The sequence below is a fragment of the Streptomyces sp. JH002 genome (assembly GCF_050916115.1).
In the GTDB taxonomy this organism is placed as follows: domain Bacteria; phylum Actinomycetota; class Actinomycetes; order Streptomycetales; family Streptomycetaceae; genus Streptomyces; species Streptomyces xiamenensis.
Window position 1 is genome coordinate 5,270,340 of record NZ_CP087989.1, and the last position, 57,671, is coordinate 5,328,010.

Sequence of the window (57,671 nt, forward strand, 5' to 3'; positions counted from 1 at the left end):
TCCCGGGCGACGAACTGGGCGTCCGAGACCACCGCGAAGCGCCACTCCCGCGCCGCCACCTCCCGCCCGGCCATGATCAGCGGCCCGCTCCGGGCGCCGTCCGGCGGCAGCTCCGCCTCGGGGGCGGTGCGCACCGTCAGCCCGTCGATGGCGACCGAGCCCGTGTACGCGGCGTCCGGCCGGGTCTCGGCCACGTAGAAGCGGTGCACCGAGACCGGCAGCGCGATGCCCTCGGGGACCTCGAAGACCACCTGCCGCCAGCCCTGCCAGGTGATGTGCTCGCCGCGCAGCACCTGATCGGTGCCGGCCGCGTCCCGCAAGTGCAGCGAGGGCCAGCCGCCGTGCCCGTCCCCCTCGATCCACAGGGCGAAGCTCTGCGGCCGGCCGGACACCGGCAGATCACCGGGCGGGGTGGCGTACGCGGCGCGGGTGGCGGTGCTGAGGGTGAAGTCGTACTCCAGGCGCAGCGCGCCGCCCCCGTCCTGCCCGGCCGGTTCCGGGGTGATGCCGCCGGCCGCGCGGGCGTGGCTGAACGTCCACTCCGCCGCGTCCTCGAAGTCGGCCACGGTGCTCTCCTCGCCGCCGACGGTGACGGCCAGGACGGTGCTGCGCCCGCCGGCCGCGGCCCGGACCTCCCCGGCGGCGCCGTCCGACCCCTCGGCCGCCGTGACCGTGAACCCGCCGGCCGCCGGGTCCGGGTCGATGGTGAACAGCGCGCGGTCGTACTCCAGCGTTACATCGGCCGGCTCGATGGGGGCGCTGTGCCCCTCGGCGTCCTGGCCGAGCAGCCCGAACCCGGCGCTCTCCCCGGGCCCGGCGAGACCGACGCGGCGCGCGGTGGGCTCCAGCCGCTCCAGTGCGCCGAGCACGGTCAGCTCGACGGTGCCGGTGGCCCGGCCCTGTCCGGCGGTCACCGTGGTGCTGCCCGTGCGCCGCGCGGTGAACACGCCGTCGGCGTCCACCGAGCCGATGGCCGGCCGTGCCGAGGCCCAGGCCGGGCGCGCGGGCGCCGGACCGTACGTCTCGTCGTGGCCGGTCGCCGCCAGCGCCCGGGTCAGCCCGGGGAAGACCCGTCCGGGATGCCCGCCGGGCACCGGGTCCGCGGTGGGGGCACGCTCCGGATCGGCCACCGTCTCCACCCGGAACCCGGTCGCCGCGCCGCTGCCGGTCGGCACGGTGACGGCCAGACCGTTGGGCACCGGCCGCTCGGCGCCGTCCGAGGGGCGGTTGACCAGCCTCGGCTCGTGATCGCCCGGCCGCCGGGCGAGCAGGGTGCTGGAGCCGCCGCCGTCCAGGTTGAGCGCCGTGTACGCGCCGAGGTCGGCGAGCAGCACCGCCAGCTCGGTGAGGGTGGCGCCGCCCGAGTGCTGCTGCCGGCCGTCCACCGAGACCAGGAACATCTCGCCGCCGTCCCGGGAGAAGCCCACCGCCGTACGGGGTGCCGCGGTGTTGTTGGGCCGGCCCTCCCAGTTCTGCGGCTCGCCGTCGATGACCAGCAGGCCCCGGCCGCCCACCGCCTCCGCCGGCAGCGGTCCGCCGTCCCCGGTGCGCGGCCCGTACTCCAGAACCACCCCGTCGCCCGGAGCGAGCGCGGCCAGCGTCCCGGCGCCGGCGTCGCGGCCCAGCAGCACGGTGGCGCCGGGCGGGATCCGCTCGCGGCCCGCGCGCTCCGACACCGACAGCACCACGTCCTCACGCACCAGGACCTCGGTGACCCGGGCCGCCCCGGGAACGGTCAGCGCCCGGTCGGCCCCACCCCAGCCGGCCGTGTACACGCCGATGCCCCCGACGGGCACCCGCGCCGCGTTGTGGGAGGCGAGCGGAGCCACCCCGTCCGGGAGCAGCACGGTGCCTGCGAACCGCAGGTCCAGCAGGCGCCCGGTGTCACCGGGGCCCAGGCCCACCGCCTCGGTGGGAGCCCCGTCCGAGGCGGAATGCCGCAGCTCGCCGCCCCTGATGCCGGGGCCCAGCGGCGCGAGAGAGCCATTGATGTCGAAGAAGTCGGCGTTGACGGCCGCCACTGTGGCGCGCCCCGGCCCGGGGTCGTGGTCGCGGACGAGTTCGCTCAGTGGCGCGGCGTCCGACACGTCGTCGGGTGCCACGGACTCCACCCGGGCCCCGGCGGTCAGATCGATCGTGACGGCGTGCGCACTGCGCCAGCCGGTGGGCTCCAGGCTCTGAAAGCTGGTCAGTTCGGTGCCGGGGCCCAGAGGCTGGACGGCGTGCGACAGTTCGAGGCCGCCGCCCCCGGTACTCGGGGCGGCGACGGCGGGCCCGGACGGCAGCAGGGTCACGGCGAGCGCGGCGATCGCCGTGGCCACGACCGGGGCCCTGGCGCGCAGCACGTCCCCGGCTCGGCTGTGTCGTGGTGTGCTCGGTGCGCGGTGGATCACCAGGACTCCCTCGGACGCGTCGGCATCGGGTGCCTCAGCGTTCCAAGGGAGGCGGCGCCGCACCAGTGCGGCGCCGCCAATTTCCGGCGAACTCCGGTGAACGGAGCCGGACGGCCTACTTCTTGGCGGTGCTCTTCCGCCCGGCCGCGGCCTTCTTGGCCGGCGCCTTCTTCCGGGTGGTGCGCCGCGCCGGGGTGGCGTCGCTGAACCGGTCGCCCAGCACCTCGCGCAGGAACTTCCCCGTGTGGCTGGCCGGGACGGCCGCCACCTCCTCGGGGGTGCCCTCCGCGACGACGGTGCCGCCGCCGTACCCGCCTTCGGGGCCCATGTCCACGACCCAGTCGGCGGTCTTGATGACATCGAGGTTGTGCTCGATGACGATCACCGTGTTGCCCTTGTCCACGAGGCCGGAGAGCACCTCGATGAGCCGCCGGATGTCCTCGAAGTGCAGCCCGGTGGTCGGCTCGTCCAGCACGTAGACGGTGCTGCCGGTGGAGCGCCGCTGCAGCTCGGAGGCCAGCTTGACGCGCTGCGCCTCGCCGCCGGAGAGCGTGGTGGCGGGCTGCCCCAGCCGTACGTAGCCCAGGCCCACGTCGTTGAGGGTGCGCAGATGACGGGAGATGGCCGGCACCGCCTCGAAGAAGTCCATGGCCTCCTCGATGGGCATGTCCAGCACCTCGGCGATGGACTTGCCCTTGTAGTGCACCTCCAGCGTCTCCCGGTTGTACCGGGCGCCGTGGCAGACCTCGCACGGGACGTAGACGTCCGGCAGGAAGTTCATCTCGATCTTGATGGTGCCGTCGCCCGAGCAGTTCTCGCAGCGGCCGCCCTTCACGTTGAACGAGAAGCGGCCCGGCAGATAGCCGCGGACCTTGGCCTCCATCGTCTCCGCGAACAGCTTGCGGACGTGGTCGAAGACACCGGTGTACGTCGCCGGGTTGGAACGCGGGGTGCGGCCGATCGGCGACTGGTCGACGTGCACCACCTTGTCGACGAGGTCGTCGCCGGTGACCCGGGTGTGCCGCCCGGGCACCGCCTTGGCGCGGTTCAGCTCGCGCGCCAGGTGGGTGTAGAGGATGTCGTTGACCAGCGTGGACTTGCCGGACCCGGAGACTCCGGTGACCGCGGTGAGCACCCCGACCGGGAAGCTCACGTCGACGTTCTTCAGGTTGTGCTGCCGGGCGCCGTGCACGGTCAGCCGGCGCTTGGGGTCGGCCGGGCGCCGTACCTCGGGCATCGGGATGGAACGGGCACCGGTGAGGTACTGGCCGGTGATCGACTCCTCGTTGGTCAGCAGCTCCGCCAGCGGGCCGCTGTGCACGACCTTGCCGCCGTGCTCGCCGGCCCCGGGACCGATGTCCACCACCCAGTCGGAGGTCTTGATGGTGTCCTCGTCGTGCTCGACGACGATCAGGGTGTTGCCCAGGTCGCGCAGCCGCACCAGGGTCTCGATCAGCCGGTGGTTGTCGCGCTGGTGCAGACCGATGGACGGCTCGTCCAGGACGTAGAGCACCCCGACCAGGCCCGAGCCGATCTGGGTGGCCAGCCGGATGCGCTGCGCCTCGCCGCCGGAGAGCGACCCCGCGGCGCGGTTGAGGGAGAGGTAGTCCAGGCCGACGTCGACCAGGAACCGCAGCCGCTCGTTGACCTCCTTGAGGACCCGCTCGGCGATGGCCTTCTCCCGGGCGTCCAGCTTCATGCCGCGCAGGAAGTCGGAGCACTCGCTGATGGACATCGCCGAGACCTCGGCGATGGACTTGCCCTGCACGGTGACGGCCAGCACCAGGGGCTTGAGCCGGGTGCCGTGGCAGGCGGGGCAGGGCGCCTCGCGCATGTAGCCCTCGAACCGCTCGCGCCCGGCGTCGGTGTCGGCCTCCGCGTAGCGGCGGCGCAGGAAGGGGATGACGCCCTCGAAGGCGGTGGCGTAGGCCCGCTCCTGGCCGTGCCGGTTCTCGTAGCGGACCTCGATCTTGGTGCGGTGGCCGTTGAGCAGGGCCTTCTTGGCGCGCTGCGGCAGCGCTTCCCAGGGCACGTCGGTGCGGAAGCTCAGGGCGTCGCCCAGGGCGGCGATGAGGTGGTGGAAGTAGCCGCGGGTGTGGCCGTGGGACCACGGGTGGATGGCGCCCTCTTCCAGGGACTTCTCCGGGTCCGGGATGATCAGCTCCGGGTCGACCTCCATCCGGGTGCCGATGCCGGTGCACTCGGGGCAGGCGCCGAAGGGGGAGTTGAAGGAGAAGGAGCGCGGCTCCAGCTCCTCGAAGGAGAGATCGTCGTACGGGCAGTACAGATGCTCGGAGAACATCCGTTCGCGCTGGGGGTCGTCCTCCGGGAGGTCGACGAAGTCGAGCACCACCATGCCGCCGGACAGGCCGAGCGCCGTCTCCACGGAGTCGGTCAGCCGCCGCTTGGCGCTGTCCTTGACGGTGAGCCGGTCGACGACCACCTCGATGGTGTGCTTCTCCTGCTTCTTCAGCTTGGGGGGCTCCGCGAGCTGGATGGTGGCGCCGTCCACCCGGGCCCGGCTGTAGCCCTTGGTCTGCAGGTCGGAGAAGAGATCGACGAACTCGCCCTTGCGCTCGCGCACCAGCGGTGAGAGCACCTGGAAGCGGCTGCCCTCCTCCAGCGCCAGCACCTTGTCCACGATGGCCTGCGGGGACTGGCGGGCGATGGGCCGGCCGCACTCGGGGCAGTGCGGCTTGCCGATGCGGGCGAACAGCAGCCGCAGGTAGTCGTAGACCTCGGTGATGGTGCCCACCGTCGAGCGCGGGTTGCGCGAGGTGGACTTCTGGTCGATGGACACCGCCGGGGACAGGCCCTCGATGAAGTCCACGTCGGGCTTGTCCATCTGGCCCAGGAACTGCCGGGCGTACGCGGACAGCGACTCGACGTAGCGGCGCTGGCCCTCGGCGAAGATCGTGTCGAAGGCCAGGGACGACTTGCCCGAGCCCGACAGGCCGGTGAAGACGATCAGGGCATCGCGCGGCAGGTCGAGCGAGACATTCTTGAGGTTGTGTTCGCGAGCTCCGCGAACGGTGAGCCGGTCGGCCACGCGGATGGCACCTTTCGTGTGAAGAACGGGGACCCCATGGCGCACGGAGCACCCCCGTCCAAGAGTAGGGGCGGCGGAATGAAGCAAGGCCGATACGGCCTCCAGCGGCACCGAACCAGCCTATAGCACGTGCGTTCGATTACCGGGCGGATATCGCCATCTTCACTCGAAGGAGTGGACCCGGATAGCGTGTGATCATGACGAAGCCCACCGGTGACCTCATCGGTCTGCGGGACGCCACCCGGCGCCTGCTGACCGCCCTCGACGCCCTGGACGACGCGGACCTCGCCGCACTCTCCCAGCTGCCCGGCTGGACCCGCGGCCACCTCACCACGCACCTGGCCCGCAACGCCGACGCCCTCGGCAACGTGCTCGCCGGCCGTCCCATGTACCCGGACGAGGAGGCCAGGGACGCCGACATCGAGCGCGGCGCGGCACGGCCCGCCGCCGAGCAGCTCGCCGACGTGCGCGACAGCGCCGCCCGGCTCGCCGACGCCTTCGAGGCGCTGCCCGCCGAGCGCTGGCAGGCCACCGCCGAACTGCGCAACGGCGTCCGCGACCGGCTCTCCGCCCTGCCGCTGCGCCGCTGGGTGGAGATCGAGCTGCACCACGTCGACCTCGGCATCGGGCACACCATCGACCGGCTCCCCGGCACCTTCACCGACCGTACCGTGGACTACCTCACCCGCCGGTTCGCCGGACATCAGGACCTGCCGCCCCTCGACCTGCGTGCCGAGGACGGGCGCAGCTGGTACAGCGGAGGACACGACGGCGTCCGCGTCGTGGTGGCCGGCGCCCCCACCGCTCTCGTCGGCTGGCTCTCGGGCCGCACCACCGGCTCCGGCCTCACCACCAGCGGCGGCACGCTCCCCGTCCTGCCCCCGCTCTGACACACTGACCGCCATGTCGTACACCGGAAATGTCACGGTCGGCGGGCCGGCGGACGCCCACGAGCTGGCCCGCCTGATCATCTCCAAGGCGGCGGTCGGCCCCATGAACAACAACGCCTACCTGCTGCGCTGCCGGGCCACCGGCGCCCAGCTGCTCGTCGACGCCGCCGCCGAGCCCGCCACCCTCCTGGAGCTCATCGGTGACGACGGCATCACCGCCGTCGTCACCACCCACCGGCACGGCGACCACTGGGGAGCCCTCGCCGAGGTCGTCGCCGCCACCGGCGCCACCACCTACGCCGGGCGCCCCGACGCCGAGGGCATCCCGGTGCCCACCGACGTCCCGCTGGACGACGGCGACACCCTCACCTTCGGTGACATCGAACTCACCGCACGCCGCCTCGCCGGCCACACCCCCGGCTCCGTGGCGCTGGTCTACGACGACCCCGACGGCCACCCGCACCTGTTCACCGGTGACAGCCTCTTCCCCGGCGGCGTCGGCAACACCCACGGCGACCCGGCCGCGTTCGCCGCCCTCCTGCACGACGTGGAGACCCGGCTGTTCGCCACCCTTCCGGATGAGACCTGGGTCTACCCGGGTCACGGCGCCGACACCACCCTGGGTGCCGAACGCCCCCAGCTGCCCGCCTGGCGCGAGCGCGGCTGGTAGGTACCGGCCACCTCGCACGGCCGCCCGGTGACCATGAAGTGTCGGTGCCCGGCAGTAGGGTTACGCACATGGCCGACCCCTCCAGCTACCGCCCGAAGCCGGGCGAGATCCCCGAAGACCCGGGCGTCTACCGCTTCCGCGACCAGCACGGCCGGGTCATCTACGTCGGCAAGGCCAAAAGCCTGCGGCCGCGGCTGTCCTCCTACTTCCAGGACCTCACGGGACTGCACCCGCGCACCGCCACCATGGTGACCACCGCCGCCTCCGTGGAGTGGACCGTGGTCGCCACCGAGGTGGAGGCGCTCCAGCTGGAGTACACCTGGATCAAGGAGTACGACCCCCGCTTCAACGTCAAGTACCGCGACGACAAGAGCTACCCCTCGCTCGCCGTCACCATGAACGAGGAGTTCCCCCGCGCCCAGGTCATGCGCGGGCCCAAGCGCAAGGGCGTACGGTACTTCGGCCCCTACGGGCACGCCTGGGCCATCCGCGAGACCGTCGATCTGCTGCTGCGGGTCTTCCCCGTACGCACCTGCTCCGCCGGGGTCTTCAAGCGCGCCCACCAGATCGGCCGTCCCTGCCTGCTGGGCTACATCGACAAGTGCTCGGCCCCCTGCGTCGGCCGGGTCAGCCCCGAGGAGCACCGCCAACTCGCCGAGGAATTCTGCGACTTCATGGCCGGCCGCACCGGCACCTACCTGCGCAGGCTGGAAGCCGAGATGCACGAGGCCGCCGAGGACATGGAGTACGAGCGGGCGGGCCGGCTGCGCGACGACATCGAAGCGCTGCGGCGCGCCATGGAGAAGAACGCCGTCGTCCTCGCCGACGCCACCGACGCCGACCTCATCGCCGTCGCCGAGGACGAGCTGGAGGCCGCCGTCCAGATCTTCCACGTCCGTGGCGGCCGGGTGCGCGGCCAGCGCGGCTGGGTCACCGACAAGGTCGAACACGTCGCCACCCCGCAGCTCGTCGAGCACGCGCTCCAGCAGCTGTACGGCGAGGAGTGGGGGGACGAGGCCGGCGCCGGCGGCACCGGTGGCGTCCCCCGCGAGGTTCTGGTCCCCGTCCTGCCCGAGGCTGAGGCGGCGCTCACCGACTGGCTCGGCGAACGGCGCGGCTCCCGGGTCAGCCTGCGCGTTCCGCAGCGCGGCGACAAGAAGGACCTCATGGCCACGGTGCAGCGCAACGCGCAGCAGGCGCTCGCCCTGCACAAGACCAAGCGGGCCTCCGACCTGACCACCCGCTCCCGGGCCCTGGAGGAGATCAGCGAGGCACTCGGCCTGGATTCGGCGCCGCTGCGCATCGAGTGCTTCGACATCTCCCACCTCCAGGGCGAGGACGTGGTCGCCTCCATGGTCGTCTTCGAGGACGGCCTGGCCCGCAAGAGCGAGTACCGCCGCTTCCAGATCAAGAGCTTCGCCGGACAGGACGATGTCCGCGCGATGCACGAGGTGATCTCGCGCCGCTTCCGCCGCTACCTGCGGGAGAAGGAGAAGAGCGGCGGCTGGGTCGAGGAGTCCCCCGAGGGCGAGGCGAACGGGAACGGGAACGGGAACGGCGAGGTCGAGGGTGCCGGCGTGCGGCCGGGAGAGGCCGTCCACGGGGAGCCCCGGAGTGAGGAGACTCCCCACGAGGAGACTCCCCGCGAGGACGCCCACCGTGAGGAGGACGGCCGCCCCAAGCGCTTCGCGTACCCGCCGCAGCTCGTCGTCGTCGACGGCGGCGCCCCCCAGGTGGCCGCCGCCCGGCGCGCCATGGACGAGCTGGGCATCGACGACGTGGCCGTGTGCGGCCTCGCCAAGCGGCTCGAAGAGGTCTGGCTGCCCGGCGACAGCGACCCCGTCATCCTGCCCCGCACCAGCGAGGGGCTCTACCTCCTCCAGCGGGTGCGCGACGAGGCGCACCGTTTCGCCATCCGCTATCAGCGCGGCAAACGGGCACAATCGATGAGGAAGGGGCCACTGGACGCGGTCCCCGGCCTCGGCGAGACCCGCAAGAAGGCGCTGCTGAAGCACTTCGGCTCCGTCAAGCGGCTGCGCACCGCCTCCGTGGAGGAGATCTGCGAGGTTCCCGGCATAGGCCGGAAAACCGCGGAGACGGTGCTCGCCGCGCTCGCCGAGGGCGGCCCGGCCGCCCCGGCCGTCAACACGGCCACCGGCGAGATCATCGAGGACTGAGCGGTCCGCCCCCGGGGTGCGCCGTCCGGCCACAGGCCGGGGGCGTCACGTCCACCCGCCCCACCCCGTACCACCCGCACCACATCACCCACACACCACACAACGGCGGGGGAAGAGAGATCATGAGCGAACACAGCAGAACCGAAGAACAGCCGGAACCCACCGTCAACGGGACCGTCACCGCCAGTGAGGAGAGTGGTCCCACTCCCGAACTGGTGATCATCTCGGGCATGTCGGGGGCCGGCCGCAGCACCGCCGCCAAGTGCCTGGAAGACCTCGGCTGGTTCGTGGTCGACAACCTGCCGCCGTCCCTGATCCCCACCATGGTCGACCTCGGCGCACGCTCCCAGGGCAACGTCGCCCGGATCGCCGTGGTCGTGGACGTCCGCGGCCGCAGCTTCTTCGACAGCCTCCGGGAATCCCTGGCCGACCTCGACGCCAAGTCCGTCACCCGGCGCATCGTCTTCCTGGAGGCGTCCGACAACGCCCTCGTCCAGCGCTTCGAGTCCGTCCGCCGCCCGCACCCCCTCCAGGGCGACGGCCGGATCGTGGACGGCATCGAGGCCGAACGCGACCTGCTGCGCGAACTGCGCGGCGACGCCGACCTGGTGATCGACACCTCCAACCTCAACGTCCACGAACTGCGCGCCAAGATGGACGCCCAGTTCACCAGCGGTGACGAGCCGGAACTGCGCGCCACCGTCATGTCCTTCGGCTACAAGTACGGCCTGCCGGTGGACGCCGACCACGTCGTGGACTGCCGCTTCCTGCCCAACCCGCACTGGGTCCCCGAACTGCGGCCCTTCACCGGCACCAGCGAGCAGGTCGCCGGCTACGTCTTCGACCAGCCCGGCGCCAAGGAGTTCCTGGAGCGCTACGCCGAACTGCTGCACCTGGTGGCCACCGGCTACCGTCGTGAGGGCAAGCGCTATGTGACCATCGCGGTCGGCTGCACCGGCGGAAAGCACCGCTCGGTGGCCGTCTCCGAACGGCTGGCCAAGGTGCTCGCCGCCGAAGGCATCGAAACCGTCGTCGTACACCGGGACATGGGGCGCGAATAACATGCCACGAAAGGCCGCCCGGCAGGGCCGGGACCCCGAGCACCGTCGCACCGTCATGCGGCGGGCCGGCCGCACCGGCCGTGCCCCGCGGCGCGGCGCCCAGCCCAAGGTGGTCGCCCTGGGCGGCGGCATGGGGCTGTCCGCCTCACTCACCGCGCTGCGCCGCATCACCGGTGATCTCACCGCCGTGGTCACCGTCGCCGACGACGGTGGCTCCAGCGGCCGGCTCCGCGACGAGCTGGGCGTCCTGCCCCCGGGCGACCTGCGCAAGGCCCTGGCCGCGCTGTGCGGCGACGACGACTGGGGCCGCACCTGGTCCGAGGTCGTCCAGCACCGGTTCAAGAGCGAGGGCGCCCTGCACGACCACGCGGTCGGCAACCTGCTGATCGTCGCGCTGTGGGAACAGCTGGGCGATCACGTCCAGGCCCTCGACCTGGTCGGCAAACTGCTGGGCGCGCACGGCCGGGTGCTGCCGATGTCGGCCGTGCCGCTGGAACTGGAGGCGCTGGTACGCGGCCACGAGAGCGGCCGGCCGCAGGCGCTCAGCCGGGTACGGGGCCAGGCCACCGTCGCGCTGACCCCGGGCGAGGTGCTCCAGGTGGTCCTGGTGCCGCACGACCCGCCGGCCGTCCCCGAGGCGGTGCAGGCCGTCCTCGACGCGGACTGGGTGATCCTGGGCCCGGGTTCGTGGTTCTCCTCGGTGATCCCCCATCTGCTGGTCCCCGAACTGCTGGACGCCCTCAGCCGTACCAAGGCCCGCCGGGTGCTCTCGCTCAACCTCGCACCGCAGCCCGGGGAAACTGATGGCTTCTCCCCGCAGCGTCATGTGGAGGTTTTGGTACAACACGCCCCTAAACTCGCCTTTGACGTGGTGCTGGCCGACCGGGCAGCGGTGCCCGACCAGGAAAGCCTGAGTCTGGCCGCCGAGCGGCTGGGGGCTTCGGTCCAGCTGGCCCCGGTGGCCGCCGCCGGTGACCCGCTGACCGGCGGCGGTTCCGCACGGCACGACCCGGAGCTGCTGGCCGCCGCGTATGACCGTATTTTTCGTATGCATGGAAGGATCGGCCCATGGCGATGACGGCCGCGGTGAAGGACGAGATCTCACGGCTCCCCGTCACCCGCACCTGCTGCCGCAAGTCGGAGGTGTCGTCGGTCCTGCGGTTCGCCGGCGGCCTGCACCTGGTCAGCGGGCGGATTGTGATCGAGGCGGAGCTGGACACCGGAATCGCCGCCCGCCGGCTGCGCCGGGACATCCTGGAGATCTTCGGACACTCCTCCGATCTGGTGGTGATGGCCCCGGGCGGGCTGCGGCGCGGCAGCCGCTATGTGGTGCGCGTGGTGGCCGGCGGCGATCAGCTGGCCCGGCAGACCGGTCTGGTGGACGGCCGCGGCCGTCCCATCCGCGGGCTGCCGCCGCAGGTGGTCTCCGGGGCGACCTGCGACGCGGAGGCCGCCTGGCGCGGCGCGTTCCTGGCCCACGGTTCGCTCACCGAGCCCGGCCGGTCCTCCTCCCTGGAGGTCACCTGCCCGGGGCCGGAGGCGGCGCTGGCCCTGGTGGGCGCCGCCCGCCGGCTCCAGATCGCCGCCAAGGCGCGCGAGGTGCGCAGTGTGGACCGCGTCGTCGTCCGGGACGGTGACGCGATCGGCGCCCTGTTGACCCGGCTCGGCGCGCACGAGTCGGTGCTGGCCTGGGAGGAGCGCCGGATGCGGCGCGAGGTGCGGGCCACCGCCAACCGGCTGGCCAACTTCGACGACGCCAATCTGCGCCGTTCGGCCCGCGCCGCGGTGGCGGCCGGGGCCCGCGTGCAGCGCGCCCTGGAGATCCTGGGCGAGGAGGTGCCCGAGCACCTGGCGGCGGCCGGCCGGCTGCGCATGGAGCACAAGCAGGCTTCCCTGGAGGAGTTGGGGGCGCTGGCCGACCCGCCGCTGACCAAGGACGCGGTCGCCGGCCGGATCCGCCGGCTGCTGGCGATGGCCGACAAGCGCGCCCAGGACCTGGGCGTGCCGGGCACCGAGTCCAACCTCACCGAGGAGATGGTCGGCTGAGCCGCACCCGTGGTGCCGTCGGGCACCCGATCCCGCCGCCTGTCCCCGGCCGATGTCACCGCTTGGATCCGGGCGCGGTAGGGTCGGAAGAGGTCGGGGACGTCCCATACAGCATCGCCGGAATCCGCATCCGGCGTACCAACGAGGAGATCGGTTCGTGACGATCCGCGTAGGAATCAACGGCTTTGGCCGTATCGGCCGCAACTACTTCCGCGCGCTCCTTGAGCAGGGTGCAGATGTTCAGGTCGTTGGCGTCAACGACCTGACCGACAACGCCACCCTGGTTCATCTGCTGAAGTACGACAGCATCCTCGGCCGCCTCAAGGAAGAGGTGAGCCACACCGAGGACACCATCACGGTGGGCAACCAGACCTTCAAGACCCTGGCGGAGCGCGACCCGGCGAACCTGCCGTGGGCCGAGCTGGGCGCCGACATCGTGATCGAGTCCACCGGCATCTTCACCAAGCGTGAGGACGCCGCCAAGCACCTGGCCGCCGGCGCCAAGAAGGTCCTGATCTCCGCCCCGGCGAAGAACGAGGACGTGACCGTGGTCCTGGGCGTCAACCAGGACGCGTACGACCCGGCGCAGCACGACATCATCTCCAACGCCTCCTGCACCACCAACTGTGTGGCGCCGATGGCGAAGGTCCTGGACGAGAGCTTCGGCATCGTCAAGGGTCTGATGACCACGATCCACGCGTACACCAACGACCAGCGGATCCTGGACTTCCCGCACAGCGACCCCCGCCGGGCCCGGGCCGCCGCGATCAACATCATCCCGACCAGCACGGGTGCAGCCAAGGCCACCGCCCTGGTGCTCCCGCAGCTCAAGGGCAAGCTGGACGGCATCTCGATGCGCGTGCCGGTCCCCACCGGCTCGGTCACCGACCTGGTCGTGGACCTGGACCGTGAGGTCACCGTCGAGGAGGTCAACGCCGCCTTCCAGGCCGCCGCCTCCGGCGAGCTGAAGGGCATCCTCGAGTACACCGAGGACGCCATCGTCTCCTCGGACATCGTGAACTGGCCCGCGTCCTGCACCTTCGACGCGCAGCTCACCATGGTCCAGGGCAACCAGGTCAAGGTTGTCGGCTGGTACGACAACGAGTGGGGCTACTCCAACCGCCTCGTCGACCTGACCGTCTACGTCGGCGACCGCCTGTGACCCGCTGACCGTTCCCACGGTCAGGGCCACAGCGGTCGTACGGGCACCGGCCCTTCCACAGGCACCGGTCCGGCACGCAGCCAGGGCCCGCGAGCCGCGCACCACGCGCGTCGCGGGCCCTGTGCGTGCGGTCCCGGCCGCCCCGGAGCGGCACGGGCCCGCCCTCACGAGGAGCGCATCACACGTATGAAGACGATTGACGATCTTGAGGTCGCCGGGCGGCGGGTCTTCGTCCGCGCCGATCTGAACGTCCCGCTGGAGAGCGGGAAGATCACCGACGACGGCCGCATCAGGGCCGCCGTTCCGACGATCCGGAAGCTGGCCGAGGCCGGCGCCAAGGTGATCGTCGCCTCCCACCTCGGCCGCCCCAAGGGCGCCCCGGACCCGGCCTTCTCGCTGGCTCCGGTCGCCGCCCGGCTCGGTGAACTGCTCGGCGGGCCGGTCGCGTTCGCCTCCGACACGGTCGGCGAGAGCGCGCGTGCCACCGTGGCGGGCCTGGCAGACGGCCAGGTGGCACTGCTGGAGAACCTGCGCTTCAACCCCGGCGAGACCAGCAAGGACGACGCCGAGCGCGGCGCCTTCGCCGAGCAGCTGGCGGGGCTCGCGGACGCGTACGTCGGGGACGGCTTCGGCGCCGTGCACCGCAAGCACGCCTCCGTGTACGACCTCCCGGCCCGGCTGCCGCACGCCGCCGGCGGGCTGATCGCCACCGAGGTGGGTGTGCTGAAGCAGCTCACCGAGGACGTCCGCCGCCCCTACGCGGTGGTACTCGGCGGCGCCAAGGTCTCCGACAAGCTCGGAGTCATCGACCACCTGCTGGAGCGCGCCGACCGGATCCTGATCGGCGGCGGCATGGTGTTCACCTTCCTCAAGGCCCAGGGCCACGAGGTCGGCGCCTCGCTCCTCCAGGAGGACCAGCTCCCCGTGGTGCGCGAGTATCTGCGCCGGGCCGCCGAGCGCGGCGTGGAGTTCGTGCTGCCGGTGGACGTGGTCGTGGCCAAGGAGTTCCCCGACCTGGCCACCAAGGCGCCCGCGCACCCCACCGTGGTGCCGGCCGACGCCATCCCGGCCGGCGGTCTGGGCCTGGACATCGGCCCGCGCACCACCGAGCTGTACGCGGCCAAGCTCGCCGACGCCGCCACCGTCTTCTGGAACGGCCCGATGGGTGTCTTCGAACACCCGGACTTCGCGGCGGGAACCCGCGGGGTCACCCAGGCGCTGCTGGACTCGCCCGCCTTCACCGTGGTCGGTGGCGGTGACTCGGCCGCGGCGGTGCGCATCCTCGGCTTCGACGAGACGGCGTTCGGCCACATCTCGACCGGAGGCGGCGCCAGCCTCGAATACCTGGAGGGCAAGACCCTCCCCGGCCTCGCCGCACTGGAGGACTGAACCATGGCACGTACCCCGTTGATGGCGGGCAACTGGAAGATGAACCTCAATCACCTCGAGGCCATCGCCCAGGTCCAGAAGCTGGCCTTCGGCCTGTCGGACAAGGACTTCGCCGCGGTGGAGGTGGCCGTGCTGCCGCCCTTCACCGATCTGCGCTCGGTACAGACGCTGGTCGACGGCGACAAGCTGAAGATCAAGTACGGCGCCCAGGACGTCTCGGCGCACGACTCCGGCGCGTACACCGGGGAGATCTCCGGCGCGATGCTCGCCAAGCTGAACTGCACGTACGTGGTGATCGGCCACTCCGAGCGCCGGCAGTACCACGGCGAGGACGACGCCACCTGCAACGCCAAGGTCCAGGCCGCCTACCGGCACGGCCTCACCCCGATCCTGTGCGTGGGAGAGGGCCTGGAGGTCCGCAAGGCCGGCGGCCAGGTCGCCCACACGCTGGCCCAGCTGGACGGCGCGCTCAAGGATGTCCCCGCGGAGCAGGCGGCGACCATTGTGGTGGCCTACGAGCCCGTGTGGGCCATCGGCACCGGCGAGGTGGCCACCCCCGACGACGCCCAGGAGGTGTGCGGGGCGATCCGTGCCCGGCTGGCCGAGCTCTACAACGCCGACCTGGCGGACGGGGTCCGCATCCAGTACGGCGGCTCGGTGAAGTCCGGCAACGTGGCCGCGATCATGGCGCAGCCCGATGTGGACGGCGCCCTGGTGGGCGGTGCGGCGCTGGACTCCGACGAGTTCACCAAGATCGTGCGGTTCCGCGATCAGTAACGGTTCGGCCGTGCACTAGCGATACCCTGTCCGGGGGCCGGACCGGTGACGTCCCACGTCTCCACCCGGCCCCCGATGCCCTGTACATTGTGTGTGTCCATCCGTCCGAGAGAGTTGGTCCCAGTCGTGGAATTGGCGCTCCAGATCGCCCTGATCGTCTTCAGCTTCCTCTTGGGGCTGCTTGTGCTCATGCACAAGGGAAAGGGCGGCGGCCTCTCCGACATGTTCGGTGGCGGCATGCAGTCCTCGGTGGGCGGTTCGTCGGTCGCCGAACGCAACCTTGACCGGATCACCGTGATCGTCGGGCTCGCCTGGTTTGTGATCATCGTGCTGCTCGGTCTGCAGATGAAGTCCTGAACCACCGCACGTCCCCGCGCGAGCGGGGACGGTCCGCGATCCCTCGTAACTCGGGCACTGGACGTGCGTTGAGCCTTGCATAGACTGAGGCGACTTCTTAGCACGTGTAGTGAGGCAGGGAGTTACGACAGTGGCAGGTGGCAACGCGATCCGGGGCAGCCGGGTCGGCGCGGGGCCCATGGGCGAGGCAGAGCGGGGCGAATCCGCTCCGCGGCTGCGGGTCTCCTTCTGGTGCGCCAACGGACACGAGACACAGCCGAGCTTCGCCAGCGACGCCCAGATCCCGGACACCTGGGACTGCCAGCGCTGCGGCTTCCCGGCCGGCCCGGAACGCGAGGCCCCGCCGGCCCCGCCGCGTACGGAGCCGTACAAGACCCACCTGGCCTACGTCCGCGAACGCCGCAGCGCGGCGGACGGCGAGGCCATCCTGGCGGAGGCCCTGGCGAAACTGCGCGGCGAGATCTGACACCACCCACCGATTCCGCTGTGAGCGTACGGTGGGTCACCGCAGCCTCACGGCATGGACGCGTGCGGTGATCATCTTTTACGATCTTGAGCCATGTGGTCGCGGCGTGTGACGTATGGGGCGCGTGGGGGCATGATCGCCCGCTCGTTAGGGGTATTTCTGCTGGGCGCGGCGATGTCGCTCGGCCTGCTCGCCGTCCCGGCGAGTGCGGGGGAGCGCCCGCAAGCCCCGGAGGTCCGCGTCTACCACGGGAAGATCACCACCCCGCAGAATCCCGTGGCGGCCCATGAGCCGGCGGAGAACCCCGCGGCGTACGCGGTGACGGCCGGAAACGAGAACGGGCGGATCGTTGTCCGGGGGCGGGTCACCCTCGGCGCTCCGTGTGACCCGCGTGACGGAGCGGCTCATGAGGCCGCCGCCGATGTCACCTTCCCCCGGGAGCACTTCAGCGGCGATCCCGCTGAGGTGCCGCTCTCCGGTATCGCCCCGGCCGCCGATCGGAACGGCCCCCTCCCGGACCTCTCCCGCGCTGTGCCCGGCCTCCCCGTCGAGGGCGGCGGGTTCCCTCTCCACGCGGCGCGCGAGGCCGCCCAGTGGCCGCCTGTGCTACCGGTTCCCGCGAACTCCGGCTTCACATGAAGGGGCGAGCACACGGACGGGTGCCGCCTCGCGTGGTGCGGGGATCGACTAGCTTGTGAGGAGTGACAGAGAACAACAACGCCGGTGAGCATCGTGGCAGGGTGGACCGTACGGGTGAGTGGCGGGCGCTCGGGGAGCATCGGGAGGCGCTGGGAGAGGTCTCGCTCCGGGAGCTGTTCGCCAAGGACCCGGAGCGGGCCGAGCGGCTCGCTCTCCCCGTCGGGGATCTCCATGTGGACTTCTCCAAGCAGCTGGTGACCGATGAGACCCTGCGGCTGCTGCGCGAACTGGCCGCAGCCCGGGGGGTCGCCGAGCTGCGGGACGCCATGTTCCGGGGCGAGCGCATCAACACCACCGAGGACCGGGCCGTGTTGCACACCGCGCTGCGCGCGCCCCGGGACGCGGTGATCGAGGTCGACGGCGAGAACGTGGTCCCGGCCGTGCACGCCGTCCTCGACAAGATGGCCGGCTTCGCGGACCGGGTGCGCTCGGGCGAGTGGAGGGGGCACACCGGGGAGCGGATCACCACTGTCGTCAACATCGGCATCGGCGGCTCCGATCTGGGGCCCGCGATGGCGTACGAGGCGCTGCGGCCGTTCACGGCGCGGGACATCGGCTTCCGGTTCGTCTCCAACGTCGACGGTGCGGATCTGCACGAGGCGGTGCGGGATCTCGATCCGGCGCGGACCCTGTTCATCGTCGCCTCGAAGACCTTCACCACCATCGAGACCATCACCAACGCCACCTCGGCGCGCGGGTGGCTGCTCGACGGGCTGGGCGGGGACGCGGACGCGGTCGCCAAGCACTTCGTCGCCGTGTCGACCAACGCCGGCAAGGTGGCGGAGTTCGGCATCGACACCGACAACATGTTCGAGTTCTGGGACTGGGTCGGCGGCCGGTACTCCTACGACTCGGCGATCGGTCTCTCCCTGATGATCGCGATCGGCCCCGAGCGGTTCCGCGAGATGCTCGGCGGATTCCACCTGGTCGACGAGCACTTCCGCACGGCGCCGGCGGAGGAGAACGTACCGCTGCTGCTGGGTCTGCTGGGGGTCTGGTACGGGGCGTTCCACGACGCGCAGTCCCATGCCGTGCTGCCGTACAGCCACTACCTGTCGAAGTTCACCGCCTACCTCCAGCAGCTGGACATGGAGTCCAACGGCAAGCGGGTGGACCGTCAGGGCGAGCCGGTGAGCTGGCAGACCGGGCCCGTGGTGTGGGGCACGCCGGGCACCAACGGCCAGCACGCCTACTTCCAGCTGCTGCACCAGGGCACGAAGCTGATCCCGGCCGATCTGCTCGGGTTCGCCCGGCCGGTGGCCGAGCTGGCGCCCGATCTCGCCGCCCAGCACGACCTGCTGATGGCCAATCTCTTCGCGCAGGGTCAGGCGCTGGCCTTCGGCAAGACCGCCGAGGAGGTGCGGGAGGAAGGCGTCGCCGAGGAACTGGTGCCGCACCGGACGTTCCCGGGGAACCGGCCCACCACGACGATCCTGGCCACCGAGCTGTCCCCGTCCGTCCTGGGACAGCTGATCGCCCTGTACGAGCACAAGGTGTTCGTCCAGGGCGCCATCTGGGACATCGACTCCTTCGACCAGTGGGGAGTCGAGCTGGGCAAGGTCCTCGCCAAGCGCGTGGAGCCCGCCCTCACCGAGGGGGCCGAGGTGCCGGGACTCGACGCCTCGACCGGGGCCCTCGTCAGCAGGTACCGGGAGCTGCGCGGGCGTTGAGCCCCCGCCCCCGGCGCCCGCCGGCGGCGGCCTGGTCAGGCCATCGCCGGCGGGTACAGCTGGGGCGGCAGCGCCGAGGCCGCCGCGCGGTCCAGGAGCCACAGGGTGCGGCTGTGCCCGTACGCGCCCGCCGCCGGTGCCTGTAGCTCGCCCGGTCCCGACAGCGCGATCCGCGCCGCCTCCGCCTTGTCCTCGCCCGCCGCCAGCAGCCACACCTCACGTGCGGTGCGGATCGCCGGCAGGGTGAGGGAGATCCGGGTGGGCGGCGGCTTGGGAGCACCGTGCACCGCCACCACCGGACGTTCCCTCTCGTGCAGTGCCGGATGCTCGGGGAACAGCGACGCCACATGGGTGTCGGGGCCCACACCCAGCAGCAGCACGTCGAAGCGCGGCACCGTGTCGTGGTTCAGCACGTCGCGCGCCGTGGCCAGCTCCGCCGCGTACCCTTCGGCCGCTGCCTCCGCGTCATTGCCCCACGGGCCGTCGGAGGCCGGCATCGGGTGGACCCGGGCCGGGTCCACCGGCACCTGGTCCAGCAGCGCCGCACGCGCCTGCACCTCGTTGCGGTCCGGATCCCCGGTCGGCAGGAAACGCTCGTCCCCCCACCACAGATCCAGCCGCGCCCAGTCCACCGCGTCCCGCGCGGGGGACGCGGCCAGCGCCGCCAGCAGCCCGTTGCCGTTGCGGCCACCGGTCAGCACCACCGACGCCGAGCCGCGCGCCGCCTGGGCGTCCACGATCTTCGTGATCAGCCGGGCGGCGGCGGCCTGCGCCATCAGTTCCTTGTCGCGGTGGACGACCACCTGCGGGGTGCCCGTCACTGCCGCGCTCCCGCCGTCGCGCCGAACCGCAGCGCGTCCGCGTACGCCTCGTCCGGGTCCAGACGCCGCAGTTCCTCCGCGATCAGCTCCGCCACGGTGCGCCGGTGCAGCGCCACACTGCGGTCGGGTTGCCCCGGCACCGCCAGCTTCGCCAGCGAACCGGTGGGCCGGTCCAGGCAGATCGTGCCGTCCTCGGTGAGCAGCCGCACCGCCGTGATCCCGGGGCCGGGTGTCACCACCCGCTCCACCGGGACGCCGAGCCGCTGCGCCAGCCACAGCGCCAGCAGCTCGGTGGAGGGGCTGTTGCTCTCGCCCTCCACCGCGGCCGAGCTGATCGCGCCGTGCTTCTGGTCGAGCGCCGCCGCCAGCACACTGCGCCAGGGAGTGATCCGGGTCCACGCCAGATCGGTGTCGCCCGGCGAGTAGACCTCAGCCCGTGCCGCGAGCGCCGCCACCGGGTCCTCCGTCGCGGCCGCGTCCATGATGCGGCGCTGCGCCAGCGTCCCCAGCAGATCGCGCTCCGGGTGGGCCGGGGCGTCCTGCGGCCACCACACCACCACCGGGGCGTCCGGCAGCAGCAGCGGCAGCACCACGCTGTAGGCGTGCGCCGACAGTTCGCCGTGCAGCCGCAGCAGTACGGTCTCCCCGCTGCCGGTCTCCCCGCCGACCCGCACCTCAGCGTCCAGATGCGCGCCGGCCCGGTCCCGGGAGGAACGCCCGGGGCGCCGGATGACGACCAGGATGCGCGACGGGTGCTCCGTCGACGCGTCGCTGGCCGCCTTCAGGGCGTCGTAGTGGTTGCCCTCGTCGGTGACGATGACAAGGGTCAGCACTATGCCCACCGCCGGGGTTCCCGTCGCGCGCCGCGCCCGGACCAGGGCGGCGTTGATCTGACTGACTGTGGTGTCCGTGAGGTCGATCTTCATGGGCGCCGCCAGCTCCGTCCGTCGAGCGCGAGCATGTCGTCGGCCGCCTGCGGGCCCCAGGTACCCGCCGGGTACGGCTCGGGGCGGCCGTGCGCGGCCCAGAACTCCTCGACCGGGTCGAGGATCTCCCAGGAGCGTTCCACCTCCTGGTGCCGCGGGAACAGGTTGGCGTCCCCGAGCAGCACGTCCAGGATCAGCCGCTCGTACGCCTCGGGGCTGGACTCCGTGAACGACTCGCCGTAAGCGAAGTCCATCGTCACGTCCCGGATCTCCATCTGGGTGCCGGGCACCTTGGAGCCGAACCTGATGGTGACGCCCTCGTCCGGCTGCACCCGGATCACCAGCGCGTTGTTGCGCAGCTCCTGGGTGTCGGTGGCGTCGAAGGGGGAGTACGGGGCGCGCTGGAAGACCACCGCGATCTCGGTGACCCGGCGGCCCAGACGCTTGCCGGTGCGCAGATAGAACGGCACCCCGGCCCAGCGCCGGTTGTCGATCTCCAGCTTGATCGCCGCGTAGGTGTCGGTCACCGACTTGGGGTCGATGCCGTCCTCCTCCAGATAGCCGGCCACCTTCTGGCCGCCCTGCCAGCCGCCGGTGTACTGGCCGCGCACCGTGTGCCGGCCCAGGTCCTGCGGCAGCCGTACGGCGCTGAGCACCTTCAGCTTCTCGGCGACCAGGGACTCGGCGTCGAAGCCCGAGGGCTCCTCCATCGCGGTGAGCGCCAGCAGCTGGAGCAGGTGGTTCTGGATGACGTCACGGGCCGAGCCGATGCCGTCGTAGTAGCCGGCCCGGCCGCCGATGCCGATGTCCTCGGCCATGGTGATCTGCACGTGATCGACGTACGACCGGTTCCACAGCGGCTCGAACAGGGTGTTGGCGAACCGCAGCGCCATGATGTTCTGGACGGTTTCCTTGCCCAGGTAGTGGTCGATGCGGAAGACCTCGTGCGGTGCGAACACATCGTGCACGACCGCGTTCAGCTCCTGCGCGGAGGCCAGATCGTGCCCGAACGGCTTCTCGATCACCGCCCGCCGCCAGCTGTCGCCCTGCCCCTCGGACAGGCCGTGCTTCTTGAGCTGACGCACCACCGTGGGGAAGAACTTCGGCGGTACGGAGAGGTAGAAGGCGAAGTTGCCGCCGGTGCCGCGCTCCTTGTCCAGCTCCTCGATCGTCGTGCGCAGCGTGTCGAACGCCACGTCGTCGTCGAAGGTGCCGGGCACGAAGCGCATGCCCTCGGCCAGCTGCTCCCACACCTCTTCACGGAAGGGGGTGCGGGCGTGCTCCATCACGGAGTCGTGGACGACCTGGGCGAAGTCCTCGTGCGCCCAGTCCCGGCGGGCGAACCCGACCAGGGAGAAGCCCGGGGGCAGCAGCCCCCGGTTGGCGAGGTCGTACACCGCCGGCATGAGCTTCTTGCGGGAAAGGTCGCCGGTGACCCCGAAGATCACCAGGCCCGACGGCCCCGCGATACGCGGGAGCCGCCGGTCCTGCGGGGTGCGCAGCGGGTTGGCACGGACGCCGGGGGTCTGCCCGGCGCCCGGCGCGTTCGCAGCTGAGCCGCTCACCGTCGCTCAGTCCTCCCCGCCGGCGAGCCGCTCGAGTTCGGCCTGGGTGGAGTCGAGCAGCGCGGTCCACGCCGACTCGAACTTCTCCACGCCCTCCTCCTCCAGCAGCCGTACGACGTCGTCGTACGAGATGCCGGCGGCGGCGAGCGCGTCCAGGTCGGCGCGGGCCTGCTCGTAGGTGCCGGCGATGGTGTTGCCGGTGATCCGCCCGTGGTCCTCGGTGGCCTTGAGGGTGGCCTCCGGCATGGTGTTCACGGTGCCGGGGGCGACCAGCTCGGTCACGTACAGGGTGTCCGGGTAGGACGGGTCCTTCACACCGGTGGAGGCCCACAGCGGACGCTGCTCGTTGGCGCCGGCCTTGGCCAGGGCGGCCCAGCGGTCGGAGGCGGTGACTTCCTCGAACGCCTGGTAGGCGAGGCGCGCGTTGGCCACCGCGGCCTTGCCGCGCAGCTGCTCCGCCTCCCCGCCCAGCTCCGCCAGCCGCTTGTCGATCTCGGTGTCGACACGGGAGACGAAGAAGGACGCCACGGAGTGGATCGTCGACAGGTCCAGGCCCTTGGCCTTCGCCTGCTCCAGACCGGTCAGGTAGGCGTCCATCACCTCGCGGTAGCGCTCCAGGGAGAAGATCAGCGTGACGTTGACGCTGATGCCCAGGGCGATCGTCTCGGTGATGGCGGGCAGCCCGGCCCGGGTGGCCGGGATCTTGATGAGCGTGTTGGGCCGCTCCACCAGCCACGCCAGCTGCTTGGCCTCGGCGACGGTCGCCTCGGTGTGGTGCGCCAGGCGGGGGTCCACCTCGATGGACACCCGGCCGTCGCGCCCGTCAGTCGCGTCGTACACCGGCCGCAGCACGTCGGCGGCGTCGCGCACGTCGGCCGTGGTGATCATGCGGACGGCCTCTTCGACCGTGACCTTGCGGGTGGCGAGGTCGGCGAGCTGGCTCTCGTAGCCGTCGCCCTGGGAGATCGCCTTCTGGAAGATCGCCGGATTGGTGGTCACCCCGACGACGTGCTGCTGGTCGAGCAGTTCGCCGAGGTCGCCGGACGTGATGCGCTTGCGCGACAGGTCGTCCAGCCAGATCGCGACACCCTCCTCGGAGAGTCGCTTGAGTGCGTCGGTCATGAGAATCGCATCCCCTGCTTGCTTGTCTGTCTGTCTCAGCGCTCTGCGGCGGCCAGGGATTCCCGGGCCGCCTGGGCGACGGCCTCGGGGGTGATCCCGAACTCCCGGTAGAGCGTCTGGTAGTCGGCGGACGCACCGAAGTGCTCCAGCGAAACGATCCGCCCGGCGGTGCCCACGTAGCGGTACCAGGTGAGGCCGACCCCGGCCTCCACGGCGACCCGGGCCGCCACGACCGGCAGCAGCACATGGTCGCGGTAGGACTGATCCTGCTCCTCGAACCACTCCACGCACGGCATCGACACCACCCGGGTGGGGATGCCCTCGGCCTGGAGCACCTCGCGGGCGGCGACCGCCAGCTGGAGCTCGGAGCCGGTGCCGATGAGGATGAGGCGCGGGGTGCCGCCCTCGGCCTCGGTGTGGATGTAACCCCCGCGCACGGTGTTCTCGTTCGGCGCGTAGGTGGGCACGTTCTGCCGGGTGAGGGCGAGGCCGTGCGGGGCCGGGTGGGTGGCGTACCGCTCCAGGATCTCGCGCCACACCAGCACGGTCTCGTTCGCGTCGGCCGGGCGCACGATGTTCAGGCCCGGGATGGCGCGCAGCGCGGACAGGTGCTCCACCGGCTGGTGGGTCGGGCCGTCCTCGCCGAGACCGATCGAGTCGTGCGTCCACACGTAGGTGACGGGCGCCTGCATCAGGGCCGCCAGCCGGACGGCGGGACGCATGTAGTCGGAGAACACCAGGAAGGTGCCGCCGTAGACGCGGGTGTTGCCGTGCAGGGCGATGCCGTTCATGGCGGAGCCCATGGCGTGCTCGCGGATGCCGAAGTGCACGGTGCGGCCGTACGGGTCCGCCTCGGGCAGCGGGTTGCCGGCCGGGAGGAAGGACGAGCTCGCGTCGATGGTGGTGTTGTTGGAGCCGGCCAGGTCGGCGGAGCCGCCCCACAGTTCGGGGATGACCGGGCCCAGTTCGGTGAGCACCTTGCCGGAGGCCTTGCGGGTGGCGACGTCCTTGCCGGCCGGGAAGGACGGCAGGGCCTTCTCCCAGCCCTCGGGCAGCCGGGCGGCGCGGATGCGGTCGAACTCGGCGGCGCGCTCCGGGTTGGCCTCGCGCCAGGCGGCGAGCTCCTCGTCCCAGGCGGCGCGGGCCTGCTGCCCCCTTACGGTGGCCGCCCGGGTGTGGGCGATCACCTCGTCGGAGACCTCGAACGTCTTGGTCGGGTCGAAGCCCAGGAGCTCCTTGGTGGCCGCGACCTCGTCGGCGCCGAGCGCCGAGCCGTGCGCGGCCTCGGTGTTCTGGGCGTTCGGGGCGGGCCAGGCGATGATCGAGCGCGCGGCGACGATGGAGGGCCGGTCGGTGACCGCCTGGGCGGCGAGCAGCGCCTCGTGCACGGCCTTGGGGTCCAGGTCGCCGTTCTCCAGCGGGGCGACCCGCTGGATGTGCCAGCCGTACGCCTCGAAGCGGGCCAGGGTGTCCTCGGAGATCGCCGTCTCGGTGTCGCCCTCGATGGAGATGTGATTGTCGTCCCACAGCAGGACGAGGTTGCCGAGCTTCTGGTGGCCGGCCAGCGAGGCGGCCTCGGCCGAGACGCCTTCCTGCAGGCAGCCGTCACCCGCGAACACCCAGATGGTGTGGTCGAAGGGGGAGGTGCCGGGGGCGGCGTCCGGGTCGAACAGGCCGCGCTCGTAGCGGGCGGCCATCGCCATGCCCACGGCGTTCGCCACGCCCTGGCCCAGCGGCCCGGTGGTGGTCTCCACACCCACGGTGTGCCCGTGCTCGGGGTGCCCCGGGGTGCGGCTGTCCCAGGTACGGAAGGACTTCAGGTCCTCCAGCTCCAGGCCGTACCCGGCCAGGTACAGCTGGATGTACAGCGTGAGGCTGGTGTGACCCACGGACAGCACGAAACGGTCCCGGCCGGTCCAGTCCGGCTCGGACGGGTCGTGCCGCAGCAGCTTCTGGAACAGCACATAGGCGGCGGGCGCCAGGGACATCGCCGTGCCGGGGTGGCCGTTCCCGACCTTCTGTACGGCGTCCATGGCCAGAACACGAACGGTGTCGACGGCCCGCTGGTCCAACTCGGTCCAGTCGAGGGCTGAGGTGGTCGGCTTGGTGCTCACCCTGCGTCAGGGCTCCTCTCCGCGGTCGGGTAGGTCCGGTGATGCGTTCTCCCACCGGAAGCGGCGCGAGGCTCACCGGGCGGTGCCGAGCCTACCTCTGGCGGGCGTCGCCCCTGTGGCCGCGTTCATCCAGTGGGCGGGCCGCGCCCGGCGACGGTGCCGGCCGTGACGGCGATGACGCGCACCACCATTCCAGGGCGTACCGTGCCGTCGCGAGCGGCGCGCCCGCGCGGGGGCCACCCCGAAGACAAGGTGGGTATCTCGGGCGTCTAGAGTGACGGTGTTCATGTGAGGGGCGTCCATGAGCGGCCCGTGACGGAGAACCGTCGCGTCGCCGGAGCCCCGACGCTGATCTCGCAGAATCAGGGGTGTCCGTGACGGCCGTCGATTCCCGTCCGGTGGCAGAGCGCGGTACCGGCTCCGGCCAGTGGACGCGTGGAGCCCGGATCAGGGCGTTCATCGCGCTGACCAAGCCCCGCATCATCGAGACTTTGCTCATCACCACCATCCCGGTGATGTTCCTCGCTCAGCAAGGGGTTCCCGACCTCTGGTTGGTGATCGTTACCGTTACGGCGGGTTATCTGTCGGCGGGCGGCGCCAACGCGCTGAACATGTACTACGACCGCGACATCGACGCGCTCATGCACCGCACGTCGAACCGGCCGCTGGTCACCGGGATCGTCAGCCCGGCGGAATGCCTGGTCTTCGGCATCTCGCTCGCCGTGGTCTCCACCGCGATGTTCGGCCTGCTGGTCAACTGGCTGTCGGCGGCGCTGGCGCTGGGCGCGCTGCTGTTCTACGTCCTCGTCTACACCATGTGGCTCAAGCGGCGTACCGCGCAGAACATCGTGTGGGGCGGCATCGCCGGCTGTCTGCCGGTGGCCATCGGCTGGTCCTCGGTGACCAACTCGCTGTCCTGGGCCGCGGTGATCCTCTTCCTGGTCATCTTCTTCTGGACCCCGCCGCACTACTGGCCGCTGTCCATGAAGGTCCGCGAGGACTACGCGCGGGCCGGGGTGCCCATGCTGCCGGTGGTCGCGAGCAACAAGGTGGTGGCCCGGCAGATCGTCGTCTACAGCTGGGTGATGGTCGGGGTCTCGCTGCTGCTGTGGCCGCTGGGGTACGTCGGGTGGTTCTACCCGGCCGTCGCGGTGGCCGCCGGCGTGTGGTGGCTGTGGGAGGCGCACACGCTCCAGGCGCGCGCCCGGGCCGGGATGACCGGCTCCCGGCTCAAGGAGATGCGGCTGTTCCACTGGTCCATCACCTACGTCTCCCTGATCTTCATCGCGGTGGCCATCGACCCGTTCCTGCGCTGACGCCGGGCGCGCCCGGAAGAAGGGGCGCGCGGGCCCTTCCTCCGGGGCATCGGGTGCCATGTCCGGAGGAACGGTCCACGGGCGCTCCCGGCCGCCGGCCGGGGGGGTGTTCCCCCACCCGATTACCGCGCCGTAACATGCCGGGCATGACAACCCGCACCGACCGGGCAGGCAAGCGGCTCACCCGGCAGATCACCGCCTTCGCCCGCTCCCACGGCGGCTCCGCCGAGGCCACCGTGAGCCACGTCGGCGCACGCGGTGCCCGCATCGTCCTCGTGGCCGCCGACGGCGACTGGGGAGATCTGATGGCACCGGACGGCGACACCGCCCGGCAGGCCCTCGAAGCAGCGGGAATCACCCCCCGGGACGGTTTCGACGCCCCGCTCGCCGCGAAGGTACGCACCGGGCCCTACGAATGGACCCGCATGGCGGGCCTCCAGATCGGCGGACCCCGCAATACCTGAAAGCGGTTTCGGGCGTTAGGCGGAATATGCACACCTCGCCCCTGGTGGATCAGCACGGCCACGGCGTGCTCCACGGGGAACTGGGCCTCGGCACCTTCGAGCGGCAACTCGCCGCCGCGCTCGGCGGACCGGCCGGCACCGGGAGCTCCTACGACACCACCACGGGCCTCGCGCTGCGCCGCTGGTGCCCCCCATTGCTCGGGCTGCCCCCGCACACCACGGCCGTGCGCTACCTGGCCCGGCGGCGCGAACTCGGGGCGTACGCGGCCACCCGGGCCCTGCTGCGCGGCAGCGGCATCCACACCTACCTCGTGGACCCCTCGATACCCGGCGAGGGAGAGGGGATCGGGGACGGGGAGAGCGACGCGGTGACGGACGTCCGCGAACTCGCCGCCGCCGCCGGCTCCCGGGCCCACGAACTGGTCGCCCTCACCGCGCTCGCCGCCCGCGTCGCCGACCGCGGCGGGGGAGTGCGCACCTTCCCGCAGGACATCGCCCAGGCCCTGCACACCGCCGCCCGGCGCGCCGTCGCCTTCGTCTGCGACACCGCGACCCTGCGGGACGGCGCGCCGCCGGAACCCGCCGAGGTACGCCGCGCGGCCGGCCGCTGGCTCGCCTGCGGCCGGCGCCGTACCGAGCCCGCCCTCACCGGGCACCTGCTGTGGGCCGCGTTCGCCTGCGGGCTCCCCGTACAACTGCGCTGCGCCGACCCCCGGCCGCTGATCCCGCTGCTGCGCGCGACGGCGGGCCGGGCCGTCATCGTGCTGCTGCCGCGCCGCCCGCACCACGAGGCCGCGGCCCGGCTGGCCGCGGCCTTTCCGCATGTCTACGCCGATGTGGGTCCGGAACCGGCCGTCACCCTGGCACGGGCGCCGTTCGGCAAGCTGCTGTTCTCCACCGGGGCGCGCGGGCTGCCCGAACTCCACGTGGTGCGGGTGCGGCAGTACCAGCGGGCCATGACACGGCTGCTGGGGGAGTGGATCACCCAGGGGGAGTGCTCGCGGGCGGACGCCCGGCGGATCGCCGACCGCATCAGCGGCGGCACCGCCCGCGGCGTCTACCGGCTGGAGGAACGGGCCCCCGCGCGGCGCGTGCCTCAGACGGGCTGAGGTTCCTTCGCCGCCGGGTCACCCGCCGAGGGCTCCGCGTGGACCTCGGGGCCCGGCGCGAGCCCGCGCTCCCGGGTGGACAGCAGCAGCCGCAGCATCGCGATCCACACCAGCGTCGATCCGAACATGTGGATCCCGACCAGCCACTCCGGCTCGTCCAGCGCGTACTGCACATAGCCGATCGCGCCCTGGGACAGGACGATCAGCAGCAGATCGCGGGAACGGGCGCGCGGCCCCGCCGGGGCGTCCACCAGACGCAGCACCATCCACACGGCGAGCGCGCCGAGCGCCACCGACCAGGCGAGCATCGAGTGCACCCGGGTGACGGTCTCCCAGTCGAACGGCATCCGCTCGATGTCCCCGCTGTCCCCGGCGTGCTTGCCACTGCCCGTCACGGCGGTGCCGGCCACCAGCAGGACCCCGGTGAGCACGGTCAGGCCGAACACGGCGCGGCGCACCGGCACACCCACCAGCGGGCGCGGCGGGTCATCTCCCTCGCGGGCGCGCAGCCAGGTGAGGGTGGTGGTGGTCAGCAGCGCCATCGCGGCCAGGAAGTGGCCGGCGACGATCCACGGGTTCAGCTCGGTGAGCACGGTGATGCCGCCGATGACGGCGTTGCTCATGACCACCCAGAACTGGGCCCAGGCCATCCGGGTCAGCGGGTGGCGGCGCGGCTTGGCCGCGCGGGCCGCGATGATCGTCCAGCCGACGGCGGCGGAGACCACGTACGTCAGCATCCGGTTGCCGAACTCGATCAGCCCGTGCACCCCCATCTCGGAGGTGGTGGTGAGCGAGTCGTCGGTGCACTTGGGCCACGTGTCGCAGCCCAGGCCGGAGCCGGTCAGCCGGACGGCGCCACCGGTGACGATGATGAGCACGCTCATCACCAGCGCGGTGAACGCGGCGCGGCGCACGGTCTCGGGACGCGGCGTCCAGCGCTCGGCAATGTACGCGAGGGGGTTTCGCACTGCTTTCAGCACCCGCTCATGGTAGGCCCCGAGCTTGTGCGCGTTTTCACGAGGGGGTGGGTTCGGCCGGTTCCCGGTCATTCCCAGCGGAAGAAGCGGGCGGCGGCGGTCAGCGAGACCACGGACCACGCGGCCAGGACGGCCGCCTGGCCCCAGGGCATGGCGGCGCCGTCCTGGAGGACGTCGCGCAGGCCGGTGGACAGGGCGCTGACCGGCAGCAGCTCCAGGAGACCGCGCAGGGCGTCGGGGAAGTTCTCCAGCGGGACGACCACGCCACCGCCGAGCAGCAGCAGGATGAAGATCAGATTGGCCGCCGCGAGGGTGGCCTCGGCGCGCACCGTGCCCGCCAGCAGCAGGCCCAGACCGGAGAACGCGGCGGTGCCCAGCAGCATCAGCACGGCCGGGGCCAGCGGATTGCCGCGCGGGGACCAGCCCAGGGCCAGCGCCGTACCGGTGAGCAGGACCGTCTGGAGCGCGAGGGTGACCAGGACGGCGCAGGTCTTGCCGCACAGCAGGCCCCAGCGCGGCAGCGGGGAGGCGCCGAGCCGCTTGAGGACGCCGTAGCGGCGCTCGAAGCCGGTGGCGATCGCCTGGCCGGTGAAGGCGGTGGAGACCACGGCCAGGGCCAGGATGCCGGGGGCCAGGAAGTCCACGCGCTCGCCGTCGCCGGTGTCCACGATCCGCACCGCGCTGAACAGGACGAGCAGGAGGGTCGGGATGACCACGGTGAGCAGCAGCTGCTCGCCGTGGCGCAACAGCATCCGCGTCTCCAGGGCGGCCTGGGCGGCGATCATCCGGGACAGCGGGGCGGGCGCGGGCCGCGGGGTGAGGGCGGTGCCGGTCGCCTCGGTGGTGGTCATGAACGCAGCTCCTTGCCCGTCAGTTCGAGGAAGACATCCTCCAGGGTGTGCCGGCGGGTGGTGATGCGGTCCGGCATGACGCCGTGCTGGGCGCACCACGCGGTGACGGTGGCCAGCAGCCGGGGGTCGATCTCGCCGGAGACGCGGTAGGAGCCGGGCACCGGCTCACTGACGTCGCTGCCGGCCGGGAGCGCGGCCTTGAGGGAGGTGAGGTCGAGGGCGGGCGGACCGCCGAAGCGCAGGGTGTCGGCGGCACCGCCCTGGCACAGCGCGGCGGGGCTGCCGTGCGCGATGACCTTGCCGCCGTCGATGATGGCCACCTCGTCGGCCAGTTCCTCGGCCTCGTCCATGAAGTGGGTGGTGAGCACGGTGGTGACGCCGGCGGCGCGCAGCTCGCGGACCAGCTCCCAGGTGGCGTGGCGGGCCTGGGGGTCCAGGCCGGCGCTGGGCTCGTCCAGGAAGACCAGCTCGGGACGGCCGACGACGGCCAGGGCGAGCGCGAGCCGCTGGCGCTGGCCCCCGGAGAGCCGGCGGTAGGGGGTACGGCCGCAGGAGGCGAGGCCGAGCCGCTCGGCGAGGGCGTCGACATCGAGGGGGTGCGCGTACAGGGCGGCCATGTGCCGCAGCATCTCCAGGGCGCGCACGCCGGGGTAGACGCCGTCGCTCTGGAGCATGACGCCGATCCGGGGCCGCAGGGCGGCGGCGTCCGCGGGGAGGTAGGGGTCGAGCCCGAGCACCCTGAGCGTGCCCGCGTCGGGCCGCCGGTAGCCCTCGCAGGCCTCGATGGTGGTCGTCTTGCCCGCTCCGTTGGGCCCGAGCACGGCGGTGACGGTGCCCCGCCCGACGGTCAGATCGAGCCCGTCGACGGCGGTGACCTCCCCGTACCGCTTGACCAGTCCCACGGCTTCGACGGCCGCCCCGGCCCCTGCGGTCTGCATGCGCACGAGTCTAGGCCGTGCCTGACACGTAGCGCCGGTCAGGCCCGCGGCGGCTGGTGCTGGGGGCACCTCCCGGCCGAAGGCTGGGGGAGCATCGCAAGGCGGAGAGCCGCCCTCATAGCGGGTTATTCGGGCGGTTCGACAACGCGGCGAGGTGCCGTGCCAGTCGCCACGGGCCAGGCGGGATGTGTCAGACACGGCCCAGGACCTCGGCCGCCCGCCCCGGCTTCCCGGTCACCGGGAGGCCGGGGCCGCCGTCCTCAGGCCCGCGGCAGCAGCTTCGTTCCCTCGTCCGTGAGGTGGACCGGTGCCCCGGTCCGCACGGACTCGTTGGCGGCCACGCCCGTCAGGACGCTGCGGATGCCGTCGCGGTAGCCGGCCTGCCGGGCCAGCGGGTCGTTGTCGGGGCCGCGGAAGACGTCGTTCAGCAGCAGCCGGTCGCCGCCGCCGTGACCGCCCTCGCCCGAGGGGATCTCGATCTCCTCGGCCCGCTTCCAGTGCTCCTGGAGCGTGAGGCGCTCCGAGACGCCCTCGGCCTTCGACTTGCTGGCCGCCGAGGGGTCGACCGCCGCGTGCGGCGGGGTCCAGGAGCGCTCGACGACCTCCAGCTCCAGGCGTCCCCTGGTGCCGTTGAAGATGGCCCGGTAGCCCTCGTACGGGGAGTGGGCGTTCAGCGAGTACGTCAGCAGCGCGCGGTTGTCGTACCGCACCAGTACCGACATGTTGTCCTCGATCGTCACCCCGTCCGCGAACACGTCCTGGTCGCGGATGTAGCCGTCCTCGTGCTCGGCGTCCAGGTACAGCGCCTTGAGCTTCGGGTCGATCGAGATGTCCAGGATGAACGGGTCAAAGCCCAGGCCGGGCGAGCCCTGGCCGCGCTGGGGGCGCTCGCCCGCCTGCTCGGCGCCGGCCTCCTCGCTGCCGTAGAACCGCAGGTCGGCCTGGGAGAACACCAGCTCGGGGCTGGCCGCCAGCCACCAGTTGACCAGGTCGAAGTGGTGGGTGGACTTGTGCACCAGCAGCCCGCCGGACTCGTGCTTGCGCCGGTGCCAGCGGCGGAAGTAGTCGGCGCCGTGGATGGTGTCCAGCGCCCACTCGAAGTGCACCGAGGTGACATCGCCGATCCGGCCGTCCGCGATGACCTGCCGTACCGCCGAGTTACGGGGCGAGTAGCGGTAGTTGAAGGTGACGACCAGCTGCCCCGGATTGCGCTCCGCGGCGTCGGCGATCTTCGCGCAGCTCTCCGCGTCGATCGTCAGCGGCTTCTCCACCACGACGTCGCGCCCGGCGTCCAGCGCCGCGCACACGTAGTGGGCGTGGGTGGAGTCCATGGTGGTGACCACGACCACGTCGGCCTGCTCCAGCAGCGCGTCGAACGCGTCGGGGGTGTACGTCGGCACCGCCTCGCGCCCGGCGGCGGTGATGAGCTGGTTGTAGTAGTCCATGCGCGTGCGGTTGATGTCGCAGAGCGCGCTGATCTGTCCGGTGTCGCTCCAGTCGCCCAGCAGCGCGTCGACATACATCTGCGCCCGGTTGCCGAGTCCGACGAAGGCGTAGCGGCGGGTCATCCCTGGTTCTCCCTGTGTGGCGGTGGTACGGCCGACGGCCCGCGCACCACTGTGAGGGGGTGCGCGGGCCGGCTCGGTTTGTTACTTGCTGAGGACGGAGTTGGCCTCGCTGATGAAGCCGGAGGCGGCCTCCTGCGGGGTCATCCGGCCGAAGACGACCTCCTGGCCGTACCGCTCCAGCATGGCGGGCATCTCGCCGGCACCGTTCGGGTTGGCCTTGGGCGGGTCGTTCAGCTCGTCGGCGAGCGCGCCGATGAACTCCAGGGACGCCTGGTCGGTCTCGGGCAGACCGGCGCGGATCTCCTCCAGGACGGCCGCGTTGCGGGGCAGACCGCGGTCGGAGCCGATGATGGCGGCGGCCTCGGGGTCGTTCACCAGGAAGTCGACGAGCTGGCCCGCGGCCTCCTTCTTGCCGCTGCTGGCCGCGACCGACCAGAACATGTTGGGCTGCAGGAAGTGGCCGCCGCTGACGGCGTCCGCGTCCTTGGGCATCCGCAGCAGCACGATCTCCGAGCCGGAGCCGGTGGTGATGGCGTTCAGCTGGTTGGACCACCACATGCCGAAGGCGCCCTTGTTGGTGGCGACCAGCGAGGCCTCGACACCGGTGGAGCCGAGTTCGGCGCTGCGCGAGGCGTCGGGGCTGGCCTTGGAGTCGATCAGGTCCTGCTGGAAGGAGTACCAGTCGGCGATGACCTCCTCGGACATCCCGATCTTGCCGTCCTCGCCGTAGAAGATCTCGCCGTGCTGCTGGGCGTAGATGTTGAGGTAGGCGTCGTTGAAGCTCAGCTGGGTGCCGTAGGTGCCGTCGCCGGTGGCGGCGGTGACCTCGGCGGCGAAGTCGCGGTAGTCGTCCCAGGTCCAGGTGGTGTCGTCGGGCAGTTCGATGCCCGCCTCGTCCAGGACGGTCTTGTTGGCCGCGATGATGAAGGCGTTGACGCCGGTGGGTATGGCGTACTGGGTCCCCTCCAGCTGGCCGGACTGCAGCAGCTGGGGGTCCAGACCGCTCATGTCCACCAGGCCGTCGAGGTCGGCGAGCGCGTTGCGGGTGCCGAACTCGCCCATCCGCCGGATCTCGGTGGAGAACACGTCCGGGGCGTCACCGGAGGCCATCTGGGTGGTCAGCCGGTCGTAGTAGTTGTCCCAGTCGGAGTACTCCATCTCGACCTTGATGTCCTCGTTCTTCTCCATGAAGAGGTCGAGGACTTCCTCGGTAATCGCCTGGCGGGTGTCGTTGCCCCACCAGGCGACGCGCAGGGTGGTCGTGCCGTCGCCGCCGCCGCTGTCACCGCCGCCGCAGGCGGCCGTGAGGGTCAGGGCACCGGCCACGAGGAGCGCCGAACAGAGCTTCGTCGCACCGTTCATTCTGCCGTTCACTGAAACTCCTTGTCGATACAGACGCGAGAAGGGGGGACTACTTGAGGCCGGTGGTGGCGATGCCGCGCACCAGGTACTTCTGGCCGGCGAGGAAGAACCCGAAGATCGGGCCGAGGGAGAGCACCGAGATGGCGAACATCGGGCCCCACGAGGACTCTCCGCTGGAGTCCAGGAACGTGCGCAGTGCCACCGGGACGGTGAACTTGTCCGGGTTGGTGAGGAAGATCAGCTGGCTCAGGAAGTCGTTCCAGGTCCAGATGAACGTGAAGATCGCCGTGGTGGCCAGGGCGGGCGTGGACAGCGGCAGGATGATCCTGGTGAAGATCCGCCAGTGGCCCGCGCCGTCGATGACGGCGGCCTCGTCCAGCTCCCGGGGCAGCGTGCGGATGAACTGCACCATCAGGAAGATGAAGAAGGCGTCGGTGGCCAGGAACTTCGGGACGATCAGCGGATAGAAGGTGTTGATCCAGCCCAGGTCCGAGAACAGGATGTACTGGGGAACGATCACCACGTGCAGCGGCAGCATGATGGAGCCGAGCATCAGGGCGAAGAAGATCTTCTTGAACGGGAACTCGAGCCGGGCGAAGGCGTAGGCGGCCAGCGAGCAGGCCACCAGGTTGCCGACGATGGAGAAGCCGGTGATGATCGCCGAGTTCAGGAAGTAGTGGCTGAACGGGTAGCGCAGCGCGTCCCAGCCGTTGGAGAAGTTGTCGAAGGTGAAGCTGGAGGGCCACAGCCCCGGCTCGCGGAAGATCAGCTCCTCCGGCTTGAGGGAGCTGGAGATCATCCACAGGACCGGGTACAGCATGACGAACCCGAACGCGATGAGCAGGATGTGCGTCAGGATGCGCTTGCCGGCCAGGGCCTTCAGGACACGGGCGAACAGGGTGTCGTTCAGTTCGGGGTGACCGTTGCCGTCGCGGGCGGCGCCTGCGCGGGCGTCGGGGCGCGGTTTGACGTTATTTGTCACTGTAGAACACCCAATACTTTGACATGAGGAAGTTCACCCCGGTCAGCGCCGCGATGATCAGAACCAGGACCCACGCCATCGCCGACGCGTAGCCCATCTCGAAGCTGTTGAAGCCCTTCTGGTACACGTGCATCGTGTAGAGGAGCGTCGAGTCGGCCGGGCTTCCGTTGCCGCCGCTGATGACGAACGCCTGCGTGAAGGACTGGAAGGCGTTGATCAGCTGGAGGATGAGGTTGAAGAAGATGATCGGCGACAGCAGCGGCAGGGTGATGGAGAAGAACTGCCGGGCCTTGCTGGCCCCGTCCAGGCTGGCCGCTTCGTAGTAGCTGGTCGGGATCTGCCGCAGACCGGCCAGGAAGATGACCATCGGGGAGCCGAAGGTCCACACGTTGAGGATGATCAGGGTGCCCAGCGCCGTGTCGGGGTGGGAGACCCAGCCCATGCCCTCGATGCCGAAGATGCCCAGGAACTCGTTGACCAGGCCGTCGGCGCCGAAGATCTGCCGCCACAGGATGGCGATGGCCACGCTGGAGCCGAGCAGCGAGGGCAGGTAGTAGACGGAGCGGTAGATGGGCAGTCCGCTCACGCCCCGGTCCAGCACCATCGCCAGGGCGAGCGCGAAGGCCAGCTGCAGCGGTACGGAGACGAAGACGTAGATGGCCGTGTTGGTGAGGGCTTTGATGAACCGCGGGTCGTCCTGGAACATCCGCGTGTAGTTGTCGAAGCCCACCCACTGCGAGTCGCCGATCAGGCTGTAGTCCGTGAAGGACAGATACAGCGAGGTCAGCAGGGGTCCGGCGGTGATGGCGATGAGGCCGACGAACCAGGGCAGCAGGAAGAGGTAGGCGGTCAGGTACTCCTTGCGCCGCCGTTTGCGCAGCGCGCCCTTGGTGTCCGCCACGGGAGGGCGGTCAGTGGCGCCCGGTGGCCTGGGGCGCACCTGGGTGTCGGTCATGCGGGAGCGCTCCTTTCGAGGAGACGAGGGGCAGCACACCGAGCGTGTTGAGGGACGACGCGGGGTCCGGGTTGGTGCTCCGTTAATACAACCGGTTGCAGCAGGCTGGTGTAACCAGCAAGAAACGTCAAGGGTCTGGACGGATTTTCATGGCAACCGATTGCAGGCTATGGTGACCGCCGTGACAGAGAGACGACTGTGGAGGGGGGCGGGCGCTCATGGCGGTGACCATCCGTGATGTGGCCCGAGCCGCCGGCGTTCATGTGTCCACGGTCTCCCGGACATTCTCGGCACCGAACCTGGTCAAAGTCGACACCCGGGAACGAGTTCTCGCGGCCGCGGCCGAACTCGGCTACCGCCCCAACCAGGCGGCCCGAGCGCTGACCACCGGCGTGACCCACAACCTGGGCCTGATCGTCGCCGACATCGCCAATCCGTTCTTCCCGCCGCTGATCAAGTCCGCCCAGTCCTATGCGAGGGTGCGCGGCTATCAGGTGTTCGTGGCGGACACGGACGAGGACCCGCGGGCCGAGGAGGAGCTGATCTCGATCCTCGCCAAGCAGGTGGACGGGGTGGTGCTGGTCAGTCCCAGACTGTCGAACGCCGCGATCGCCGGGCTGAGCGCCGATCTGCCGTTCGTGGTGGTGAACCGCAATGTCAAGGGTCTGCCCGCGGTGCTCATGGACATCGGCAGCGGTGCGGCGACGGCCGTGGAGCACCTGGCCGGGCTCGGCCACCGCCGGCTGATGCTGCTGGGCGGGCCGCGCGGCTCGTGGACCAGCGAGCAGATGCGCAAGTCGGCCGCCGCGGCGGCGGAGCGGTCCGGGGTGTCGCTGGAGATCACCGGGCCGAACGCGCCCACCGAGCGCGGCGGCCGGCTGGCAGCCGCCGCGGTGCTGGCGGCGGGCGCCACCGGGGTCATCGCGTACAACGACCTGATGGCGATCGGCACCATCGAGGGGCTGTCCGACAGTGGCGCCGAGGTGCCGCGCGAGGTCAGCGTGGTCGGGGTGGACGACACCGTCGCGGGCCGGGTGGCCCGGCCCAAGCTCACCACCATCGCGATGCCCACCCAGGAGGCCGGCCGCTCGGCCGTCGATTTGCTCCTGCACGCGATCGACATGCCGGGCGGGCGGGGCGCGGCCAAGACCACGCTGGAGACCTCGCTGGTGGTCCGGGAGTCGACCGCGCCCCCGCCGCCCCTCAAGTAAGGCAAGGCTTACCTATCCTCTGACCCCCGTCCGCGCATACCGGGCGGGGGTTAGGCATGCCTTACGTGATGTACCGCATTTCCGGGAACCGGAACGCGGCTTGCTCGCTTTGCGGGAATTACGCAACAATGGCGTTGTGAAAAACGGCGAGGCGCAGCGTACGACGCCGGTGGCAGCGGATGCCACCGGCGCCGCCCCGTTGTCCGCACCGGACGGGGAGCAGCACGGCACCCGGCAGCGGGTGGCCCGTTCCATCCTGGATCACGGCCCCTCCACCGCCGCCGAGCTGGCCGACCGGCTCGCCCTCACCCAGGCCGCCGTGCGCCGGCACCTGGACGCACTGGTCGCCGACGGCACGGTCGAAGCCCGCGAGAAGCGGGTCTACGGCTCCCGGGGCCGGGGCCGGCCCGCCAAGGTCTTCGCGCTCACCGACGGTGGCCGCGACGCGTTCGACCACGCCTATGACGCGCTGGCCGTCGAGGCGCTCGGCTTCATCGCCAGCGCCGCCGGCGGCGGGGAGAGCGGTGCCGCCGCCGTCCTCGCCTTCGCCCGCGAGCGGGCCGCCGCGCAGGGCGAGCGCTACCAGCAGCTGCTGGCCGGCGCGAGCCCCGCCGAGCGCACCCGGGCGCTGGCCCAGGCCCTCACGCAGGACGGGTACGCTGCGATGGCGCGCACCGCACCCGGCGCGCCGGGGGAGCAGCTGTGCCAGCACCACTGCCCGGTGGCGCACGCCGCCGAGCGTTTTCCCCAGCTGTGCGAGGCGGAGGCCGAGGTCTTCTCCCACCTGCTGGGCACCCATGTGCAGCGGCTCGCCACCATCGCGCACGGCGACGGCGTCTGCACCACCTTCGTCCCCTCCGCGCCACCGGCCGGCCACCGGCCGTCACCGGCGCCGGAGACACCCACCACCGCGACACCACGCACAGCCGGGAGGAACCCCGCATGACGCTCCCCACGGAGACCGCCCACCCCGAACTCGAAGGGCTGGGTACCTACGAATACGGCTGGGCCGACTCCGACGCGGCCGGCTCCGCCGCCAAGCGCGGACTGAGCGAGGATGTCGTCAAGGACATCTCGGGCAAGAAGTCCGAGCCGGAGTGGATGCTCAACCAGCGCCTGAAGGGCCTGAAGCTGTTCGGCAAGAAGCCGATGCCCACCTGGGGCTCGGACCTGTCGGGTATCGACTTCGACAACATCAAGTACTTCGTGCGCTCCACCGAGAAGCAGGCCACCAGCTGGGAGGACCTGCCCGAGGACATCAAGAACACCTACGACAAGCTGGGCATCCCGGAGGCCGAGAAGCAGCGGCTGGTCGCCGGTGTCGCCGCCCAGTACGAGTCGGAGGTCGTCTACCACCAGATCCGTGAGGACCTGGAGCAGCAGGGCGTCATCTTCCTGGACACCGACACCGCGCTCAAGGAGCACCCGGAGCTGTTCCAGGAGCACTTCGGCACCGTGATCCCGGCCGGCGACAACAAGTTCTCCGCGCTGAACACGGCGGTGTGGTCGGGCGGTTCGTTCATCTACGTGCCGCCGGGCGTGCACGTGGACATCCCGCTCCAGGCGTACTTCCGCATCAACACCGAGAACATGGGCCAGTTCGAGCGGACCCTGATCATCGTCGACGAGAACGCCTACGTGCACTACGTCGAGGGCTGCACCGCGCCGATCTACAACTCGGACTCGCTGCACTCGGCGGTCGTGGAGATCATCGTCAAGAAGGGCGGCCGCTGCCGCTACACGACCATCCAGAACTGGTCGAACAACGTGTACAACCTGGTGACCAAGCGGGCGGTGGCCTACGAGGGCGCCACCATGGAGTGGGTCGACGGCAACATCGGCTCCAAGGTCACCATGAAGTACCCGGCCATCTACCTGATGGGCGAGCACGCCAAGGGCGAGACCCTGTCGGTGGCCTTCGCGGGCGAGGGCCAGCACCAGGACGCCGGCGCCAAGATGGTGCACATGGCGCCCCGTACCTCCTCCAACATCGTCTCCAAGTCGGTGGCGCGCGGCGGCGGGCGCACCTCCTACCGCGGTCTGATCGAGATCGGTGAGGGCGCGGAGGGATCCAAGTCCAACGTGCTGTGCGACGCGCTGCTGGTGGACACCGTCTCCCGCTCCGACACCTACCCCTACGTCGACGTCCGTGAGGACGACGTGACCATGGGGCACGAGGCCACCGTCTCCAAGGTCAGCGACGACCAGCTGTTCTACCTGATGAGCCGCGGCCTGTCCGAGGACGAGGCGATGGCCATGATCGTGCGCGGCTTCGTCGAGCCGATCGCCAAGGAACTGCCCATGGAGTACGCCCTGGAGCTCAACCGGCTGATCGAGCTGCAGATGGAGGGCTCGGTCGGCTGACCCCGCCCGCCCCTCTGTGTGAGCCGTTTCCCCTATCAAGAGAGTGAGCACGACGAGACCCATGGCTGAGGCCCCAAGCAATCCGGTCGCGCTGGCGGCGGAGTCCACCGTCGCCACCCGGATGAGCGCCCCGCCGTCCTTCAATGTGGCCGACTTCCCGGTGCCCACCGGCCGCGAGGAGGAGTGGCGCTTCACTCCCCTGGCACGGCTGCGCGGCCTGCACGACGGCACCGCCACCGGTGGCGGCAGTGTCAAGGCCGAGGTGATCGCCCCCGAGGGCTCCGGCGTCACGGTGGAGACCGTGAGCCGCGACGACGCCCGGGTCGGCAAGGCGGGAACCCCGGTGGACCGGGTCGCCGCGCAGGCGTTCAGCGCGGTGGAGAAGGCCACCGTGATCACCGTGCCCGCCGAGGCCGTCCTCGGTGAGCCGGTGCGGGTGTCCGTGCACGGCGAGGGCGGCGTGACCTTCGGGCACACCGTCTTCGAGGTCGGCGCCTTCGCCGAGGTCGTGTTCGTCCTGGACCACACCGGCGACACCGTGCGCGCCGCCAACGTCGACTTCGTCGTCGGCGACGGCGCCAAGGTCACCGTGGTCTCCGTCCAGGACTGGGCCGACACCGCCGTGCACTGCTCGCAGCACAACGCGCTGATCGGCCGGGACGCCACCTTCAAGTCCGTGATCGTCACCTTCGGCGGCGACGTGGTCCGCATCCACCCCCGGGTGACCTACGCGGGCCCCGGCGGCGAGGCCGAACTGTACGGCCTGTACTTCACCGACGCCGGCCAGCACCAGGAGCACCGCCTGCTGGTGGACCACTCCGCCCCCAACTGCCGCAGCAACGTGGCGTACAAGGGCGCGCTGCAGGGCGCGGACGCGCACGCGGTGTGGATCGGCGACGTGGTGATCCAGGCCGCCGCCACCGGCACCGACACCTACGAGCTGAACCGGAACCTGGTCCTCACCGACGGCGCCCGGGTCGACTCGGTCCCCAACCTGGAGATCGAGACCGGCGAGATCGCCGGCGCCGGCCACGCCAGCGCCACCGGACGCTTCGAGGACGAGCAGCTGTTCTACCTGATGGCGCGCGGCATCCCGGAGGACGAGGCCAGGCGCCTGGTCGTCCGCGGCTTCTTCGCCGAGCTGATCCAGCAGATCGGCGTCCCGGACGTCGAGGAGCGGCTGATCGCCAAGCTCTCCGCCGAACTGGAGGCGTCGCACGCATGAGCACACCACAGGCGTCCTATGTGCAGGCCTGCGTGCTGGGGGACCTCGCGGAGGACACCCCCAAGCGCGTGGAGGTCGGCGGGGTGCCGGTGGCCGTGGTCCGTACCGAGGGCGAGGTCTTCGCGGTCCACGACATCTGCTCGCACGCCAATGTCTCGCTCTCCGAGGGTGAGGTGGAGGACTGCCGGATCGAGTGCTGGCTGCACGGCTCCAGCTTCGACCTGCGCACCGGCAAGCCCTCGGGCCTGCCGGCGACCCGCCCCATCCCCGTCTATCCCGTCAAGATCGAAGGAGACGGCCCCGGCGCCGCTGTGCTCGTCTCCGTCACCCAGGAGTCCTGAAGCACCCATGGCAACCCTTGAGATCCGCGACCTGCACGTCTCCGTCGAAGCCGAAGGCGGACCCACCGAGATCCTGCGCGGCGTCGACCTGACCGTGAAGCAGGGCGAGACCCACGCCATCATGGGCCCCAACGGCTCCGGCAAGTCCACCCTGGCCTACTCGCTGGCCGGCCACCCCAAGTACACCGTCACCGGCGGCACCGTCACCCTCGACGGTGAGGACGTACTGGAGATGACCGTCGACGAGCGCGCCCGCGCCGGCGTCTTCCTGGCGATGCAGTACCCGGTCGAGGTCCCCGGCGTCTCCGTCTCCAACTTCCTGCGCACCTCCGCCACCGCCGTGCGCGGCGAGGCACCCAAGCTGCGTACCTGGGTGAAGGAGGTCAAGGAGGCGATGGCCCGCCTGGAGATGGACCCGGCCTTCGCCGAGCGCAACGTCAACGAGGGCTTCTCCGGCGGTGAGAAGAAGCGGCACGAGATCCTCCAGCTGGAGCTGCTCAAGCCGAAGATCGCCATCCTGGACGAGACCGACTCCGGGCTGGACATCGACGCGCTGCGCATCGTGTCCGAGGGCGTCAACCGGGTGCGCGAGGCGGGCGAGTCCGGCACCCTGCTGATCACCCACTACACGCGCATCCTGCGCTACATCAAGCCCGACCACGTGCACGTCTTCGCCGGTGGCCGGATCGTCGAGTCGGGCGGCGCCGAGCTGGCCGACAAGCTCGAGGCCGAGGGCTACGAGGCGTACACGAAGGGTGGTGGCGCCTCATGACCGAGCCACGGGCGGGCCGCCCCGGTCTCCCGGCCGGCCTCCTGGACACCGAGGCGATCCGCAAGGACTTCCCGATCCTGGACCGCGTGGTCCACGACGGCACGAGGCTGGTCTACCTGGACAACGCGGCTTCCTCGCAGAAGCCGCGCCAGGTGCTGGACGCGATGAACACGTACTACGAGCGGCACCACGCCAACGTGCACCGGGGTGTGCACGTGCTGGCGGAGGAGGCCACCGAGCTGTACGAGGGCGCCCGGGACAAGGTCGCCGCGTTCATCAACGCGCCCAGCCGGGACGAGGTGATCTTCACCAAGAACGCCTCGGAGTCGCTGAACCTGGTCGCCAACATGCTCGGCTGGGCCGACGAGCCCTACCGGGTGGACTCGGGCACCGAGATCGTCATCACGGAGATGGAGCACCACTCCAACATCGTGCCGTGGCAGCTGCTGGCGCAGCGCACCGGAGCGCAGCTGAAGTGGTTCGGGCTCACCGACGAGGGCCGGCTCGATCTGTCGAACATCGATCAGATCATCACCGAGCGGACCAAGATCGTCTCGTTCGTGCTGGTGTCCAACATCCTCGGCACGCACAACCCGGTGCGGGAGATCGTCCGGCGGGCGCACGAGGTCGGCGCGCTGGTGCTGATCGACGCCTCGCAGGCCGTTCCGCACGCCACGCTGGACGTGCAGGACCTGGGCGCCGACTTCGTGGCCTTCACCGGTCACAAGATGTGCGGCCCGACCGGGATCGGCGTGCTGTGGGGCCGGCAGGAGCTGCTGGAGGACCTGCCGCCGTTCCTGGGCGGTGGCGAGATGATCGAGACCGTCTCGATGCACTCCTCCACCTACGCCCCGGCGCCGCACAAGTTCGAGGCGGGCACTCCGCCGATCGCCCAGGCGGTCGGCCTCGGGGCGGCCGTGGACTACCTCAGCGGCATCGGCATGGACCGGATCGCGGCGCACGAGCACGCCCTGACCGAGTACGCGCTGGCGCGGCTGGCCGAGGTGCCGGACCTGCGGATCATCGGCCCCCGGACGGCCGAGGACCGGGGCGCCGCCATCTCCTTCACCCTGGGTGACATCCACCCGCACGATGTGGGTCAGGTGCTGGACGAGCGGGGCATCGCGGTGCGGGTGGGTCACCACTGCGCACGGCCGGTGTGCCTGAGGTACGGAATTCCGGCGACCACGCGGGCGTCGTTCTATCTGTACACCTCGCCCGCCGAGGTGGATGCCCTGATCGAGGGGCTGGAGTACGTACGCGGCTTCTTCGGATGAGGTGCCCCTGAGCATGCGGCTGGAATCGATGTACCAGGAAGTGATCCTCGATCACTACAAGCACCCGCACGGGCGCGGTCTGCGCCCGGGCGACGCCGAGGTGCACCACGTCAACCCGACCTGCGGTGACGAGATCACCCTGCGGGTGCGGATGGACGGGACCACCATCGGTGACGTCAGTTACGAGGGGCAGGGCTGTTCGATCAGCCAGGCCAGCGCCTCGGTGCTGAACGACCTGCTGGTCGGCAAGGAGCTGGCGGACGCGCGGCGGATCCAGGAGACCTTCCTGGAGCTGATGCAGTCCAAGGGCCGGCTGGAGCCGGACGACGCGATGGAGGACCTGCTGGAGGACGCGGTCGCGTTCGCCGGGGTCTCCAAGTACCCGGCCCGGGTGAAATGCGCACTGCTGAGCTGGATGGCTTGGAAGGAAGCAACCGCCCAGGCCCTGAAGGAGGCGGCATGAGCGAGACGACAGGCGGCACGGCCACGACCGCCCAGCCCGCGAGCGAGGAAGAGATCCGCGAGGCGCTGTACGACGTCGTGGACCCCGAGCTCGGCATCGACGTGGTGAATCTCGGACTGATCTACGGGATCCACGTCGACGAGGAGAACATCGCCACCCTCGACATGACGCTGACGTCGGCGGCGTGCCCGCTGACGGACGTCATCGAGGACCAGGCGAAGTCGGCCACCGACGGGCTGGTGAAGGACCTGAAGATCAACTGGGTCTGGATGCCGCCGTGGGGGCCCGACAAGATCACCGATGACGGGCGCGAGCAGCTGCGCGCGCTGGGCTTCAACGTCTGAGACGCGAGGCCGCACCGTTCGTGCGGGAGGCGAGGGCCGGCCGGCCCTCGCCTCCCGCTTTTTCCGTGCCGGGCCCCCGGCCAGGGCGTCTCGTCTGGATCTTCGCGGGGCCGCGACGCCGGCTACTGGGGGCACCTCCCGGCCGAAGGCCGGGGGAACCTCGCCGCGTTGCCGAAATGCCCACAGGAAACCACCCTGAGGGCACTCCGGCGCCTTGAGCGAAGCGAATGGGGGCACCTCCCAGTCGAAGACTGGGGGAGGACCGCATCTGACGTCGCGACCTGATCCACGAAGATCCAAACGAGACGCCCTAGGCGTGGTCGGCCAGCTGCTGGTGTCCCTGGACGCGGGCGCAGTGGGCGCAGCAGTACATGTGGCCGTCCGTCGTCTCCACGCCGTGGCCCATGATGCGGCACTGACAGTTCTCGCAGACCGGGGCCATCCGCTGGATGGCGCATTCGAAGCTGTCGAAGACATGCACCTCGCCGGCGGCGCGCACCTCGAAGGTCAGCTGGTAGTCGTTGCCGCAGACCTCGCACTGGGCCATGGGTGATCCTCTCTCCGTCTGTCGTCCGTCGTGATCAGTGCTCAGGATGCGGGGGCGGGGGAGAGCGCCCCGGGTGGCGCGCGGGGTGGGTCACTCCGGTGGGGAGCCGATCTCACCCGGCGTCGGTGCCTGATCCGGCGGCCCGCGACCGACCCGGGCGAGCCCTTCGGCCTCACCCCCCTCGTCACGGCCCCGGGCACCTTCCCCGGCGCGACGCCCCCCGGCCGTCGCGCACGGGTACCGGCCGGCACATCGTCACTACGCTCCGGTGCATGGCCTACGTTCTGCTCGCCGGGGCGATCCTCTTCGAGATCGCCGGCACCACCCTGATGAAGTTCAGCGACGGCTTCACCAAGCTCTGGCCCACGCTGGGCACCCTGGCCGGCTATGCCGTCGCCTTCATCCTGCTCGCCCGGGTCCTCAAGACCATCGATGTCGGCGTCGCCTACGCCATCTGGGCCGGCGCCGGCACAGCCCTGATCGCCGCCATCGGCATGCTCTTCCTCGGCGAGAGCGTCAGCGCCGCCAAGGTCGCCGGGGTGGCCCTCGTCATCGGCGGCGTCACCCTGCTCAACCTCGGAGGAGCCCACTGACGGCCCGCCGCCAGGACCCGGAACGGCGGCGGCGCCTCATCGACGCGACCACCGCCGCCCCGCGCCCCCACCTGCCCGAGGAGCCACCGCGCGCCGCTCCGCCCCTTGTGGACGGGCCGTTGATCCGGCACCTCCGTACCAGAGGCAGCCACCACCCCCACGCCCTCGCCGACCAGGTCAACCGGTGGATACCGCCATCCGGGACCGGTTGGCCAGCCGCGCCGCCCACCGGCTAGCGTCTGGGGCATGACCGACGCAACCGCCTCCGCACCCACCTCCCGTACCACCGGTGCCGTCGCCGCCGGCCTGGCCACCCTCGCCGCCGACGGCACCGTGCTCGACACCTGGTTCCCCGCCCCGGCCCTCAGCGACGAACCCGGCGAGGCCGGCAGTGAACGCCTCACCCCCGAGCGCGCCGCCGAACTCCTCGGCTCCGCCGCCCCCCAGGCGCTGGGCCCCGACCCGGTGCGCGGCGTCGAGGTCGTGGCGGTCCGTACGGTCATCGCCTCCCTCGACGACAAGCCGCTGGACGCCCACGACGTCTACCTGCGTCTGCACCTGCTCAGCCACCGCCTGGTGCGCCCGCACGGCCTGAGCCTGGACGGCATCTTCGGGCTGCTCGCCAACGTCGCCTGGACCAGCCGCGGCCCGGTCGCCGTGGAGCGCGTCGAGGAGACCCGGCTGGCCGCCCGCGCCGCCGGCACCGCGCTGAGCGTCACCAGCGTCGACAAGTTCCCCCGGATGACCGACTACGTCGTCCCGGCCGGGGTCCGCATCGGCGACGCCGACCGGGTCCGGCTTGGCGCGCACCTGGCCGCCGGCACCACCGTCATGCACGAGGGCTTCTGCAACTTCAACGCCGGCACCCTCGGCAACTCCATGGTCGAGGGCCGCATCAGCGCGGGCGTCGTCGTCGGCGACGGCACCGACGTCGGCGGTGGCGCCTCCATCATGGGCACCCTGTCCGGCGGCGGGAAGCAGACCATCACCATCGGCGAACGCTGCCTGCTCGGCGCCGAGTCCGGCATCGGCATCTCGCTGGGCGACGACTGCGTGGTGGAGGCCGGCCTGTACGTCACCGCCGGCACCCGCGTCACCCTGCCCGACGGCACCATCGAGAAGGCCGCCGCGCTCTCCGGCGCCAACAACCTGCTCTTCCGCCGCAACTCCACCACCGGCACGGTCGAGGCGCTGCAGCGCACCGGCTCCTGGGGCGGCCTCAACGAGGCGCTGCACAGCCACAACTGACGCCGTTCACCCCCGCCGGTGCGAGATCATGATCCGATGATGACTGATCTCGCGGCCGGCATACGGTACGTGGTGCTGGGCCAGCGATGGCTCGCCCAGCACCCCGGACGGTACGGCCGCGCCCTGCTGCCCGCGCTGATCGCGCTGGTGCTGTACGCGGCGGCGCTGTTCGTCCTGCTGCTCAACGCGGGCGATCTCGCCGCCTGGATCACGCCCTTCGCCGACGACTGGGAATCCCCCTGGCGCGGGCTGGTGCGCGGCCTGGCCGTCGCCCTGCTGCTGGCGGCCGGACTCGCGCTCGCCGTCCTGACCTTCACCGCCGTCACCCTCGTCATCGGCGACCCCTTCTACGACGCGCTGTCGGCCGCCGTGGAGGAGAGCGAGGGCGCGTGCCCCGCGGCCCCGGAACGGCCGCTGTGGCGTGAGCTGTGGGCCGCGCTGGTGGAGGCGCTGTACGTGCTGTGGCGCGCCACGCTGTGGACCGTGCCGCTGTTCGTCCTCGGCTTCCTGCCGGTCCTCGGGCAGACCGTGATCCCGGTGATCGGCTTCGCCGTCTCCGGGTTCTTCCTGACCCTGGAACTGGTCTGCTACGCCCTGGGGCGCCGGGGCATCGACGTCCGCGCGCGGCTGCGGATGCTGCGCGGGCGCCGCTGGCTGGCGGTCGGCTTCGGCGTCCCGCTGGTGGCGGCCTTCATGGTGCCGCCCCTGGCGATCTTCCTGATGCCGGGCGCCGTCGCCGGGGCCACCCTGCTCGCCCGCGACCTCGTCGGGGACGGCGCGACGCGGCAGCTGGCCGCCGACCCGGACGCGGACCCCGACGGCGGCCCCGGCACCGGCCCCGACCTCACGAAGCGGGCGCCAGCACAGCCTTGAGCTCCTCCACCAGCCGGCCGGTGAACTCCGCACCGGCCGGCAGCAGCGGCCCGCGTACCGGACCGCCCGGCATCCCGGCCGCCGCGAACAGCGCCTTGACCGACACCGTGCCGGGCACCCCGGTCATCATCGTGTCCACCAGGGGCAGCAACCGCCGGTGCAGCAGGGTGGCGGTGGCCAGGTCGCCCGCGTCCACGGCGTCCAGCACCGCGCGCACCTGCGGCCCCGCCACATTGGCGACGGTGCTCACATAGCCGGTGGCGCCGAGCGCGTACAGCGGCAGATGCAGCTCGTCGCAGCCCGAGTAGTACGCCAGCTCCGTACTCTCCATGACCAGGCCCGACTTCAGCAGGTCGTACGCGCAGTCCTTGACGGCGCGGATCCGCGGATGGCCGGCGAGCCGCCGCAGCGAATCGGCGGTCAGCTCCGTCCCCGCGCCGGTACGGGCCGGGATGTCGTACAGCATCACCGGCAGTTCGGTGGCGTCCGCGACCGTCTCCAGATGGCGGACGATGCCCTCCTGGGTGGGGCGCGAGTAGTACGGGGTGACCACCAGCAGCCCGTGCGCGCCCGCCGACGCCGCGGCCCGGGCCAGCGCGACCGTGTGCCGGGTGTCGCTGGTGCCGACCCCGGCGATCACCGAGGCCCGGCCACCGACCGCCTCCAGGACCGCGCGCAGCAGCGCGTCCTTCTCCGCGTCGGTGGTGGTCGCCGACTCGCCGGTGGTCGCGTTGAGCACCAGGGCGTCGGAGCCGCCCCGGTCCACGAGATGAACGGCGAGACGGGCGGCGCCCTCCAGATCGAGGGCACCGCCCGCCGTGAACGGGGTGATCATGGCCGCGGCACGGCGGCCGAAGGGGGGTTCGGGGCGCATGGCCCCACCGTAACGGCCCCCGCTCAGGGCTTGAAACGGATTACCTGCGGATCGTGATCACTGGCCTGATCGGCGAACTCGGCGTTGATGTGCACGATGTCGTAGTCGAACTTCTTGATGCCGGGCGTCACCAGCGTCTGGTCCAGCACCTGCGCGTTGCCGTTGAAGAGGTACGTGTAGCGGTCGGCGGCCGGCAGCGAGTACACCGCGCTGCGCAGCACCCCGCCGGAGGTCAGCGCCGCGGTGGTGCCGGAGAACTCGAAGTCGTTGATGTCACCGAGGACCACCACCTGGGCGTTCTTCTGGACCCGGACGATGTCGCGGACGAAGGAGTTGACCAGCTCGGCCTGGGCCAGGCGCTGGGTCTCGCTGGAGCGGGTCGGCGGCTGGTACCGCGCGTACAGGGACTGGTCCCCGCCCTTGGAGTTGAAATGGTTGGCGATCACGATCACCGGGGTGCCGCGGAAGCTGAACTCGCCGGCCAGCGGCTTGCGGCTGGCGTTCCACGCCGCGTCGGCGGGCTCGATCCGGCCGGGGGAATGGGTGAGCGCCGCCTTGCCGCGCTCCTTGACCACGGAGGCGGCGGTCGTGGCGTCGCCGCCGGGACGGTCGGTGAAGGAGACCCGGTCCGGGTTGAAGAGGAAGACGTTGCGGATGTTGCCGCCCGGCTGACCGCCGTCCTTGCCGTCCTCGGGGTCGATGCCGCGCCAGTCGTAGCGGGGGCCGCCGGCCGCGACGATCGCGTCGGTGAACCGGGTCAGGGTCTGCTCGGCGCTCACGGTGCCGTCGTCCACCGCGCCGTTGTCGTCCTGGATCTCCTCCAGGGCGACGATGTCGGGGGAGGCGAGGTGATCGACGATGCCGGCGGCCAGCCGGTCGAACTTCGCCTGGTCGTTGCCGGGGTTCAGGTTCTCCACGTTGTACGCGGCGACCGCCAGTTCCTTGCGCTCCTGGGCGCGGGTGGTCTCCGGCTCGATGCCGCCGGAGGTGACGGTGCCCAGCTCACGGGCGGCCACCAGATAGCCGCCGAACTCGTCGTAGTCCAGCGGCCCCGCCGTGACGCCGCTCAGCGTGTCCCCGGTGTTCGCGGTGGGGAACGGCGCCTGGCCCACCGGTACCAGCGACTCCACCTTCAGCCGCCCCGGGTTGGGGTCGTCGTACGAGGCGTAGCGGGTGCCGCCGCGCGAGGTGGCGTTCAGCTCGGGCTGGACGTTGACCCACAGCTCGTAGTACGCGGTGCTGGGGCCGACGATGGCGGCGTCCTCGACCTGGACGTTCATGCCCTCCAGCGAGGCGTACAGGTCCAGCGCGTACTTCTCGGGCTCCAGCGGCAGGTTCTCGATGCTGTTGCCGTCGGCCGCATCGCCCTCGGGCGCGTACCCGGCCGGGATCGCGTCGGCGTCCAGGACGACGGGCGCGGGCAGTTCGTTCCCGGAGGAGACCACGGAGACGGTGGGCCGGGAGATCTGGGTCAGCGAGGTGTCGCCCCGGGCGACGCCGCCGTAGTAGTACTCGGTGACGGCACCGCTGACGGTCACCGAGTCGCCGACCGCGACGGTGGGCGCCGCGTTGGTGAAGACGAAGATGCCCTCACTGGTGGCCGGGTCGTCGTCGGGCCGCGGGTCCTGGATCCAGAAGCCGCGCGAGCCGTACGTCCGTACCCCGGTGACGATTCCGGGCACATCGGTGACCTGCTCGCCCCGGAACGGGGAGATGCGGGTGTTTCCCTGGATGTCGTGGATGCGCAGCTCACCGGTGTCGGCGGCGGAGGCCGAGAAGGGCGAGGTGACCAGGAGCGTGGCGCCGAGAGCGGCCGAGACGCCGAACGCGCCCACGGCGGTGGCGCGTCTGGACGGGCGGGACAGAGCGAACAAGATGCCCTCCGGGGGCGGGTGGGGACCTGTTGGGGACAGGGCTGCACTTCTACGCGCGTAAAGCTCCCGTACGCGCCATGGGTTGTCAACGCCTGGCAGGGGTCGGCCGGGGAACTTTCCCGTGAACCGGCGCCGAAGGCTCGCGGGCCGTGCGCTGTGTCTTTGGGCGTGCTGTGGATCACGCTCTAGGCTGAACCGACACGCCATCGTTGCCGAGGAGCCCCCACATCATGTCCGGTGCGGACCTGCCCACCCTGCCCCCCGTGCGGCTGCCCACCGAGGCGGAACTGGCGCGCGACGCGCTGGCCGTCCCGCTGGTCACCCGGGCCGCCGCCCTCGCCCGCTGGGCCCGCCCCGGGGTCCCGGTCGGCGCCGGGGCGGAGCTGCTCGCCGAAGGACTGCCGGAGGCGATCGCGGCGCTCGGCCTGGACACGCACGAGTACGCCACGGAACTGACCGTCGAAGCCTGGAACTTCGCCGTCGACACCGGACTCGTCGACGTCACCGAGGAGGAGGGCGAGCCCGGCACCGCGGCCGGCACCGCCGCGCCCGGCGCGGAACTGGAGCGGCTGACGGCCGGCACGCCCGAGGAGATCCTCGACATCTGGGCGGACGGCCTGGAAGCCGTGCTCGCCGACGCCGCGACCCCCACCATCGAAGACCTGCTGGGCGAGGACCTGGAGTCGTTCGACCCCGAGACCTTCGACCTGGACACCCTGGAGTGGGACCCGGACGAGGAGGCCGCCTTCCTGGACTCCGCCCTGGCCCAGCTCTATCTGCTCGCCGCCACCGACGAGAACGTGGCGGCCGGCGCCATGGTCCCGCTCCCGGTGGTCGCCGCCGCCCTCGTCGTCCCGGACGAGGAGGAGCCGGAGGGCGGCGAGGAGCCCAGCGACGAGACCCTGGAAGAGGTCTCGTCGGTGATGATGCGGCTGGACGAGCAGTTCCGGGTCCTGGAGGGCACCGGACTGCTGGAGTACGACCCGGTCGACCAGACCCTCATCGTGGCCGAGGGCGAGGAGACGACGGACGAACTCCCCGCGGAGGAGGAGGACCTGACCCGCTACGGCCAGGTGCGCCTGACCCCGCTCGGGGTGTACGGCGTACGCCGCCGGATGCGGGAGGCGGGCCTGAACGCCCCGGCCGTCGGCGACCTGGCCACGGCTGGCGCGGGGGCGCTGCTGACCGAACTCCCGCACCGCGCGCACGGCGCGGCCCAGGCGGAGGCCGAGGCCTGGCTGGCGGACCGCGACCCGCTGACCGCCGCCCGGGAACTGCTGACGGCGGCGCGCGGCACGGACGAGGACGCGCCGCTGCGGCGGCTGGGCTGCCAGCTGGCGCTCGCCCTCGTGGGCGCACCGGCCGAGCCGGCCCTGCGGGAGGTCCTGGCGGACCGCGAGCTGGGCGGCCTGGCGCGTGTCTGGCTGGCCGAACGCGGCGCCGCGGACGTACCGCCGCCGGACGAGGACCTGATCTTCTGGCTGACGATCGACACCCTCGCGGCCCAGCTGGCGACGGTCGACGAGGAAGAGGAGGACGAGGAGAACGAACTCCGCACCCTCATCGACGGCCTGACGGTCCAGCACAGCTCCTTCTTCGAGCACGCCTGGCGGGTCGATCACCCCGCGACGGCCGAGGTCCTGGAGGCCATGGGCCGGCTGCACCCCGACCGCGCCCTGGCCGAGGAGGCGCGCAAGGCGGCGCTGCGGGCGCGCGGCCGCGGGGAGTAGCGACAAGGAAGCTCCCCGCACCTCGGGTGCGGGGAGCTTTCCGGTGCCGGGCACCGCTCAGCGGATGCTGCCGATCCACTGGGGGTCATCCGCCCAGAGGTCCTCGTCGTCGCCCCAGTAGGAGGCGGTGATGAGGATGTCGGCGCCGTGCGCCCCGGTGTCGAAGGCCCAGCTCTGGCTCTTCTCGGTGCTCACGCCCGGGGCGAGACGGCCGGTCAGCCGCTGGTCGCCCTCGTACATGCCGAACTGCACCTCGCCGCCGCTGGTGGCACCGGCCACGCTCAGCGCGAGCGAGTCGAGGTCGGCCGGCGCGTCACCGGTGTTGGCCACGGTCACGTGCACCCGGAACGGGGTCAGCCCTTCCTCCGGCCGTTCCCACTCCTCGATGCCGGCCGGGTCGAGGGTCTCGATCCGGTCGACGGTGACGGCGAGTCCGCTGTGCTCCCAGGTGTGGGTGGCGCCGAGGTCGAGGTCGTCCTGCCCCCGGGTGTCCGGTGCGGGCGGCTCCTGCGTCTCCTCCTCGCCGGCGTCGTCGTCGGACGCGTCGTCGTCCCCGGGGGGCTGACTCTGCGTCGGGAGAGGCAGGGCCGCGTCGCTGTCGTCGCAGGCGGCGGTGAAGGTCAGGGCCAACGCCGCCGCGCAGGCGGCGGCGGCGCGGCGTGCGCGCACGTTCATGAGTCCCCCGAGGACATGCAGATGATGTGGTGATCATGCAGCGTAGCCGTTCGACGGTCGCCCGCGCACCCTACGCGACGCCCAGCGGATGCTCGGTGAAGTGCCCCAGGGAGACGAAGCCGAGCCCGCGGTACACGGGTTCGCCCTGCGCGGAGGCCTGCAGCACCACCGTGCGGGCGCCCGTCCCGTACGCGGTGCGCAGCGCGGCGGCGGTCATCGCCGTGCCGTGGCCGCGCCGGCGGTCGGCGGCCAGGGTGCTGATGTTGTAGAGACCGGCCACGCCCGCGTGGTGGAACACCTCGGCTGAGCTGACCGGGCGGTCCCCGTCGTAGCCCACCAGGTACCGCGCAGCACTGTCCGGGGCGAGCGCGAAGCCGGCGGTGCGGCGGAAGAACTCCACGACGGTGGCCGAGGCCGGCTCCCAGTTGGCGGACAGCACGGCGGCGTAGTCCACCAGTTGGGCGGCGGTGGTCACCGGACGGATGGTGAGACCCCGGGACGCGGGGGCCGCCGGGGGCGGCGGCTCCGCGAGGGCCTTCCACATGGCCGCCTCCCGCTCGGCCGCGCCGAACCCGGCGGCGGCGAGCCGCTCGCCGAGGTCGGCGGGGGAGGAGGCCGGGCCCACCCACCAGGAGAACGGCCGCCCGGTGGCCGCCAGGTTCCGCGCCGTCCCGGCGATCCGGGCGTCGGCGGTGCCGGGCGGGAACCGTGCCCCGGCCACGATGTTGAACGTGTCGTCGGCCAGCCCGCTGTCGGCGATCAGCAGATCCCCGCCCTGCACGACGGACGCGCCGGGCAGCCGCCGGTGCAGGTGGCAGGCGTGCTCGGCCAGGTTCCGCTCCGTCAGGGCGGCGATCCCGTCCGTCCTGCTGCTCTCGTCCGTCATCCGCTCCAGCTCTCCTCACTCGTGGCCCGGTACCGGCCGCGGGACCACCTCATCACAAGCCGGTCATGCCGGACACCGGATTCCGGTGGACGCCGGGCGGCGCGCGGACACCGGCACGGCCCCGCGCCGCCCTGTCGTGGCGGGCCGCACGTCACCGTGTCCGGGTCCTTGACGGGGGTGGGGGCCGTTGCGAGGATCCCGGATGGGCCGGGTCCCCCTGCGCGCGCCAGCCGTAAGCGCTTTCACCCGGCCCGTGGTCACCGCACGCTCCTCCGGTTCGCGAGCACCGGGTACGGGACAGTCCCGCGCTTCTCGTGAATCGATTCAGCACACTCCCCCCACCGTAGGAGAGAACGCATGGGAACGCGCAAGATCAGAGCCGTGACGCCCTTCCGCAGGCGGAGGACCTCCCTGGTCGTCGCCGGCTTCCTCGCCATGGTCACGGCCGCCGCCACCCTCACCGGGGCCGGCGGCGCCTCCGCCGCCGATGCGGCCGACACCCGCACCACCGCCGCCGCCGGAGTCGCCGCCGGTGATGTCGGCGCCCTGGCCTGCGGCGACTCCGGGGCACATGCCCAGGCCGTGCAGAACGGCAGCACCTGGACCGCGCCCGGGTACTCCGGCACCGACATGCTCGCCGCCATGCGGGCCGCGGTGAACAGCCTGACCCCGGGGCGCACCAGCAAGCAGCGCGTCGTGGTGCGCGGGTCCGGGAACATGCCCGCCAACCAGTCGCTGGACCTGCCCAGTTACACCATCCTGGAGGTCTGCGGCACGATCAACGTCACGGGCACCCCGGGCGGTGACCACGCCGTGGTGCGCGGGCGCAACGTGACCGACATCGAGGTGCCGTACCTCAACGTCACCGGCGCCCCCTACTTCGGGGTGTTCGTGCGCAACGGGACGAACATCACCCTCGGCCAACTCGATCTGCGGCTCTCCGGCGGGTTCGGCGTCCGGATCGACAACCACAGCAACCGCAACGTCCGTACCCGCAATGTCCGCATCGACAACGTCTACGTGTCCGGTACCAACAACCACGGGGTGGAGACGTACGGGGTCGACGGGCTGACCATCGGGACCGTCACGGCCAGGAACACGGCCTACTCGGGGCTCCTGCTGAACGACACCATCAACGCCACCGTGCAGCGGGTCGACGGCCAGGGCGCCGGGACGGGGACCGGCTACGCGGCGTTCCGGATGGCCAACCGCAACGGCCGGGTCGGGGACGGCTACCCCACCAACATCCGGGTGGGCGAGGTCATCGCCCGCGGGGGCGGGCGCGGGATCTTCTGCGTGTCGGAGAGCGGCGGCGCCGTGATCGACCGCATCGACATCGCGCAGACCGGCAGCAACGCCATCCTCATCGAGAACTGCTACAACGTGACCCTCGCGGCCGTCGGCGGCACGGTCAGCGGCCCCGGGGACATCCGGATCGCCGCCCGTACGGAGTTCGCCAACACCCGGGACGTCACCCTCCAGAACCTCACGGTGACCAACTCGGCGGTCAATGAGAACCCGTGCGGCGTGAACATCCAGTTCCGCAACCTCACCCTGAACAACTCCAGTCGCAACACCTGTAGTTGATCGCAGCGGCGGAACACCGGCCGGCCCGCTCGCGCGGATGTGCGCGGCGGGTCGGCCGGTGGTTCGTAGAAAGCCCTTTCCCCCAGTTCTGTCGCAACCGTTGACGTCCCCCGCGGCTCCCTCTAGCGTGCGCTGTGCATCTCATACGTCATACGCCATATCTCATATACGAGACGAGCCAGCCCACGCCATGAGCCCCCCCGCGTCCCGGCACACCCCCGGTTCCCGTCCCCATCCCCTCCCGGACCAGCTACGTCCTGGAGCATCTGACCCACGCCATCCTCAGCGGAGCGCTGGCGCCCGGGTCGCCCCTGGTGGAGACCGAACTGGCCGCCGGCTTCGGGGTGTCCAAGACCCCGGTCCGCGAGGCGCTGAAGACCCTCGCGGGCCGTGGGCTGGTCGAGATGAACGAGTACAAGGGCGCCGCCGTACGCACCGTGGACGCCGGCATGGCCCGCGCCGTGTACGACATCCGGCAGCTGCTGGAGCCCGAGGCGCTGCGCCGCACCGTCGCCGCCGGCCGCGAGCTGGCCCCCGCCCGCGAGGCCCTGGCCCGCGCGCTGGCCGCCACCGACCCCGCCGACCGCGCCGAGGCCAACCGCGACTTCCACCGCGCCCTGTACGCCCCCTGCGGCAACCCGCTGCTGGTGAAGACCCTTGACGACCTGCGCGATCAGGCCGCCCTCGTCTCCTCCGTCGCCTGGCAGATCACCCCCAGCTGGGACGGCGAGGCGGACGAGCACCGGGCGATCCTGGCCCGCGCCGAGGAGGGCGACGCCGACGGCGCCGCCCGGCTGTTGCACGCGCACATAGCGGGGTTCGTGTCCCGGGCGTTCCCCGAGGACACGCTCCCCAAGGAAGGCAGTGAGAAGACACCATGACCGACTTCGCGGCCCAGCGCGCCGCCCTCGCCGATGTGGTGGCCATCCCGGTCACCCCGTTCGACGCCGAGGGCGCGCTCGACCAGGACACCTACCGCGCGCTGCTGCGCAGGCTCCTCGACGGCGGCATCCGGACCCTCACGCCGAACGGCAACACCAGTGAGTTCTACTCCCTCACCCCGGCCGAGCGCCGCCTGGAGGTCGAACTGACCGTCGCCGAGGCGGGCGACGAGGCGCAGATCGTCGTCGGGATCGGGCTGGACCCGGCCACCGCGGTCGCCGACGCCCGCGCCGCGGCCGACGCCGGCGCGCACCTCGTCATGGTGCACCAGCCCGTCAACCCGTACGTCTCGGCCGAGGGCTGGGTGGAGTACCACCGCGTCATCGCCGAGGCCGTACCCGGTCTCGGCGTGGTCCCCTACGTGCGCAACCCCCTCCTGGAGGGGTCGGCGCTGGCCCGGCTCGGCGAGCTGAGCCCCAACGTCATCGGCGTGAAGTACGCCGTGCCGGACGCCGTACGGTTCGCCACCTTCGCCCGCGAGGCGGGCCTGGACCGGTTCGTGTGGGTGGCCGGCCTCGCCGAGCTGTACGCGCCCGGCTACTTCGCCACCGGCGCCACCGGCTTCACCTCGGGCCTGGTGACCGTCGCGCCGTCCGTCTCCCTCGACATGCTGACCGCGCTGCGCGCGGGCGACTACCCCGCCGCCATGAAGGTCTGGGAGCGGATCCGCGGCTTCGAGGAGCTGCGCGCCGCCCAGCAGTCGGCCAACAACGTGTCCGTGGTCAAGGAGGCGCTGGCCGTGCTGGGCCTGGCCCGCCGCGACATCAGGCCGCCCAGCGCCCCGCTGTCCGCCGAGGGCCGCGCGGCCGTGGCCGCCATCGTCGAAGGGTGGGACGTGCGATGAGCGAGGAGACCGCGAACCCCACCGGGGACTTCGACCCGGCCACCCTGCGCAGCCACCAGTGGTACGGCACCGACGGGCTGCGCTCGTTCTCGCACCGGGCCCGTACCCGGCAGCTGGGCTATCTGCCCGAGGAGCACATGGGCAAGCCCGTGATCGCCATCCTCAACACCTGGTCGGACATCAACCCCTGCCACCAGCATCTGCGCGAACGGGCCGAGGCCGTCAAGCGCGGGGTGTGGCAGGCCGGCGGCTTCCCGCTGGAGTTCCCCGTCTCGACGCTCTCCGAGACGTACCAGAAGCCCACCCCCATGCTGTACCGCAACCTGCTCGCCCTGGAGACCGAGGAGCTGCTGCGCAGCTATCCGGTGGACGGCGCGGTGCTGATGGGCGGCTGCGACAAGACGACCCCGGCGCTGCTGATGGGCGCGGCCAGCGTCGACCTGCCGACCGTCTTCGTGCCGGCCGGGCCGATGCTGCGCGGCCACTGGCGCGGCGAGACGCTCGGCTCGGGCACCGACATGTGGAAGTACTGGGACCAGAAGCGGGCCGGGAAGATCGGCGACTGCGAGCTGGCCGAACTGGAGTGCGGGCTGGCGCGTTCGCCGGGCCACTGCATGACCATGGGCACCGCCTCCACCATGACCTCCGCCGCCGAGGTCCTGGGCGTCACCGTCCCCGGCGCCGCCTCCATCCCCGCCGTGGACTCCGGCCACAGCCGGATGGCCGCCGCCGCGGGACTGCGCGCCGTGGAGCTGGTCAGGCGCGGTGAGAAGCTCTCGAAGTTCCTCACCCGCGAGGCGTACGAGGACGCCGTCACCACGGTGCTCTCGCTGGGCGGTTCCACCAACGCCGAGATCCACCTCATCGCGATGGCGGGCCGTTCGGGCGTGGACCTGACCCTGGACGACTTCGACCGCATCGCCCGTACCGTCCCGGTGCTGGCCAACCTGCGGCCCGGCGGCGCCCACCTGATGGAGGACTTCCACTACGCGGGCGGCCTTCCCGGACTGCTGGCGCGCCTGGGCGAGACGCACCTCCACCTGGACCGGCCCACCATCAGCCACCCCAGCCTGCGCGAGCAGCTGGCCGGGGCCCTCGTCCACGACGACGACGTCATCCGCACCC

The 57,671-nt window shown here is 71.5% G+C and carries 52 protein-coding genes (2 of these 52 cut by a window edge); 33 read left to right on the forward strand and 19 right to left on the reverse strand.

Annotated features, from left to right (window positions below):
* On the reverse strand, positions 1–2,393 hold the 5' portion of the coding sequence (locus H7827_RS24165; RefSeq protein ID WP_432747328.1) for a phosphodiester glycosidase family protein. It extends 1,051 nt beyond the left edge of the window; the window shows 2,393 of its 3,444 coding nt (coding positions 1–2,393); it begins with the start codon at positions 2,391–2,393; its stop codon lies off the left edge, out of view.
* Between the two features lie 115 nt (positions 2,394–2,508).
* Positions 2,509–5,442, reverse strand: coding sequence for an excinuclease ABC subunit UvrA (gene uvrA, locus H7827_RS24170; protein ID WP_046723005.1), 2,934 nt, complete (start codon positions 5,440–5,442; stop codon positions 2,509–2,511).
* 197 nt (positions 5,443–5,639) lie between these two features.
* Here uvrA and H7827_RS24175 point away from each other — a divergent pair, with 197 nt between their 5' ends.
* From H7827_RS24175 to pgi, 13 genes are all read left to right on the forward strand, one after another.
* Positions 5,640–6,332: a maleylpyruvate isomerase family mycothiol-dependent enzyme gene (locus H7827_RS24175; RefSeq protein ID WP_432747329.1), complete on the forward strand. Its 693-nt coding sequence runs from the start codon at positions 5,640–5,642 to the stop codon at positions 6,330–6,332.
* Positions 6,333–6,345: 13 nt separating this feature from the next.
* Complete coding sequence (locus H7827_RS24180) at positions 6,346–7,002, forward strand: MBL fold metallo-hydrolase (protein WP_432747330.1); 657 nt, start codon at positions 6,346–6,348, stop codon at positions 7,000–7,002.
* Positions 7,003–7,070: 68 nt separating this feature from the next.
* The gene (uvrC, locus tag H7827_RS24185) at positions 7,071–9,179 is read left to right on the forward strand and encodes an excinuclease ABC subunit UvrC (RefSeq protein ID WP_432747331.1); all 2,109 of its coding nucleotides are present in this window, start codon (positions 7,071–7,073) and stop codon (positions 9,177–9,179) included.
* A gap of 122 nt (positions 9,180–9,301) precedes the next feature.
* Entirely contained in the window at positions 9,302–10,240 is a 939-nt protein-coding gene (gene rapZ / locus H7827_RS24190; protein WP_030734006.1) for an RNase adapter RapZ, read from the forward strand.
* A gap of 55 nt (positions 10,241–10,295) precedes the next feature.
* The gene (locus H7827_RS24195; protein WP_432748050.1) at positions 10,296–11,318 is read left to right on the forward strand and encodes a gluconeogenesis factor YvcK family protein; all 1,023 of its coding nucleotides are present in this window, start codon (positions 10,296–10,298) and stop codon (positions 11,316–11,318) included.
* A complete protein-coding gene (whiA, locus tag H7827_RS24200; RefSeq protein WP_030734000.1) occupies positions 11,309–12,286 on the forward strand; it encodes a DNA-binding protein WhiA in 978 nt (325 codons plus the stop codon). Before H7827_RS24195 ends, whiA begins: the two co-directional genes overlap by 10 nt.
* Before the next feature lie 157 nt (positions 12,287–12,443).
* The gene (gene gap / locus H7827_RS24205) at positions 12,444–13,448 is read left to right on the forward strand and encodes a type I glyceraldehyde-3-phosphate dehydrogenase (RefSeq protein ID WP_030733997.1); all 1,005 of its coding nucleotides are present in this window, start codon (positions 12,444–12,446) and stop codon (positions 13,446–13,448) included.
* 186 nt (positions 13,449–13,634) lie between these two features.
* Positions 13,635–14,837 carry a phosphoglycerate kinase gene (locus H7827_RS24210; RefSeq protein ID WP_030733994.1) on the forward strand — a complete coding sequence of 401 codons (1,203 nt, stop codon included), beginning with the start codon at positions 13,635–13,637 and terminating at the stop codon, positions 14,835–14,837.
* A 3-nt stretch (positions 14,838–14,840) separates the two neighbouring features.
* Positions 14,841–15,614 carry a triose-phosphate isomerase gene (gene tpiA / locus H7827_RS24215; protein ID WP_386540949.1) on the forward strand — a complete coding sequence of 258 codons (774 nt, stop codon included), beginning with the start codon at positions 14,841–14,843 and terminating at the stop codon, positions 15,612–15,614.
* Positions 15,615–15,746: 132 nt separating this feature from the next.
* Positions 15,747–15,971 carry a preprotein translocase subunit SecG gene (gene secG / locus H7827_RS24220; protein WP_375878650.1) on the forward strand — a complete coding sequence of 75 codons (225 nt, stop codon included), beginning with the start codon at positions 15,747–15,749 and terminating at the stop codon, positions 15,969–15,971.
* Positions 15,972–16,101: 130 nt separating this feature from the next.
* Complete coding sequence (locus H7827_RS24225) at positions 16,102–16,437, forward strand: RNA polymerase-binding protein RbpA (RefSeq protein WP_019433819.1); 336 nt, start codon at positions 16,102–16,104, stop codon at positions 16,435–16,437.
* Between the two features lie 93 nt (positions 16,438–16,530).
* The gene (locus H7827_RS24230) at positions 16,531–17,076 is read left to right on the forward strand and encodes a hypothetical protein (RefSeq protein WP_432747332.1); all 546 of its coding nucleotides are present in this window, start codon (positions 16,531–16,533) and stop codon (positions 17,074–17,076) included.
* 101 nt (positions 17,077–17,177) lie between these two features.
* Complete coding sequence (gene pgi / locus H7827_RS24235; RefSeq protein ID WP_432748051.1) at positions 17,178–18,806, forward strand: glucose-6-phosphate isomerase; 1,629 nt, start codon at positions 17,178–17,180, stop codon at positions 18,804–18,806.
* A gap of 35 nt (positions 18,807–18,841) precedes the next feature.
* Here pgi and pgl read toward each other — a convergent pair whose 3' ends face one another.
* From pgl to tkt, 5 genes are read right to left on the reverse strand one after another with little or no spacing between them, the layout of a single operon-like run.
* The gene (gene pgl, locus H7827_RS24240; RefSeq protein WP_432747333.1) at positions 18,842–19,627 is read right to left on the reverse strand and encodes a 6-phosphogluconolactonase; all 786 of its coding nucleotides are present in this window, start codon (positions 19,625–19,627) and stop codon (positions 18,842–18,844) included.
* A complete protein-coding gene (gene opcA, locus H7827_RS24245; protein WP_432747334.1) occupies positions 19,624–20,553 on the reverse strand; it encodes a glucose-6-phosphate dehydrogenase assembly protein OpcA in 930 nt (309 codons plus the stop codon). The genes pgl and opcA overlap by 4 nt, the downstream gene beginning before the upstream one ends.
* Entirely contained in the window at positions 20,550–22,118 is a 1,569-nt protein-coding gene (gene zwf / locus H7827_RS24250; RefSeq protein WP_200368014.1) for a glucose-6-phosphate dehydrogenase, read from the reverse strand. The genes opcA and zwf overlap by 4 nt, the downstream gene beginning before the upstream one ends.
* 6 nt (positions 22,119–22,124) lie before the next feature.
* Positions 22,125–23,240, reverse strand: coding sequence for a transaldolase (gene tal, locus H7827_RS24255; RefSeq protein WP_432747335.1), 1,116 nt, complete (start codon positions 23,238–23,240; stop codon positions 22,125–22,127).
* Between the two features lie 35 nt (positions 23,241–23,275).
* Complete coding sequence (tkt, locus tag H7827_RS24260) at positions 23,276–25,354, reverse strand: transketolase (protein ID WP_432747336.1); 2,079 nt, start codon at positions 25,352–25,354, stop codon at positions 23,276–23,278.
* A 374-nt stretch (positions 25,355–25,728) separates the two neighbouring features.
* Between tkt and H7827_RS24265 the strand changes: the two genes are divergently transcribed.
* From H7827_RS24265 to H7827_RS24275, 3 genes are all read left to right on the forward strand, one after another.
* A complete protein-coding gene (locus H7827_RS24265) occupies positions 25,729–26,670 on the forward strand; it encodes a heme o synthase (protein WP_386540239.1) in 942 nt (313 codons plus the stop codon).
* A gap of 137 nt (positions 26,671–26,807) precedes the next feature.
* Complete coding sequence (locus H7827_RS24270) at positions 26,808–27,134, forward strand: hypothetical protein (protein ID WP_200368018.1); 327 nt, start codon at positions 26,808–26,810, stop codon at positions 27,132–27,134.
* A 26-nt stretch (positions 27,135–27,160) separates the two neighbouring features.
* A complete protein-coding gene (locus H7827_RS24275; RefSeq protein ID WP_432747337.1) occupies positions 27,161–28,243 on the forward strand; it encodes an amidohydrolase in 1,083 nt (360 codons plus the stop codon).
* Here H7827_RS24275 and H7827_RS24280 read toward each other — a convergent pair.
* The 7 genes from H7827_RS24280 to H7827_RS24310 form a co-directional block, all read right to left on the reverse strand.
* Positions 28,231–29,220 carry a COX15/CtaA family protein gene (locus tag H7827_RS24280; RefSeq protein WP_386540246.1) on the reverse strand — a complete coding sequence of 330 codons (990 nt, stop codon included), beginning with the start codon at positions 29,218–29,220 and terminating at the stop codon, positions 28,231–28,233. The two genes, H7827_RS24275 and H7827_RS24280, sit on opposite strands and share 13 nt — an antisense overlap.
* A 68-nt stretch (positions 29,221–29,288) precedes the next feature.
* Positions 29,289–30,071, reverse strand: a complete 783-nt coding sequence (locus H7827_RS24285) for an ABC transporter permease (protein WP_376046640.1) — start codon at positions 30,069–30,071, stop codon at positions 29,289–29,291.
* The gene (locus H7827_RS24290; protein ID WP_386540234.1) at positions 30,068–31,009 is read right to left on the reverse strand and encodes an ABC transporter ATP-binding protein; all 942 of its coding nucleotides are present in this window, start codon (positions 31,007–31,009) and stop codon (positions 30,068–30,070) included. The genes H7827_RS24285 and H7827_RS24290 overlap by 4 nt, the downstream gene beginning before the upstream one ends.
* A 260-nt stretch (positions 31,010–31,269) precedes the next feature.
* Positions 31,270–32,577 (reverse strand): Gfo/Idh/MocA family protein, encoded by a 1,308-nt coding sequence (locus H7827_RS24295; RefSeq protein WP_432747338.1) that lies wholly within the window; start codon positions 32,575–32,577, stop codon positions 31,270–31,272.
* Between the two features lie 81 nt (positions 32,578–32,658).
* On the reverse strand, positions 32,659–33,951 hold the full coding sequence (locus tag H7827_RS24300) for an ABC transporter substrate-binding protein (protein ID WP_432747339.1): 1,293 nt from the start codon (positions 33,949–33,951) through the stop codon (positions 32,659–32,661).
* 37 nt (positions 33,952–33,988) lie between these two features.
* Positions 33,989–34,921: a carbohydrate ABC transporter permease gene (locus tag H7827_RS24305; protein WP_199811815.1), complete on the reverse strand. Its 933-nt coding sequence runs from the start codon at positions 34,919–34,921 to the stop codon at positions 33,989–33,991.
* Entirely contained in the window at positions 34,911–35,876 is a 966-nt protein-coding gene (locus H7827_RS24310; RefSeq protein ID WP_030733945.1) for a carbohydrate ABC transporter permease, read from the reverse strand. Before H7827_RS24310 ends, H7827_RS24305 begins: the two co-directional genes overlap by 11 nt.
* Positions 35,877–36,094: 218 nt before the next feature.
* Here H7827_RS24310 and H7827_RS24315 point away from each other — a divergent pair, with 218 nt between their 5' ends.
* From H7827_RS24315 to H7827_RS24355, 9 genes are all read left to right on the forward strand, one after another.
* Positions 36,095–37,087 (forward strand): LacI family DNA-binding transcriptional regulator, encoded by a 993-nt coding sequence (locus tag H7827_RS24315; protein ID WP_432052483.1) that lies wholly within the window; start codon positions 36,095–36,097, stop codon positions 37,085–37,087.
* A gap of 136 nt (positions 37,088–37,223) precedes the next feature.
* Positions 37,224–38,033: a helix-turn-helix transcriptional regulator gene (locus H7827_RS24320; protein ID WP_432747340.1), complete on the forward strand. Its 810-nt coding sequence runs from the start codon at positions 37,224–37,226 to the stop codon at positions 38,031–38,033.
* Entirely contained in the window at positions 38,030–39,451 is a 1,422-nt protein-coding gene (gene sufB, locus H7827_RS24325) for a Fe-S cluster assembly protein SufB (protein ID WP_030733939.1), read from the forward strand. Before H7827_RS24320 ends, sufB begins: the two co-directional genes overlap by 4 nt.
* Before the next feature lie 61 nt (positions 39,452–39,512).
* Positions 39,513–40,676, forward strand: a complete 1,164-nt coding sequence (gene sufD, locus H7827_RS24330; RefSeq protein WP_432747341.1) for a Fe-S cluster assembly protein SufD — start codon at positions 39,513–39,515, stop codon at positions 40,674–40,676.
* Positions 40,673–41,017 carry a non-heme iron oxygenase ferredoxin subunit gene (locus tag H7827_RS24335; RefSeq protein ID WP_200368027.1) on the forward strand — a complete coding sequence of 115 codons (345 nt, stop codon included), beginning with the start codon at positions 40,673–40,675 and terminating at the stop codon, positions 41,015–41,017. Before sufD ends, H7827_RS24335 begins: the two co-directional genes overlap by 4 nt.
* 7 nt (positions 41,018–41,024) lie before the next feature.
* A complete protein-coding gene (gene sufC, locus H7827_RS24340; protein ID WP_030733933.1) occupies positions 41,025–41,789 on the forward strand; it encodes a Fe-S cluster assembly ATPase SufC in 765 nt (254 codons plus the stop codon).
* The gene (locus H7827_RS24345; protein ID WP_030733931.1) at positions 41,786–43,066 is read left to right on the forward strand and encodes a cysteine desulfurase; all 1,281 of its coding nucleotides are present in this window, start codon (positions 41,786–41,788) and stop codon (positions 43,064–43,066) included. The genes sufC and H7827_RS24345 overlap by 4 nt, the downstream gene beginning before the upstream one ends.
* Before the next feature lie 13 nt (positions 43,067–43,079).
* Positions 43,080–43,529, forward strand: a complete 450-nt coding sequence (gene sufU / locus H7827_RS24350; protein WP_030733929.1) for a Fe-S cluster assembly sulfur transfer protein SufU — start codon at positions 43,080–43,082, stop codon at positions 43,527–43,529.
* Positions 43,526–43,873 carry a metal-sulfur cluster assembly factor gene (locus H7827_RS24355; protein ID WP_030733926.1) on the forward strand — a complete coding sequence of 116 codons (348 nt, stop codon included), beginning with the start codon at positions 43,526–43,528 and terminating at the stop codon, positions 43,871–43,873. Before sufU ends, H7827_RS24355 begins: the two co-directional genes overlap by 4 nt.
* A 310-nt stretch (positions 43,874–44,183) precedes the next feature.
* Here H7827_RS24355 and H7827_RS24360 read toward each other — a convergent pair whose 3' ends face one another.
* Positions 44,184–44,420 carry a hypothetical protein gene (locus H7827_RS24360; protein ID WP_030733924.1) on the reverse strand — a complete coding sequence of 79 codons (237 nt, stop codon included), beginning with the start codon at positions 44,418–44,420 and terminating at the stop codon, positions 44,184–44,186.
* A 272-nt stretch (positions 44,421–44,692) separates the two neighbouring features.
* On the opposite strand from H7827_RS24360, the gene H7827_RS24365 reads away from it, so the two are divergent.
* The 3 genes from H7827_RS24365 (at position 44,693) to H7827_RS24375 (ending at position 47,134) form a co-directional block, all read left to right on the forward strand.
* Positions 44,693–45,013: a DMT family transporter gene (locus H7827_RS24365; RefSeq protein WP_432747342.1), complete on the forward strand. Its 321-nt coding sequence runs from the start codon at positions 44,693–44,695 to the stop codon at positions 45,011–45,013.
* Between the two features lie 246 nt (positions 45,014–45,259).
* Positions 45,260–46,261 (forward strand): 2,3,4,5-tetrahydropyridine-2,6-dicarboxylate N-succinyltransferase, encoded by a 1,002-nt coding sequence (dapD, locus tag H7827_RS24370; protein ID WP_386535148.1) that lies wholly within the window; start codon positions 45,260–45,262, stop codon positions 46,259–46,261.
* 39 nt (positions 46,262–46,300) lie between these two features.
* The gene (locus H7827_RS24375) at positions 46,301–47,134 is read left to right on the forward strand and encodes an EI24 domain-containing protein (protein ID WP_432747343.1); all 834 of its coding nucleotides are present in this window, start codon (positions 46,301–46,303) and stop codon (positions 47,132–47,134) included.
* On the opposite strand, the gene dapA is transcribed toward H7827_RS24375, so the two are convergent.
* Entirely contained in the window at positions 47,106–48,008 is a 903-nt protein-coding gene (gene dapA / locus H7827_RS24380) for a 4-hydroxy-tetrahydrodipicolinate synthase (RefSeq protein ID WP_432747344.1), read from the reverse strand. The two genes, H7827_RS24375 and dapA, sit on opposite strands and share 29 nt — an antisense overlap.
* A 23-nt stretch (positions 48,009–48,031) precedes the next feature.
* Positions 48,032–49,882, reverse strand: coding sequence for an endonuclease/exonuclease/phosphatase family protein (locus H7827_RS24385; RefSeq protein WP_432747345.1), 1,851 nt, complete (start codon positions 49,880–49,882; stop codon positions 48,032–48,034).
* Positions 49,883–50,112: 230 nt separating this feature from the next.
* Here H7827_RS24385 and H7827_RS24390 point away from each other — a divergent pair, with 230 nt between their 5' ends.
* Positions 50,113–51,612 (forward strand): hypothetical protein, encoded by a 1,500-nt coding sequence (locus H7827_RS24390; RefSeq protein ID WP_432747346.1) that lies wholly within the window; start codon positions 50,113–50,115, stop codon positions 51,610–51,612.
* 57 nt (positions 51,613–51,669) lie between these two features.
* Here H7827_RS24390 and H7827_RS24395 read toward each other — a convergent pair whose 3' ends face one another.
* Both H7827_RS24395 and H7827_RS24400 read right to left on the reverse strand, forming a co-directional pair.
* Positions 51,670–52,287, reverse strand: a complete 618-nt coding sequence (locus H7827_RS24395) for a hypothetical protein (protein WP_432747347.1) — start codon at positions 52,285–52,287, stop codon at positions 51,670–51,672.
* A 70-nt stretch (positions 52,288–52,357) separates the two neighbouring features.
* Positions 52,358–53,173, reverse strand: a complete 816-nt coding sequence (locus H7827_RS24400) for a GNAT family N-acetyltransferase (RefSeq protein WP_432747348.1) — start codon at positions 53,171–53,173, stop codon at positions 52,358–52,360.
* Between the two features lie 357 nt (positions 53,174–53,530).
* On the opposite strand from H7827_RS24400, the gene H7827_RS24405 reads away from it, so the two are divergent.
* The 4 genes from H7827_RS24405 to araD form a co-directional block, all read left to right on the forward strand.
* Entirely contained in the window at positions 53,531–54,760 is a 1,230-nt protein-coding gene (locus H7827_RS24405; protein WP_432747349.1) for a right-handed parallel beta-helix repeat-containing protein, read from the forward strand.
* A gap of 233 nt (positions 54,761–54,993) precedes the next feature.
* Positions 54,994–55,641: a GntR family transcriptional regulator gene (locus H7827_RS24410; protein ID WP_432748052.1), complete on the forward strand. Its 648-nt coding sequence runs from the start codon at positions 54,994–54,996 to the stop codon at positions 55,639–55,641.
* Complete coding sequence (locus tag H7827_RS24415) at positions 55,638–56,546, forward strand: dihydrodipicolinate synthase family protein (protein ID WP_030733904.1); 909 nt, start codon at positions 55,638–55,640, stop codon at positions 56,544–56,546. The genes H7827_RS24410 and H7827_RS24415 overlap by 4 nt, the downstream gene beginning before the upstream one ends.
* Positions 56,543–57,671: the 5' portion of an L-arabinonate dehydratase gene (araD, locus tag H7827_RS24420; protein WP_432747351.1), read on the forward strand. It continues 623 nt past the right edge of the window; only the first 1,129 of its 1,752 coding nucleotides appear in the window; the start codon lies at positions 56,543–56,545; the stop codon falls past the right edge of the window. The genes H7827_RS24415 and araD overlap by 4 nt, the downstream gene beginning before the upstream one ends.

Coding starts and splice junctions, on each gene's coding strand:
- H7827_RS24365 (WP_432747342.1), top strand. CDS start 44,693: ATGGCCTACGTTCTGCTCGCCGGGGCGATCCTCTTCGAGATCGCCGGC.
- H7827_RS24285 (WP_376046640.1), bottom strand. CDS start 30,071: ATGACCACCACCGAGGCGACCGGCACCGCCCTCACCCCGCGGCCCGCG.
- H7827_RS24400 (WP_432747348.1), bottom strand. CDS start 53,173: ATGACGGACGAGAGCAGCAGGACGGACGGGATCGCCGCCCTGACGGAG.
- uvrC (WP_432747331.1), top strand. CDS start 7,071: ATGGCCGACCCCTCCAGCTACCGCCCGAAGCCGGGCGAGATCCCCGAA.
- H7827_RS24375 (WP_432747343.1), top strand. CDS start 46,301: ATGACTGATCTCGCGGCCGGCATACGGTACGTGGTGCTGGGCCAGCGA.
- sufC (WP_030733933.1), top strand. CDS start 41,025: ATGGCAACCCTTGAGATCCGCGACCTGCACGTCTCCGTCGAAGCCGAA.
- tal (WP_432747335.1), bottom strand. CDS start 23,240: ATGACCGACGCACTCAAGCGACTCTCCGAGGAGGGTGTCGCGATCTGG.
- H7827_RS24175 (WP_432747329.1), top strand. CDS start 5,640: ATGACGAAGCCCACCGGTGACCTCATCGGTCTGCGGGACGCCACCCGG.
- H7827_RS24210 (WP_030733994.1), top strand. CDS start 13,635: ATGAAGACGATTGACGATCTTGAGGTCGCCGGGCGGCGGGTCTTCGTC.
- H7827_RS24295 (WP_432747338.1), bottom strand. CDS start 32,577: ATGACCCGCCGCTACGCCTTCGTCGGACTCGGCAACCGGGCGCAGATG.
- H7827_RS24275 (WP_432747337.1), top strand. CDS start 27,161: ATGCACACCTCGCCCCTGGTGGATCAGCACGGCCACGGCGTGCTCCAC.
- sufU (WP_030733929.1), top strand. CDS start 43,080: ATGCGGCTGGAATCGATGTACCAGGAAGTGATCCTCGATCACTACAAG.
- whiA (WP_030734000.1), top strand. CDS start 11,309: ATGGCGATGACGGCCGCGGTGAAGGACGAGATCTCACGGCTCCCCGTC.
- H7827_RS24335 (WP_200368027.1), top strand. CDS start 40,673: ATGAGCACACCACAGGCGTCCTATGTGCAGGCCTGCGTGCTGGGGGAC.
- H7827_RS24290 (WP_386540234.1), bottom strand. CDS start 31,009: ATGCAGACCGCAGGGGCCGGGGCGGCCGTCGAAGCCGTGGGACTGGTC.
- H7827_RS24230 (WP_432747332.1), top strand. CDS start 16,531: ATGTGGTCGCGGCGTGTGACGTATGGGGCGCGTGGGGGCATGATCGCC.
- H7827_RS24315 (WP_432052483.1), top strand. CDS start 36,095: ATGGCGGTGACCATCCGTGATGTGGCCCGAGCCGCCGGCGTTCATGTG.
- H7827_RS24270 (WP_200368018.1), top strand. CDS start 26,808: ATGCCGGGCATGACAACCCGCACCGACCGGGCAGGCAAGCGGCTCACC.
- H7827_RS24360 (WP_030733924.1), bottom strand. CDS start 44,420: ATGGCCCAGTGCGAGGTCTGCGGCAACGACTACCAGCTGACCTTCGAG.
- tpiA (WP_386540949.1), top strand. CDS start 14,841: ATGGCACGTACCCCGTTGATGGCGGGCAACTGGAAGATGAACCTCAAT.
- H7827_RS24355 (WP_030733926.1), top strand. CDS start 43,526: ATGAGCGAGACGACAGGCGGCACGGCCACGACCGCCCAGCCCGCGAGC.
- opcA (WP_432747334.1), bottom strand. CDS start 20,553: ATGAAGATCGACCTCACGGACACCACAGTCAGTCAGATCAACGCCGCC.
- H7827_RS24180 (WP_432747330.1), top strand. CDS start 6,346: ATGTCGTACACCGGAAATGTCACGGTCGGCGGGCCGGCGGACGCCCAC.
- dapD (WP_386535148.1), top strand. CDS start 45,260: ATGACCGACGCAACCGCCTCCGCACCCACCTCCCGTACCACCGGTGCC.
- rapZ (WP_030734006.1), top strand. CDS start 9,302: ATGAGCGAACACAGCAGAACCGAAGAACAGCCGGAACCCACCGTCAAC.
- sufB (WP_030733939.1), top strand. CDS start 38,030: ATGACGCTCCCCACGGAGACCGCCCACCCCGAACTCGAAGGGCTGGGT.
- sufD (WP_432747341.1), top strand. CDS start 39,513: ATGGCTGAGGCCCCAAGCAATCCGGTCGCGCTGGCGGCGGAGTCCACC.
- H7827_RS24345 (WP_030733931.1), top strand. CDS start 41,786: ATGACCGAGCCACGGGCGGGCCGCCCCGGTCTCCCGGCCGGCCTCCTG.
- H7827_RS24310 (WP_030733945.1), bottom strand. CDS start 35,876: ATGACCGACACCCAGGTGCGCCCCAGGCCACCGGGCGCCACTGACCGC.
- H7827_RS24195 (WP_432748050.1), top strand. CDS start 10,296: ATGCGGCGGGCCGGCCGCACCGGCCGTGCCCCGCGGCGCGGCGCCCAG.
- H7827_RS24390 (WP_432747346.1), top strand. CDS start 50,113: ATGTCCGGTGCGGACCTGCCCACCCTGCCCCCCGTGCGGCTGCCCACC.
- H7827_RS24415 (WP_030733904.1), top strand. CDS start 55,638: ATGACCGACTTCGCGGCCCAGCGCGCCGCCCTCGCCGATGTGGTGGCC.
- H7827_RS24395 (WP_432747347.1), bottom strand. CDS start 52,287: ATGAACGTGCGCGCACGCCGCGCCGCCGCCGCCTGCGCGGCGGCGTTG.
- H7827_RS24405 (WP_432747349.1), top strand. CDS start 53,531: ATGGGAACGCGCAAGATCAGAGCCGTGACGCCCTTCCGCAGGCGGAGG.
- dapA (WP_432747344.1), bottom strand. CDS start 48,008: ATGCGCCCCGAACCCCCCTTCGGCCGCCGTGCCGCGGCCATGATCACC.